This window comes from Alcaligenes sp. RM2 (genome assembly GCF_052931795.1).
This window is the reverse complement of sequence record NZ_JBRFIO010000002.1, coordinates 57,672-115,015: the sequence shown is the minus strand read 5'-3', so window position 1 is coordinate 115,015 and position 57,344 is coordinate 57,672. Positions and strand designations below refer to the sequence as shown.

At 58.3% G+C, this 57,344-nt stretch carries 53 protein-coding genes (2 of these 53 cut by a window edge); 21 read left to right on the top strand and 32 right to left on the bottom strand.

What is annotated here, in order from left to right:
- The 5 genes from ACU6HM_RS07350 to ACU6HM_RS07330 all read left to right on the top strand — a co-directional run.
- On the top strand, window positions 1-398 hold the final stretch of the coding sequence (locus ACU6HM_RS07350; protein ID WP_009462684.1) for an NAD(P)H-dependent flavin oxidoreductase. It extends 574 nt beyond the left edge of the window; the window shows 398 of its 972 coding nt (coding positions 575-972); its start codon lies off the left edge, out of view; it ends in the stop codon at window positions 396-398.
- A gap of 13 nt (window positions 399-411) precedes the next feature.
- Window positions 412-1,155, top strand: coding sequence for an enoyl-CoA hydratase/isomerase family protein (locus ACU6HM_RS07345; protein ID WP_250756626.1), 744 nt, complete (start codon window positions 412-414; stop codon window positions 1,153-1,155).
- 219 nt (window positions 1,156-1,374) lie between these two features.
- Window positions 1,375-6,108 carry a glutamate synthase-related protein gene (locus ACU6HM_RS07340; RefSeq protein ID WP_446763593.1) on the top strand — a complete coding sequence of 1,578 codons (4,734 nt, stop codon included), beginning with the start codon at window positions 1,375-1,377 and terminating at the stop codon, window positions 6,106-6,108.
- Between the two features lie 33 nt (window positions 6,109-6,141).
- Window positions 6,142-7,614 (top strand): glutamate synthase subunit beta, encoded by a 1,473-nt coding sequence (locus ACU6HM_RS07335; protein WP_446763592.1) that lies wholly within the window; start codon window positions 6,142-6,144, stop codon window positions 7,612-7,614.
- A 704-nt stretch (window positions 7,615-8,318) separates the two neighbouring features.
- Window positions 8,319-8,555: a hypothetical protein gene (locus ACU6HM_RS07330; RefSeq protein ID WP_022983381.1), complete on the top strand. Its 237-nt coding sequence runs from the start codon at window positions 8,319-8,321 to the stop codon at window positions 8,553-8,555.
- A 329-nt stretch (window positions 8,556-8,884) separates the two neighbouring features.
- Here ACU6HM_RS07330 and ACU6HM_RS07325 read toward each other — a convergent pair whose 3' ends face one another.
- The 19 genes from ACU6HM_RS07325 to ACU6HM_RS07235 all read right to left on the bottom strand — a co-directional run bounded on the left by ACU6HM_RS07325 (window position 8,885) and on the right by ACU6HM_RS07235 (window position 29,448).
- Window positions 8,885-10,960, bottom strand: a complete 2,076-nt coding sequence (locus ACU6HM_RS07325; protein WP_009462695.1) for a UvrD-helicase domain-containing protein — start codon at window positions 10,958-10,960, stop codon at window positions 8,885-8,887.
- 137 nt (window positions 10,961-11,097) lie between these two features.
- A complete protein-coding gene (locus ACU6HM_RS07320) occupies window positions 11,098-13,191 on the bottom strand; it encodes a primosomal protein N' (RefSeq protein WP_060186150.1) in 2,094 nt (697 codons plus the stop codon).
- Window positions 13,192-13,476: 285 nt separating this feature from the next.
- Complete coding sequence (gene hemE, locus ACU6HM_RS07315) at window positions 13,477-14,553, bottom strand: uroporphyrinogen decarboxylase (protein ID WP_009462699.1); 1,077 nt, start codon at window positions 14,551-14,553, stop codon at window positions 13,477-13,479.
- A 31-nt stretch (window positions 14,554-14,584) separates the two neighbouring features.
- Window positions 14,585-15,388 (bottom strand): hypothetical protein, encoded by an 804-nt coding sequence (locus ACU6HM_RS07310; RefSeq protein ID WP_009462701.1) that lies wholly within the window; start codon window positions 15,386-15,388, stop codon window positions 14,585-14,587.
- 115 nt (window positions 15,389-15,503) lie between these two features.
- Complete coding sequence (locus tag ACU6HM_RS07305) at window positions 15,504-16,454, bottom strand: AraC-like ligand-binding domain-containing protein (protein ID WP_009462703.1); 951 nt, start codon at window positions 16,452-16,454, stop codon at window positions 15,504-15,506.
- Between the two features lie 116 nt (window positions 16,455-16,570).
- Window positions 16,571-17,071 carry a hypothetical protein gene (locus tag ACU6HM_RS07300; protein ID WP_021447058.1) on the bottom strand — a complete coding sequence of 167 codons (501 nt, stop codon included), beginning with the start codon at window positions 17,069-17,071 and terminating at the stop codon, window positions 16,571-16,573.
- Between the two features lie 139 nt (window positions 17,072-17,210).
- Window positions 17,211-17,759, bottom strand: a complete 549-nt coding sequence (locus tag ACU6HM_RS07295) for a methylamine dehydrogenase light chain (protein WP_137430807.1) — start codon at window positions 17,757-17,759, stop codon at window positions 17,211-17,213.
- Window positions 17,743-18,384, bottom strand: coding sequence for a methylamine dehydrogenase accessory protein MauD (mauD, locus tag ACU6HM_RS07290; RefSeq protein WP_009462707.1), 642 nt, complete (start codon window positions 18,382-18,384; stop codon window positions 17,743-17,745). The genes ACU6HM_RS07295 and mauD overlap by 17 nt, the downstream gene beginning before the upstream one ends.
- Before the next feature lie 9 nt (window positions 18,385-18,393).
- Window positions 18,394-18,936: a MauE/DoxX family redox-associated membrane protein gene (locus ACU6HM_RS07285; protein ID WP_009462709.1), complete on the bottom strand. Its 543-nt coding sequence runs from the start codon at window positions 18,934-18,936 to the stop codon at window positions 18,394-18,396.
- A gap of 1 nt (window position 18,937) precedes the next feature.
- The gene (locus tag ACU6HM_RS07280; protein WP_083054306.1) at window positions 18,938-20,110 is read right to left on the bottom strand and encodes an amine dehydrogenase large subunit; all 1,173 of its coding nucleotides are present in this window, start codon (window positions 20,108-20,110) and stop codon (window positions 18,938-18,940) included.
- A 31-nt stretch (window positions 20,111-20,141) separates the two neighbouring features.
- A complete protein-coding gene (locus tag ACU6HM_RS07275; protein ID WP_446763591.1) occupies window positions 20,142-21,014 on the bottom strand; it encodes a transporter in 873 nt (290 codons plus the stop codon).
- Between the two features lie 63 nt (window positions 21,015-21,077).
- Window positions 21,078-22,568 (bottom strand): aldehyde dehydrogenase family protein, encoded by a 1,491-nt coding sequence (locus tag ACU6HM_RS07270; protein WP_021447061.1) that lies wholly within the window; start codon window positions 22,566-22,568, stop codon window positions 21,078-21,080.
- A 125-nt stretch (window positions 22,569-22,693) separates the two neighbouring features.
- Window positions 22,694-23,251: a methylated-DNA--[protein]-cysteine S-methyltransferase gene (locus ACU6HM_RS07265; RefSeq protein WP_009462720.1), complete on the bottom strand. Its 558-nt coding sequence runs from the start codon at window positions 23,249-23,251 to the stop codon at window positions 22,694-22,696.
- A gap of 996 nt (window positions 23,252-24,247) precedes the next feature.
- Complete coding sequence (locus ACU6HM_RS07260) at window positions 24,248-25,153, bottom strand: dihydrodipicolinate synthase family protein (RefSeq protein WP_371477612.1); 906 nt, start codon at window positions 25,151-25,153, stop codon at window positions 24,248-24,250.
- 14 nt (window positions 25,154-25,167) lie between these two features.
- Window positions 25,168-25,836, bottom strand: a complete 669-nt coding sequence (locus ACU6HM_RS07255; protein WP_009462726.1) for an amino acid ABC transporter permease — start codon at window positions 25,834-25,836, stop codon at window positions 25,168-25,170.
- 12 nt (window positions 25,837-25,848) lie between these two features.
- Complete coding sequence (locus ACU6HM_RS07250) at window positions 25,849-26,520, bottom strand: amino acid ABC transporter permease (RefSeq protein WP_446763590.1); 672 nt, start codon at window positions 26,518-26,520, stop codon at window positions 25,849-25,851.
- Window positions 26,521-26,528: 8 nt separating this feature from the next.
- Complete coding sequence (locus ACU6HM_RS07245; protein WP_009462730.1) at window positions 26,529-27,260, bottom strand: amino acid ABC transporter ATP-binding protein; 732 nt, start codon at window positions 27,258-27,260, stop codon at window positions 26,529-26,531.
- A gap of 87 nt (window positions 27,261-27,347) precedes the next feature.
- Complete coding sequence (locus ACU6HM_RS07240) at window positions 27,348-28,286, bottom strand: substrate-binding periplasmic protein (protein WP_026484057.1); 939 nt, start codon at window positions 28,284-28,286, stop codon at window positions 27,348-27,350.
- Between the two features lie 253 nt (window positions 28,287-28,539).
- Complete coding sequence (locus ACU6HM_RS07235; RefSeq protein ID WP_083054310.1) at window positions 28,540-29,448, bottom strand: LysR substrate-binding domain-containing protein; 909 nt, start codon at window positions 29,446-29,448, stop codon at window positions 28,540-28,542.
- A 150-nt stretch (window positions 29,449-29,598) separates the two neighbouring features.
- Here ACU6HM_RS07235 and ACU6HM_RS07230 point away from each other — a divergent pair, with 150 nt between their 5' ends.
- The 9 genes from ACU6HM_RS07230 (at window position 29,599) to ACU6HM_RS07190 (ending at window position 38,609) form a co-directional block, all read left to right on the top strand.
- Window positions 29,599-30,612, top strand: a complete 1,014-nt coding sequence (locus ACU6HM_RS07230) for an ABC transporter substrate-binding protein (RefSeq protein WP_446763589.1) — start codon at window positions 29,599-29,601, stop codon at window positions 30,610-30,612.
- A 67-nt stretch (window positions 30,613-30,679) separates the two neighbouring features.
- Window positions 30,680-31,441, top strand: coding sequence for an ABC transporter ATP-binding protein (locus ACU6HM_RS07225; RefSeq protein ID WP_446763588.1), 762 nt, complete (start codon window positions 30,680-30,682; stop codon window positions 31,439-31,441).
- Window positions 31,441-32,259, top strand: a complete 819-nt coding sequence (locus tag ACU6HM_RS07220; RefSeq protein ID WP_021447064.1) for an ABC transporter permease — start codon at window positions 31,441-31,443, stop codon at window positions 32,257-32,259. The genes ACU6HM_RS07225 and ACU6HM_RS07220 overlap by 1 nt, the downstream gene beginning before the upstream one ends.
- A 2-nt stretch (window positions 32,260-32,261) precedes the next feature.
- A complete protein-coding gene (locus ACU6HM_RS07215; protein WP_324577269.1) occupies window positions 32,262-33,770 on the top strand; it encodes an amidohydrolase family protein in 1,509 nt (502 codons plus the stop codon).
- A 122-nt stretch (window positions 33,771-33,892) separates the two neighbouring features.
- Entirely contained in the window at window positions 33,893-35,260 is a 1,368-nt protein-coding gene (locus ACU6HM_RS07210; protein ID WP_009462747.1) for a dihydroorotase, read from the top strand.
- Entirely contained in the window at window positions 35,257-36,519 is a 1,263-nt protein-coding gene (locus ACU6HM_RS07205) for an allantoate amidohydrolase (protein ID WP_446763587.1), read from the top strand. The genes ACU6HM_RS07210 and ACU6HM_RS07205 overlap by 4 nt, the downstream gene beginning before the upstream one ends.
- Before the next feature lies 1 nt (window position 36,520).
- Window positions 36,521-37,159 (top strand): flavin reductase family protein, encoded by a 639-nt coding sequence (locus ACU6HM_RS07200; RefSeq protein ID WP_009462751.1) that lies wholly within the window; start codon window positions 36,521-36,523, stop codon window positions 37,157-37,159.
- A gap of 7 nt (window positions 37,160-37,166) precedes the next feature.
- Entirely contained in the window at window positions 37,167-37,832 is a 666-nt protein-coding gene (locus tag ACU6HM_RS07195) for an aspartate/glutamate racemase family protein (RefSeq protein WP_446763586.1), read from the top strand.
- Window positions 37,833-37,838: 6 nt separating this feature from the next.
- Complete coding sequence (locus ACU6HM_RS07190) at window positions 37,839-38,609, top strand: 2-keto-4-pentenoate hydratase (RefSeq protein WP_446763585.1); 771 nt, start codon at window positions 37,839-37,841, stop codon at window positions 38,607-38,609.
- 153 nt (window positions 38,610-38,762) lie between these two features.
- On the opposite strand, the gene ACU6HM_RS07185 is transcribed toward ACU6HM_RS07190, so the two are convergent.
- The 4 genes from ACU6HM_RS07185 to ACU6HM_RS07170 form a co-directional block, all read right to left on the bottom strand.
- The gene (locus ACU6HM_RS07185; RefSeq protein WP_250756617.1) at window positions 38,763-39,533 is read right to left on the bottom strand and encodes an APH(3')-II family aminoglycoside O-phosphotransferase; all 771 of its coding nucleotides are present in this window, start codon (window positions 39,531-39,533) and stop codon (window positions 38,763-38,765) included.
- A gap of 77 nt (window positions 39,534-39,610) precedes the next feature.
- Window positions 39,611-40,045, bottom strand: a complete 435-nt coding sequence (locus ACU6HM_RS07180; RefSeq protein WP_446763584.1) for an acetyltransferase — start codon at window positions 40,043-40,045, stop codon at window positions 39,611-39,613.
- A gap of 100 nt (window positions 40,046-40,145) precedes the next feature.
- Entirely contained in the window at window positions 40,146-40,763 is a 618-nt protein-coding gene (locus ACU6HM_RS07175; RefSeq protein WP_324577276.1) for a GrpB family protein, read from the bottom strand.
- A gap of 34 nt (window positions 40,764-40,797) precedes the next feature.
- Window positions 40,798-41,385, bottom strand: coding sequence for a TetR/AcrR family transcriptional regulator (locus tag ACU6HM_RS07170; protein ID WP_009462761.1), 588 nt, complete (start codon window positions 41,383-41,385; stop codon window positions 40,798-40,800).
- Between the two features lie 78 nt (window positions 41,386-41,463).
- On the opposite strand from ACU6HM_RS07170, the gene ACU6HM_RS07165 reads away from it, so the two are divergent.
- Entirely contained in the window at window positions 41,464-42,567 is a 1,104-nt protein-coding gene (locus ACU6HM_RS07165) for a DUF418 domain-containing protein (protein ID WP_009462763.1), read from the top strand.
- 40 nt (window positions 42,568-42,607) lie between these two features.
- Complete coding sequence (locus tag ACU6HM_RS07160; RefSeq protein ID WP_009462765.1) at window positions 42,608-43,099, top strand: GNAT family N-acetyltransferase; 492 nt, start codon at window positions 42,608-42,610, stop codon at window positions 43,097-43,099.
- Between the two features lie 86 nt (window positions 43,100-43,185).
- Here the strand turns inward: ACU6HM_RS07160 and ACU6HM_RS07155 are convergent, their stop codons facing one another.
- Window positions 43,186-44,106, bottom strand: coding sequence for a LysR family transcriptional regulator (locus ACU6HM_RS07155; protein WP_060186133.1), 921 nt, complete (start codon window positions 44,104-44,106; stop codon window positions 43,186-43,188).
- Between the two features lie 108 nt (window positions 44,107-44,214).
- Here ACU6HM_RS07155 and ACU6HM_RS07150 point away from each other — a divergent pair, with 108 nt between their 5' ends.
- Window positions 44,215-45,057, top strand: a complete 843-nt coding sequence (locus ACU6HM_RS07150) for a branched-chain amino acid aminotransferase (protein ID WP_009462769.1) — start codon at window positions 44,215-44,217, stop codon at window positions 45,055-45,057.
- Between the two features lie 84 nt (window positions 45,058-45,141).
- Here the strand turns inward: ACU6HM_RS07150 and ACU6HM_RS07145 are convergent, their stop codons facing one another.
- From ACU6HM_RS07145 to ACU6HM_RS07130, 4 genes are read right to left on the bottom strand one after another with little or no spacing between them, the layout of a single operon-like run.
- Complete coding sequence (locus tag ACU6HM_RS07145; RefSeq protein WP_254500031.1) at window positions 45,142-46,074, bottom strand: DUF6999 family protein; 933 nt, start codon at window positions 46,072-46,074, stop codon at window positions 45,142-45,144.
- Window positions 46,075-46,077: 3 nt separating this feature from the next.
- Window positions 46,078-47,988, bottom strand: coding sequence for a beta-ketoacyl-ACP synthase III (locus ACU6HM_RS07140; protein WP_250756614.1), 1,911 nt, complete (start codon window positions 47,986-47,988; stop codon window positions 46,078-46,080).
- A 14-nt stretch (window positions 47,989-48,002) separates the two neighbouring features.
- Window positions 48,003-48,917: a fatty acid desaturase gene (locus ACU6HM_RS07135; protein ID WP_446763583.1), complete on the bottom strand. Its 915-nt coding sequence runs from the start codon at window positions 48,915-48,917 to the stop codon at window positions 48,003-48,005.
- Window positions 48,914-49,651 carry a sterol desaturase family protein gene (locus ACU6HM_RS07130; protein WP_026484040.1) on the bottom strand — a complete coding sequence of 246 codons (738 nt, stop codon included), beginning with the start codon at window positions 49,649-49,651 and terminating at the stop codon, window positions 48,914-48,916. The genes ACU6HM_RS07135 and ACU6HM_RS07130 overlap by 4 nt, the downstream gene beginning before the upstream one ends.
- 190 nt (window positions 49,652-49,841) lie before the next feature.
- On the opposite strand from ACU6HM_RS07130, the gene ACU6HM_RS07125 reads away from it, so the two are divergent.
- From ACU6HM_RS07125 to ACU6HM_RS07115, 3 genes are all read left to right on the top strand, one after another.
- Window positions 49,842-50,705 (top strand): pirin family protein, encoded by an 864-nt coding sequence (locus ACU6HM_RS07125; RefSeq protein WP_021447066.1) that lies wholly within the window; start codon window positions 49,842-49,844, stop codon window positions 50,703-50,705.
- A 145-nt stretch (window positions 50,706-50,850) separates the two neighbouring features.
- On the top strand, window positions 50,851-51,201 hold the full coding sequence (locus tag ACU6HM_RS07120; RefSeq protein WP_022983384.1) for a hypothetical protein: 351 nt from the start codon (window positions 50,851-50,853) through the stop codon (window positions 51,199-51,201).
- Between the two features lie 71 nt (window positions 51,202-51,272).
- Window positions 51,273-52,832 carry a TerC family protein gene (locus ACU6HM_RS07115; protein ID WP_021447067.1) on the top strand — a complete coding sequence of 520 codons (1,560 nt, stop codon included), beginning with the start codon at window positions 51,273-51,275 and terminating at the stop codon, window positions 52,830-52,832.
- A 33-nt stretch (window positions 52,833-52,865) separates the two neighbouring features.
- Here the strand turns inward: ACU6HM_RS07115 and ACU6HM_RS07110 are convergent, their stop codons facing one another.
- Complete coding sequence (locus ACU6HM_RS07110) at window positions 52,866-53,840, bottom strand: FecR family protein (protein WP_254500039.1); 975 nt, start codon at window positions 53,838-53,840, stop codon at window positions 52,866-52,868.
- A 169-nt stretch (window positions 53,841-54,009) separates the two neighbouring features.
- Window positions 54,010-54,906: a LysR family transcriptional regulator gene (locus tag ACU6HM_RS07105; protein WP_083054340.1), complete on the bottom strand. Its 897-nt coding sequence runs from the start codon at window positions 54,904-54,906 to the stop codon at window positions 54,010-54,012.
- Window positions 54,907-54,995: 89 nt separating this feature from the next.
- Between ACU6HM_RS07105 and ACU6HM_RS07100 the strand changes: the two genes are divergently transcribed.
- Complete coding sequence (locus tag ACU6HM_RS07100; RefSeq protein WP_446763582.1) at window positions 54,996-55,565, top strand: DMT family transporter; 570 nt, start codon at window positions 54,996-54,998, stop codon at window positions 55,563-55,565.
- 6 nt (window positions 55,566-55,571) lie between these two features.
- On the opposite strand, the gene ACU6HM_RS07095 is transcribed toward ACU6HM_RS07100, so the two are convergent.
- Both ACU6HM_RS07095 and ACU6HM_RS07090 read right to left on the bottom strand, forming a co-directional pair.
- Window positions 55,572-56,765, bottom strand: coding sequence for a multidrug effflux MFS transporter (locus ACU6HM_RS07095; RefSeq protein WP_336972971.1), 1,194 nt, complete (start codon window positions 56,763-56,765; stop codon window positions 55,572-55,574).
- A gap of 180 nt (window positions 56,766-56,945) precedes the next feature.
- A protein-coding gene (locus ACU6HM_RS07090) for a helicase-related protein (RefSeq protein WP_446763581.1) crosses the window boundary here: on the bottom strand, window positions 56,946-57,344 show its 3' end. It continues 2,802 nt past the right edge of the window; the window shows 399 of its 3,201 coding nt (coding positions 2,803-3,201); its start codon lies off the right edge, out of view; its stop codon occupies window positions 56,946-56,948.

Below are 57,344 nucleotides of genomic sequence, written 5' to 3'. Positions count from 1 at the left end.
ACATTCTGGCGGCCCAAGCCATGGGGGCGGACATGGCCTACATCGGCACGCGCTTCATTGCCAGTACCGAAGCCAATGCCTCGGACGATTACAAGAACATGATCGTCAAGGGTCGTGCCGCCGATATCGTCTACACCCCGCTGTTTACCGGCATCCCCGGCAACTACCTGAAAGACAGCATCCGCGCTGCAGGCCTGGACCCGGACAAGCTGGACAGCGAAAAAAATGCCGACACCGCCTTCGGTTCGGGCATGAGCAAAGCCTGGCGCGACATCTGGGGCGCTGGTCAAGGCATTGGTGGCATTGACTCGGTGGAATCTACTGCCGACATCGTGGCCCGTTTGCATCGCGAATACCAGGAAGCCAAGGCAGCACTGCTGGCCTCCCCCTTCGCCTGAACAGGAGCACGCCATGATACGGACTCATGACGCAGGTCATTGGCTGGAAGTCATTCTGGACCGCCCGGAACGACGCAATGCCTTGACTGGCCCCATGTACGAAGAGCTGGCCGACATCATCGACCAGGCCAATCAGAACCAGAAATATCGTGCCCTGATTCTGACCGGCGCGGGCGAGCATTTCTGTGCCGGCAACGACATCTCGGAGCTGTCCAATGTGCGCAACAACGACATGCCGCCGCCGATCAAGTTCCTGCGCAGTCTGGTCCAAGCCGACATCCCACTGATCGTGGCCGTAGAAGGTCACGCGGTGGGTATTGGCGTAACCTTGCTGCTGCATGCGGACTTTGTGTACGCGGCCCGTGACGCGCGTTTGCGCATGCCCTTCACCGCACTGGGCCTGTGCCCGGAAGGCGCCTCCAGCCACCTGCTAGCGCAGTACGTGGGGCCACGCCGTGCCAACGAATGGCTGCTGCTGTCACAAGCCTTCAGTGCCGAGCAAGCCATGGAAGACGGCCTGCTCACTGAACTGACCGACCACGGCAATAGCTTGGAAGCCGCCCGTGCCTGCGCCCACGCGTTGTCCGAGCAGCCTCCCATTGCCTTGCGCACCAGCAAGCGTCTGCTAAGAGAACCCCAGCGCGAAGTTTTGCTGGAGGTTCTGGAACGCGAGCGCAAGCTATTTTCCAAACTGCTGGAAGGCGAAGAAGCTCTGCAGATTCTGGGGCAAATGAGCCAGAACCGCAGCGGCAAATAGCGCTTGTGTGGACCTGATTTCTGCGCAAACCCGCATGTGCAGCGATCTTGCCACACTGCACCCGGTTCAGACGGGTGATAAGGGGCCTGTGAGAGCAGGTCCCTAATTTTTTTTACCGTATTCGCAAAAAAATCTTGCGTGCAAAAAAAAAATCGCTGTATTTTATTTTTTGCGCTGCAACAAATGCACCGCTTTAACACGTTCTTTGCGGATACGCCCATGACACACTCCTGTCCCCCCCAAGCCCAAGGCTTGTACCTTCCCGCTAACGAACACGACGCCTGCGGCGTCGGATTTATCGCACACATCAAAGGCCAGGCGAGCCACGCCATCATCACCCAAGGCCTTAAAATTCTGGAAAACCTTGATCACCGCGGCGCTGTAGGCGCAGATCCCTTGATGGGCGACGGTGCAGGCATTCTGATCCAGATCCCCGACCAGCTTTACCGCGAAGAAATGGCCGCTCAGGGCGTGACCCTGCCGCCCCCCGGCGAGTACGGCGTAGCCATGGTGTTCCTGCCCAAGGAAACCGCTTCCCGCCTGGCCTGTGAACAGGAGCTGGAACGTGCGGTACGTGCCGAAGGCCAGCACATGCTGGGCTGGCGCGATGTGCCGGTGGACAGCACCATGCCCATGTCGCCCACCGTCAAGGCCAACGAACCGGTGATTCGCCAGCTGTTCATTGGCCGCGGCCCGGATGTGATGGTACCCGATGCGCTGGAGCGCAAGCTGTACGTGATCCGCAAGACCGCCAGCCACGCCATCTACCGCATGGCATTGGCCCACGGCCAGGAATACTTTGTGACCTCGGCCTCGGTGCGCACCATCGTCTACAAAGGCCTGCTGTTGGCTGACCAGGTTGGCCGCTACTACCGCGATCTGGCCGACCCTCGTGCCTGTTCAGCCCTGGCTCTGGTGCACCAGCGCTTTTCCACCAATACCTTTCCCGCATGGCCTCTGGCCCACCCCTACCGCCTGATCGCCCACAACGGCGAAATCAACACGGTACAGGGCAACTTCAACTGGCTGCGTGCCCGTGAAGGCGCCATGGAATCGGCCGTGCTGGGCTCAGATCTGCAAAAGCTTTACCCCATCGTGTACGAAGGCCAGTCCGACACGGCCACTTTCGACAACTGTCTGGAACTGCTGGTGATGGCCGGCTACTCGCTGCCGCACGCCATGATGATCATGATGCCGGAGGCCTGGGAGCAACACGCCGAGATGGACGAAAGCCGTCGCGCTTTCTACGAGTACTACGCAGCTCAGATGGAACCATGGGATGGTCCTGCTGCCATCGCCTTTACTGATGGCCTGCAAATTGGTGCACTGCTGGACCGTAACGGCCTGCGTCCCGCCCGCTACGTCATTACCGACGACGACATGATTGTGCTGGCCTCTGAAGCCGGTACCCTGCCTATTCCTGAGCACCGCATCGTCAAGAAATGGCGTCTGCAACCGGGCAAGATGCTGCTGATCGATCTGGAACAGGGCCGCATCATTGACGATGCCGAGATCAAGTCCCAACTGGCCAACACCCACCCCTACAAGCAGTGGATTGAACGCCTGCGCTTGCGCCTGGACTCCCTGCCCAGCGTGCCCGGCGTGCGTCCCCAATTGGCCACCCGCGACCTGCTGGATCAGCAACAAGCTTTTGGCTGGACCCAGGAAGATATCAAAGTCGTCCTGCAGCCCATGGCCAGCAAGGGCGAAGAGGCCACCGGCTCCATGGGCAACGACGCTCCGTTGGCCGTGCTATCCGACAAATCCAAGCCCTTCTACAACTACTTCCGCCAGCTGTTCGCTCAGGTTACCAACCCGCCTATCGACCCGATTCGCGAACAGATGGTGATGTCGCTGGTGTCCTTTATTGGCCCCAAGCCCAATCTGCTGGACATCAACAACGTCAACCCGCCGCTGCGTCTGGAAGTGTCCCAGCCCGTGCTGAGCCCGGCTGACATGAACCAGATCCGGCGCATTGAAGCGGCCAGCAATGGCAAGTTCCGCAGCCAGGAACTGGACATCGTCTACCCCAGCGCGTGGGGACCGGAAGGCATAGAGGCCAGCGTGGCCGCCCTGTGCGCCCGTGCGGCAGATGCCGTGCGCGATGGCTACAACATCCTGATCCTGACGGATCGCCGCTGTGACGCCGAGCATGTGGCCATCCCCGCCCTGCTGGCAACCTCGGCCATTCACCAGCACCTGATCCGCATCGGCCTGCGTACCCGCACGGGTCTGGTCGTGGAAACCGGCTCGGCCCGTGAAGTGCATCACTTCGCGCTGCTGGGTGCGTATGGTGCCGAAGCCATGCACCCCTGGCTGGCTTTTGAAAGCCTGCAGCATCTGGCCCAGGACCCGATCAACCAGATCGACGCCTCCCAGGCCGAGGGCTACTACATCAAGGCCATCAACAAGGGCTTGTACAAGGTCATGTCCAAAATGGGCATCTCCACCTACATGTCCTACACCGGCGCGCAGATTTTCGAGACCATCGGCCTGTCGCGCTCGCTGGTAGACAAATATTTTGTGGGTACTTCCTGCCCGGTGGAAGGGATTGATATCTTCACCGTGGCCGAAGAAGCGCTGCGTCAGCATCGCGCCGCCTACAGCAAAGACCCCGTGCTGGAAAACCATCTGGAAGCCGGTGGCGAGTACGCAGTACGCGTGCGCGGCGAAGCCCATATGTGGACCGCCGACTCCATCGCCAAACTGCAACACGCCACCCGCAGCCAGAACTACAGCACCTACAAGGAATACGCCCAGCTCATCAACGAGCAAAGCCGCCGTCACATGACACTGCGTGGTTTGTTCGAACTGCGTCTGGACCCGGCTCAAGCGATTCCTTTGGAAGAGGTGGAACCGGCTAGCGAGATCGTCAAACGCTTTGCAACCGGCGCCATGTCGCTTGGTTCGATTTCAACCGAAGCCCACGCCGTACTGGCCGTGGCCATGAACCGGATTGGCGGCAAGTCCAATACTGGTGAAGGTGGCGAGGACGAGTTGCGCTACCAGCACGAAATGCAGCACGGTAAAAGTGGCATCCGCCAGGGTGACACCTTGGCCAGCGTGTTAGGCCAGGATCGCGTATTTGCCGACATTGAGCTGCAAGAGAACGATTCGCTGCGCTCGCGCATCAAGCAGGTTGCGTCCGGTCGCTTTGGCGTATCCGCCCAATACCTGTGCAGTGCAGATCAAATTCAGATCAAGATGGCACAAGGTGCCAAACCCGGTGAAGGCGGTCAATTGCCCGGTCATAAAGTGTCCGAGTACATCGCCAAGCTGCGTTACTCGGTGCCTGGTGTGGGCCTGATTTCGCCCCCACCGCACCACGACATTTACTCCATCGAAGATTTGGCCCAGCTGATTCACGATTTGAAGAACGTGAACCCGCAAGCGGATATCTCCGTGAAGCTGGTGTCCAAAGTCGGTGTGGGTACTGTGGCTGCCGGTGTTGCCAAAGCCAAGGCCGATCACATTGTGATTGCCGGTCACGACGGTGGTACGGGTGCTTCGCCCCTATCCTCTATCAAGCATGCCGGTACGCCGTGGGAGCTGGGCCTGGCTGAAACCCAGCAAACCCTGTTGCTGAACCGCTTGCGCAGCCGTATCCGCGTGCAGGCCGACGGCCAGATGAAAACCGGCCGCGATGTGGTGATCGGTGCCCTGCTGGGTGCGGATGAATTCGGCTTTGCCACAGCTCCGCTGGTCGTGGAAGGCTGCATCATGATGCGCAAATGCCATCTGAACACCTGTCCCGTTGGTGTTGCCACTCAGGACCCCGTACTGCGCCGCAAGTTCAAGGGCAAGCCCGAGCACGTAGTGAACTACTTCTTCTTCGTTGCAGAAGAAGTGCGTGAACTGATGGCCAAGCTGGGTGTACGCCACTTTGACGATCTGATCGGTCGCAGCGACTGGCTGGATATGCGCAGCGGTATCGAACACTGGAAAGCCCAGGGCCTGGACTTCTCCCGCCTGCTGCACAAAGTGGACAATGAAGAGTCCCCACGTCAGATCGCTACCCAGGATCATGACCTGGAACACACGCTGGATCGCCAACTGATCGAGCGCAGCGCCGTGACCTTGAATCAGGGCACGCCGTTGTCTTTCATCACTCCCGTACGTAACCGCAACCGCAGCGTCGGTGCCATGCTCTCGGGCGTGTTCACCAGGAAATACGGCCATCAAGGTCTGCCTGACGACAGCCTGCACATTCAGTGCAAAGGTACAGCGGGTCAGAGCTTTGGCGCTTTCCTGGCGCAGGGCATCACCCTGGATCTGGTGGGTGAAGCCAATGACTACGTAGGTAAAGGCTTGTCCGGCGGCCGCATTATCGTGCGCTCGCCCAACGACTTTCGTGGCTACGGCCCGGACCACATCATCGTGGGCAATACCGTGCTTTACGGCGCCCTGTCCGGTGCGGCTTACTTCAACGGCGTGGCCGGTGAACGCTTTGCCGTGCGTAACTCCGGTGCCAGCGCGGTTGTGGAAGGCGTGGGCGATCATGGTTGCGAATACATGACGGGCGGTACCGTGGTTGTCCTGGGCGAAGTGGGCCGCAACTTTGCAGCCGGCATGTCCGGTGGCGTGGCCTACGTGTGGGACCCGCAACGTCGCCTGCAACTGCGCTGCAACCCCGGCATGGTGGATCTGGAGCCGGTCCTGAGCAAGGCCGAGCAAGAGATGAACAGCAGCATGGCGCAATGGCACAGCCGTAGCGCCCAGGGCGAACGTCAGACCGACGATGCCATCTTGCAAACGCTGGTTCAGGAACATTTCAAGGCCACGGGCAGCTTCCAGGCCCGCGAGCTCTTGAAAGACTGGGACAGCGCCCGCGCACAATTCGTCAAAGTCATTCCACGCGAGTACCGACGTGCATTGAGCGAATTGTGGCAAGGCCCGCAAGCGAGCAAAGCCGCGCCCAAAAGCAGTAAAACCCGCCGTTCGGCTTCGGCCTGAACCCTTCCCATCACCATCAGGAAACGACACATCATGGGAAAGACGACTGGATTTCTTGAGTTTCAACGTCTGCAAGAAGCCGTAGAAGCTCCTTTAAAGCGGGTCAAGCACTGGAAAGAGTTTGTCCAGGTATTGAACGACGAACAGGCAGGCCAACAGGCCGCCCGCTGCATGGACTGCGGCATCCCCTTCTGCCACAACGGCTGCCCGGTCAACAACATCATCCCCGACTGGAATGATCTGGTTTACCGCCAGCAGTGGAAAGAAGCGCTGGACGTGCTGCACTCCACCAACAACTTTCCGGAAATTACCGGCCGCATCTGCCCCGCTCCTTGCGAGGCAGCCTGTACCTTGAACATTGACCGTGCGCCCGTGGGTATCAAATCCATCGAGCACGCCATCATCGACAAAGGCTGGGTAGAGGGTTGGGTTGTGCCACAAGTGCCCACCCACAAAACCGGCAAACGCGTGGCCGTCATTGGCTCCGGCCCTGCCGGATTGGCCAGCGCCCAGCAATTGGCACGCGTCGGCCATGAGGTCACCGTGTACGAGAAAAGCGACCGCATTGGTGGCCTGATGCGCTACGGCATCCCCGACTTCAAGCTGGACAAACACTTGCTGGATCGTCGTATCGCCCAGATGCAGGCCGAGGGTGTGCAGTTTTGCCCTTCTACCTATATTGGTCAGGCAAAAGATCAAGCCGCCCAGGAACCGGGGCTGACTGTGCTGTCCCCTACCGATCTTGAACAACAGTTCGACGCCATCATCCTGGCAGGCGGCTCCGAAACACCACGCCTGCTGGACGCCCCCGGCAGCCAACTGCAAGGTGTACATCCCGCCATGGACTTTTTGCGCATCCAGAACCAGCAAGTTGCCGGTTCGCGAGGCGCTCCCGCCATCAGCGCTCAAGGCAAGCATGTCGTAGTGATTGGCGGCGGTGATACCGGCTCGGACTGCGTGGGCACCAGCACACGCCAAGGCGCAAAATCAGTCACCCAATTCGAACTGATGCCCCGCCCGCCCGAGCAGGAAAACACGGAGCTGACCTGGCCCTACTGGCCCATGAAGCTGCGCACCTCGTCCTCGCACGAAGAAGGCTGCGAGCGTGACTGGGCGATCAACACCGTAGAGCTGGAAGGCAAGAACGGCCAAGTCAAAGAACTGCGCGCCGTTCGGGTGGAATGGAAAACCGATCCCGCGACAGGCCGCATGAGCATGACGCCCATCGCCGGTTCCGAAATGACCTTCCCCGCCGACCTGGTCCTGCTGGCCATGGGCTTCACCGCTCCCGTACGCCAAGTGCTGGACGCCTTCGCCGTAGAAGCCGACCAGCGCGGCAACGTCGCCGCCAACACGGATGACTACCAAACCAGCCGAGCCAAAGTCTTCGCCGCCGGAGACATGCGACGCGGCCAGTCCCTGATCGTCTGGGCCATCCGCGAAGGCCGCCAATGTGCCCGTTCCGTAGACGAGTTCCTGATGGGGAGTTCGACACTTCCCCGCTAAGTCTTCTTGGCAGTACCAGTAAGCAAACAGCCAGCCGCGATAAACGGCTGGCTGTTTGTCTCCAAGCGAGCGAGATCACTTCCAGGCCCCCTGACTTCGCGGGTTCTTATTTGTTGTTTGCGGCTCGCTGCCTGCTGCCTGCTGCCTACGAGCCTGTCATCCATATCTGCCAGCTTTATTTGCCTGGCAACGGATTGCAGCAAGAAGCAGCCAGAGCGATTAGTTGTGGGTTGTCGGCTGTTGGTTGCCACCATTCTGAAGCCCTTGCTGGCTTGAGGCTGGGTTGGAGCATTCAGGGGGCTTGCCGCCGTCTGGGGCTGTTGTAGGGATGCAAGCACCTTGCTGTTTGAGTTCAACGCTTGTGGTTTGTCCGGGGGACAAACCACTGAACGAGTTCAAGGTGCGCCCTACAACAGCCCCAGACAAGGGCACCGGTGCGCAGCACCGGCAAGCTTCCGCTCCGACCCAGCCTCAAGCCAGCAAGGGCTGCCGCAAGGACTCCACTCCCCACCTAAAACCCGCAAAACCCTGCAAACCCCACCCCCATAAGCCTTTGATTTAATTTCCCTTTCCAAAGAACCCTAGGGTTTTCCCTTAAAAACCACAGGCTAATCCAATCCCTAGGGTTTACCCTTGCTTTTAGACTAGGGAAAACCCTATAATGAGAACTCGTAACTTAGACCTTCACCTTAAAGGGAAAGCAAATGTCTACCATGACCACTTACTCGCACTACATTCACTGGAGTGATGCTGTTGAGCGTGGGGTAATGCAGCATGCCCTGGAAAATGGTGAATCCGTGTCTTTAACTGCACTGACCAAAGCAGCGGCCAAACAAGTTTCCAAAGCCGCAAACGTGGTGTTCAAGTACATGGTCGAACTGACCCGTGCCTTGAACGAAGCCCGCATCCGCGATTCCCGCATGTCGGCCAGCTACTGGTAAGCCACGCATCACCGTCGTAACGCTCAAGCAAAACACCGCTTGATGTTGAAAAGCCTGCTGATTTAGCAGGCTTTTGTTTTTTCTGCGTTTGCTAATACGGCCTTTCCAGCGGCACACCTTCATCCACCGCCCGGGACCTTGGCTCATTGGGCGCCAGCACCTCACCACGCGTCTCCCCAGCCCCAAGATCAAGACAAGCCCAGGCACGGAGAGCGTTTCTTCCAGCGCCGCAGAAAATGAAAAAGGCCAGCAAAAGCTGGCCTGCAGAACGACGGTGCCTCACAAAACATAGGCCCAACACGAAATCGTCCTTGATCAAGAAGCACTGCTCAAGACTTGTTCAACAAGTTCTTCAGCATATCCAGCCGCTGCTTGGGACTTAAAGCCGCCTGCGCCGGATCTTCCTGGGCACCAGGGTCTTCAATCTTCATCTCATCAATAAAGCGCGATCGCTCACGCACCAGATTCTCACGTGCGCGTCTGCGCTTCTTGCACCAGCTCAAGCGCAAACTGCGCTGCGCACGCGTAATACCCACGTACATCAGACGCCGCTCTTCCTGAATGCGCTGGGCCAGAATATCGGCTTCTTTATCCGGGTCTATATCTTCGTCATCGCGCCCAATGTGCGGCAGCAGCCCCTCTTCCACCCCCACCAGGAACACATGCGGATACTCCAGCCCCTTGGAAGCATGAAGCGTGGACAATTTGACCGCATCCGGGTCTTCATCCTCACCGCGTTCCAGCATGGTGATCAGGGCAACTCGCTGCACCAAGTCATTCAAACTCAGTTGATCGTCTGCCGCTTTGGACTTCAGCCAGGTAATCAACTCCAATACGTTTTCCCAACGAGTCTGCGCGGGTCGCTCGTCGAACATATCGTAGAGATAGCGCTCGTAATCAATCGCCCGCAGCAGCTCGTCCAGCAATTCGCTGACGGCCGTCTCGTGTCCTTCCTGATCGCTCTCTACCCGGTCCGCTCTTTGCTGGATACGGCCAATAAACTGCGCAAAGACACTTAAAGGCTCCAACTGCCTTTCCGGTAAGCGATCCGTCAGAGCGATTTGCGAGACGGCGGAATACAAAGACAGCTTTTGTTCCGCCGCAAACTGACCCAGGACCTGCAAGGTAGCCTGCCCAATTCCGCGCCTTGGTGTCGTCGCTGCGCGGATGAATGCCGGATCATCATCGTCGTTCGCAACGACTCGCAAGTAAGAAAGGATGTCGCGAATCTCGGCCTTGTCAAAGAAACTCTGCCCACCCGAGATGGTGTAGGGAATGCGCAGATTGCGCAGCGCCTGCTCAAAGATACGGGCCTGATGGTTGCCACGATACAGCACCGCAAAATCTCGCCACTCGGCCTGACGCTCGAAGCGCTCTGCCGAGATACGCATGGCCACTGAATCGGCCTCGTTCTGCTCGTCGTCTGTCACGTGAACCTGGATAGGCTCACCAAAGCCCAGGTCAGACCAGAGCTTCTTACCAAACACGACAGGATTATTGCCAATGACATTATTGGCAGCCTGCAAGATGCGCTGCACCGAGCGATAGTTCTGCTCCAGCTTCACGACTTTCAGGTCCGGGTAATCCTTGGGAAGCTGCGCCAGATTCTCCACGGTAGCGCCACGCCAGGCGTAAATGGCCTGATCGTCGTCCCCCACTACGGTGAACATATTGCGCTGACCGGTTAGAGAGCGCACCAGCCGATACTGACAAAGATTAGTGTCTTGATATTCGTCCACCAGCAGATACTGCACCCGACGCTGCCAGCGCTCGCGCACTTCCTGATTGTCTTCCATCAACTGCGCAGGCAGGCGGATCAGATCATCAAAGTCCACCGACTGATAGGCAATCAAGGTGGCGGCGTAGTCGCGGTAAATACGAGCCGCCTCGATCTGGCTGGGCGAGTTTGCAGCACGCTCCGCATCGTCCGGCCCCATCAAGGCGTTTTTCCATAAGGAGATTTCCTGCTGAACGGACTTCAGGCGGCCTTTATCCGTGGTAGCCAGCAGTTCCTGAATAATTGCCAGCGCATCGTTGGAATCCAGAATGGAAAAGCGCGGCTTCAAACCCACGTGCTGTGCTTCCTCACGCAACATGCGCAAGCCCAGAGAGTGAAAGGTGCTGACGGTCAGCCCTCGCAACAGCTTGGGATCTACCAGGGCGCGAATCCGCTCATTCATTTCACGCGCCGCTTTATTGGTAAAAGTCAGCGCGACCACTTGCCGGCCCGTGTACCCACACTCACGCAGCAGATAAGCGATTTTCTGTGTGATCACCCGTGTCTTGCCACTGCCCGCTCCGGCCAGCACCAGGCAAGGCCCATCCATATACAACACGGCCTGACGCTGCATGGCGTTCAGGTCGGTGGGGACAGTATGGCCTGGAGTAGTTACGGAGGTGGACATGGTGGAATCAGTGAATACTAGGCAAGAAAACGAGGTTCAACGCCAAACAACGTGCACAACTAAATAGCGCACAAGGATACACCCTGATGTACTGAAGATGCTCCTACCGTCCTGCATATACATGAGCCTGGAGAATCTTAAATCTCGAGGGGATCGACCTCAATCGTAATGCGCACTTTATGCTGCTTGGCCAACTGCGCGACCTGTGGCCCCCAATAGCGCACAAAGGCTTGCAAGGCCGGACGATGGGCGCTTTCCAACAGCAACTGGGCACGCTCCACTTTGGCAACGCGCAAAACACGTAAGGGCACGGGATCGTACAGGAAAACCTGATCCGCGCCCGGAAATTCATTCGGATATTCTTCAGGCAAACGGCGCGCCTGGGTCAACAAGCGAATGGCATCTGCCAATTGCGGCGCTTCGGCAGACAGAAGCACCTGATAGGCAAAAGGCGGCAAGCCCACGGACTCGCGCTCGTTCAAGGCGCTTTGAGCAAAGCCTATGTAATCGTGCTTGATCAGGCTTTGATAAACGGCCTGCTCCGGGTAGCCCGTCTGGATGATGACATCCGCCCCTTCGGTATGGCGACCAGCCCGCCCAGCCACCTGCATCAACTGGGCAAACAAGCGCTCGGGCGCGCGGAAGTCATGGGCAAACAAGGTGGCATCGGCATTGAGCACACCCACCACACTCAAGCGTGTAAAGTCATGGCCCTTGGCGACCATTTGCGTCCCCACCATGATGTCCACTTCGCCCGCATGCACCTGCTCGAACAATTGCTGCGCGCTGCCCTTCAAGCGGGTGCTGTCCGCGTCGATGCGCACCAGGCGGGCATTGGGAAAACGCTCGCCCAGAAACTCTTCAATACGTTGAGTGCCACGCCCCATAGGCTGCAAGTCCTGATCGCCGCAATCCGGGCAAGCACGCGGCACGGGGGCCTGATAACCGCAATGGTGGCACTGCAAATTGTGCTTGAAGCCATTTTGCCGGTGCAGCACGGTGTACACCGTGCAACGCGGACATTGAGACAGCCAGCCGCAAGAGGCGCAATGCAGCACAGGCGCGTAGCCACGCCGGTTAATGAAAACCAGCGATTGCTCGCCGCGCTCCAGACATGCTTCCAGCGCATCCAGCAGTTGGGGAGAAAAGCCCGACTCCAGGCGCAAATGGCGGGTATCGACCAGACGCACTCGGGGCAAGGAAACCTCTCGCGCACGCTTGGGCAGGCTCAACAGGCTATAGCGCCCTTGTCGAGCATGATTCCAGCTTTCCAGCGAAGGGGTGGCTGAACCCAGCACCACTGGCACTTTCAGATCGTAGCCACGCCACACAGCCAGGTCCCGAGCAGAGTAACGCAAGCCATCTTGCTGCTTGTAAGAAGCGTCGTGCTCCTCGTCCACAATAATCAGGCCCAGCTCGGGCATGGGGGTAAAAATGGACAGCCGTGTTCCCAACAAAATGCGCGCCTGACCACTGTTGACGCGCAACCAGGAGCGCAACCGTTCACCTTCGGAAAGACCACTATGCAAGACAGCCAGCACATCGCCGGGCAAGACGCGCGCCAAACGAGCACGCAAGACCTGCTCGAACTGAGGTGTCAGATTGATTTCGGGCACCATGAACAAGACTTGCCGACCGGCGGCCAGCACCTGTTCCAGCACCCGCATATAGACTTCGGTTTTCCCGCTACCCGTTACGCCATGCAGCAACATGCAGCTACCGGGTTTGGCCGCCACAATGCCATCTACCGCAGCCTGCTGTTCGGCATTGAGCACGGGCAGGACGTCGCTGTCCACCGGCTCCACCTTCTTTTCCTTGCGCTTGGCCATGCGCAATACCGGACCACCAGCGGAACGCTTGCCCAGATAGGCAGAGGGTTTGCGCAAAGGCCCTGGCAAGGACGGCATCATGACCTCGCCCAGCGGACGGTGGTAATAGGTAGACGCAAAGCGCGCCATCCGCAACCAGTCCTGCGGGAAAGGCGGCAAGTCATCCAGCAGCTGATCAATCGCTTTGACCTGCTCGGGCGGGTAGGAAGGTTGCTCCGGCAAAGCCACCACCACGCCTATCATCTGCCGCCGCCCAAAATGCACAATGACCCGCTGTCCGATCAGGACGGGTTCGTGGTGCTGATAATCAAACACCCCATCCAGGGGAACGTCCAAAGCCACATGCAGCCAGAAAGGTCCGGTGCTTGCCGATGCAGAAATAGCGTCAGGAGTGGCGGTCATGGATGGTGGTTCAAAAAAGGGCTGGCCTGGCTGAAAGCCTGATAAGTCAAGAGCTTAGCGACCTGTGGATAACTTTGGGGAAAATGACATGGACAAAAAATACAAAGAAGCAAGCACAGATACAATTTAATTTTCAATATCTCTGAAATAAGGATAAAACGCAGAGAAATCAACTAATTAAAACTGGGTATTGAAATTAAACCTTAAATATAAAGACCTCAAACCCAGCTCTGTCTGTGTGCATAACTTTGCGCACAAGCTGCGACAGCCCGTGCGCAAAGACTATCAAACGCTGTGGTGTCGACGGCTGTAGGAGTGCACTTCGTCGACCAGAATGCCCACGGCTTCCGGGTCTGTGAAACGCGAAATACCGTGACCGAAGTTGAACACGTGACCGCCCTGACCCACAGGGCCAAAGTCGTCAATAACGCGACGGGCTTCACGGCGGATGGCTTCTTCGCCACCGAACATGGTCATGGGGTCCAGATTGCCTTGCAAGGCTAGTTTGTCACCAATACGAGCGCGCGCACGGGACAGGTTCACCGTCCAGTCCACACCCATGGCATCAGCGCCACAGCCAGCAATATCTTCCAGCCACATGCCGCCGCCCTTGGTAAAGACGATGACAGGGACGCGCTTGCCGTCATGCTCGCGAATCAGGCCATCAACCACTTTACGGGTGTAGGCCAGGGAGAATTCCTGGAACAGGGAGTCGGACAACACACCACCCCAGCTGTCGAACAGCATCACAGCCTGTGCACCAGCACGGATCTGATTGTTCAGGTATTCGCAGGTGGTTTGGGCATTGATTTCCAGCATGCGGTGCATCAGGTCCGGACGCTGATACATCATGCTTTTCACCAGACGGTAGTCGTCCGAGCCCTGGCCTTCCACCATGTAGCAGGCAATGGTCCAGGGGCTGCCGGCAAAGCCGATCAGCGGTACTTTGCCGTCCAGTTCCTTGCGGATCAGCGAAACGGCATCAAACACGTATTGCAGCTTGGACATGTCCGGCGCTTCCAGCGCCATGACGTCGGCTTCGTTGCGTACAGGACGGGCAAAACGCGGGCCTTCACCAGCGACGAAATCCAGACCCAGGCCCATGGCGTGTGGCACGGTCAGGATGTCCGAGAACAGAATGGCGGCATCCAGATCGAAACGACGCAAGGGCTGCAAGGTTACTTCGCACGCAAATTCGGGATTCTGAGCCAATTGCATGAAGGAGCCAGCCTGGGCACGGGTGGCATTGTATTCAGGCAAATAACGCCCGGCCTGACGCATCAGCCAGATGGGGGTGTAAGGCACAGGTTCGCGCAACAGCGAGCGCAGGAAAACATCGTTTTTTAATTGAGGTAAAGACACGGCAATCCCTATTGAAAAATGCCTGTTAATTTTAACCATCGTGTTCGTCGTCTGGGTTTGACGCGGATCGAAAGCGTGCTGCATCGATATGGTGTTTGCGCATCAGTGCCCAGAAAGCACGCCGGTGCTTTTGCGCGGAGCGGGCCGCCATGGCGATATTGCCGCTATGGCGATCAAGGGCGGCGTGGATATAAGCCTGCTCGAAGCGGGCCACTATCCGTCCCTTGGCAACTTTGAAAGATTCCTGGCTGCTGGCGTAGCGCGAGGCTACCGCAGCGGCATAGGCTTCCAGCGTTGTCCCCTCCTGTTGCAAGATCGTTTGCGACAGGCGCTGCTCCGTTGGGCCGGGGTGCAGGACCAGATCCTGGTTTTCCTGCACCCTATAGTGTATCCGACCCGACAGCCCCGGTTCATTCAAAGCGTGGGAAGAGGTCTGTAAACGCTGACGATTGATGCGGGCGCGCAAATCGTCCAGGCATAAAGGCTCGCGCACGTAGTCTGCCAGACCCAGTTCCAGCAGGTCTGTCAGGGCCGCGGCCTTGATGGCACCCCGCAGCAAACCAAAGACCGGCACTGGCAAATGACCTTGGGCCACCGACAAGGCTCGACGCACGTGAATCAGGGTGGCCGCTTCGATGGGAATCAGACAGGCATCAAAACGTAGCAGCAAGGCCGATGCGCTGCGCAAAAACAAATACTCCTGATCGGGATGGGGCGGTGGTGGCGCCTGCAGAACATGCAGCTGCAAGCGCTCGCAAGGCGGGACGATGGCCTGTAAATTCTGAGCCCACGATGGCTGGGTGTGCAGCAACGCACAATCGAGGTGTAGACGCATAAGACTGTCCTTGAGAAGCCGGGCGAACCACACCGGCCGCCCCATAATCATGAGCCTCTAGGATAGAAATCCGACCCGTCTGCGATAAGTCGGAGTTGCGTCTACGTAGCTGTACTTAATCGCCGCAAATACGGCTGCGACGCCATTCGCTGGGCGATACGCCATAGCGTCGCCGGAAGGCGTGGCTGAACACGGCCGCGTCGGAAAAGCCCATTTGCCAGGCCAGCTCACTGATCTGCCGACCGGGTTTGCCGTCCACCAACAATTGACAGGCGCGCTCCAGGCGGGCGGCCATGATGTAATCGGCAGGCGCTTGCCCGCACAGCTCGAACAGCTTGTAGAGATAACGGCGTGAAATGCGAAACTGCAGCGCCAGGGACTGGGCATTCAAACCGGTATCACCCAGATGATCCTGCACGTATTGCTGAATTTGCAGCAGCTGCCCGCGCCGCACTTCGTCCAGGGCGGACTCGGTCGTCACCGGGCGACCATCGGCCAGGCTCAGAGCCATCATGCGAATCACGGTCTGGGACAGTTCGCTCAAGGCCGAGGGCGACAAGTGCCCGCGCTCCTGCAAACCCAAACGCAGCATATCCATGGCAATTCGGGCCGGACCTGTCGTGGCGGAGAACGAGCGGGCCACCGCATCGCTTAGCCAGGGCAACCAAGGCAGCAAACGCTCTTCCTCGAACTGCAAGACCAGAAAATGGGATTGATCCTGCACGGCCACTTCGTAAGGGCGGGTGGTGTCATAAATGCCCCACTCCCCGGCGTGCAAGATGCCACTGCGATTATCCTGCTGAATCTGACTACTGCCACTGATCTGCAAGGTGACCTTGTACAGCGCCTGCTCGGATCGGCTGGCCAAGGCCTGGGTACGACGCACGCGCTGCGCGCTGGTACACAGTTCCATGACATCGACCGAACCCATGCGATCGGTGGCCGCCCGGTTGGAGAAACCACGGCGAGAATCCGGCTGAACTTCCAAGGGCACAAAGTACGCGCACACCACTTCCTGCCAAGCAGCCAGGCTCTTGAAAGAAGCAGAGGGAGTGCGCAATAACATAGACATTGCCTGAGTGCCCTTTCGGCCAACGCAATTGATCGGGGTAAGGGGCAGAATATGCCCCCTTTCTTATAGCCCTAAAAAATTCAAGCGTCTACGGTCGTTAACCCGCTGTATCAGCGATCCATGGAGCCGTACAGGTAGGGCGCAGGCTCCAGACCCATACTGTTCATCTTGACGGTTAGCTCCGTACGCGCCTTGAGTACATCATCAAAACGATGCCGGCGCGATGCCCCTACCTCGGCCGAGGTAAAGGGTCGGTAATCGGGTGTCATTTCTTCCGGGCTGAACTTGGCCACAATCCAGTTCAGCACACGAGCCAGATCGGCATTATCCAGTTGCGACTGCGAGGCACCGGGCACTCGAATCATATAGTCCCGTCCAGCTGGCAGGCGTGTAAACAAGCCAATGGACTGGTTGAAATTGGGGATGCCCCGATGCGTCAGGCCCTGGCCATCGTAGCGATGGCAACCTGCGCATTGCAGCATATAGTCTTTGAAAGCCTGCGAACTTTGCAGGTAATCGCCCGTTCCGGCCATCTCTTCTTGGGCATGGGCCCAAGGCGTAAACGCCAGGAGTACGGCGCCCAAACAGGCCAGGCGCAAAGATGTCCACACAGTGATGCCTCCTTAAGTGACCGAACGCCATCCTGGCCGCCCGGCACCTTGTTCAAACCCTGGGGCTGCCTATGCAGGAAAGAACTGGCGTCCCAAGGACCGTTCTTCCCGCATGACTGGCAGCCCGACGGGCCCTTTTTTAGTTTTTAGCCAAGCCAACCAGTACCGATGTCGTGCAATGGAAGGTGCTGTTCTCGTTCGCCATGCACCAGTTCACGTCATTGTGCAGGAAGAACTCGTAACCAGGACGCTCACGGGTCTGCGTGTTGCACTGGCAGCGGCCGCAAGCGGTCTTGCCGCAGCAGTCGTGGTAGCTGATCAGGTAGTCCTTGCCATCATGCGGGTTGTGGCAAGTGCCAATCCACGAGATGGGCGAAGGCGTCGAGCCCGGAGGGCAGGTGGTGGTCGTGCCACCGCAGCAAGAGCACAGGAACCCGTCCACCGCACAATGACGCCAGTAGTCGCAGGAGTTCACTTCGTCCTCATTCGCCAGATCGGGATTCAGACTGATGTGATCGGCACCACTGCTGCTGCCACCACCACCGGCGGCGCGAGCCACCGGCAATACAGGCAACACAAAGGCCGAACCGACCATTAATTTGCCCACCGAGCGCAGCACGCTGCGACGCGAAGTCTTGTGGGCCACAGAACGGGAGAGGTTCTCCCCAAATTTATCCAGCCAACGCATTGACGTTCTCCTTTCGTGATACCTGCACTTGCTTCATGCCCGAGTCACCGGCCAAGTATTCTTGCGCCGAGGCCACGCCCAGGTCTTTGGCGGTAAACAGGCTTTCCAGCTGTTCACGCGAATTGACCAGACCCTTGCCGCGCACCACACCGTTCTCGTCGATCAGGACGGCGTAAGGCAGTTTGCTGATCTGAAAGCCCATGCCCAGCTGTGTGGACAGGACGTAAGGGAAGGCGTCCAGTTGTGCTTTCTGGTAGAAAGCCAGATGCTCGGGCATCTCGCCATCACTGGCCAGCACAATATCTACCCACTGACCTTCCGAGCCCTGAATGGACTTCAGAATCGGCAAGAGCTTCTTGCACACCGGGCAGGTAGGCGACATGAAGAAAATCAACTGGCTACGCGGGCCAGCCACGCCCACGGTAACGGCACGACCGCGCAGGTCCTGCAATTCCATGACGGGAGCGGCATCACCCACCTGCGGACCTTTATCCATAGTCAGGGCGCCCATGGGGGCAACCCGTTCATACAACACGCCAATCTGGCGCGACAGGGCAAGTACAACCAGCACCAGGGCCAGTACGATTACCCATAAAATGACGTTGGAAATCATTAAAGCGGTCATTTAGGTCTCCTAAGAATTCTGCATTTTCTGGAATTTCAGATGGGATTCGATCAGCTGGTTGGCCGCATAGTACAGGCCCAGCAAGGCCAAGGTGGCACCAAAGAAGGTCAAACCGTCCACCCAGACCAGTTCACGGGCGCTGCTGATGGCCCAGTCACCGCTGGCCACCGCCAGCGCAGCCAGCAAGGCATTGCGAGCCACCAGCCACCAGGACAGACCACCGGAGGATTCCCCCAGCCCGGAGCAGCCGCAATCCACATCGCGGCGGCCACGCAGCAGGTTCATCACAATGCCACTGGTGGCGACCAGCAGGACGCACAGGGCCAGAACCGCCCCCAGCGAACGGCTAGCTGGCCACAGCAGCAAAGGCGCACTCAAGGCCTCGGCAGCGACAAACAGCACACTGAACGGTCGTAACAACACTTCCGGCAACAATCGATAACCGCCAACGGCTGCCTCGAACAGGCTGAAGTGACGCAGTTTATCCAGCGCCCCCAGTCCCATCAGCACGGCCAAGCAAGCCAGGCTGGCATAGGTCAGGACCGGGTCCATATCAGACACCCCCAACTGGGTGGAACTGAACTTGCAAGGATGCTTCTGCGGCGCCTTCAATGGTGCGCAGCAACTTGGGTTCAGGCTGGCTGATGTCATAGACGTTCACATTGCCACCGTCCAGGGTCAGCATCAGATTGCGTTGCTGATCAATGGTCATGGACAAGGCATCACGCCCTGGAATGCGGGCTACACGCTGCTTGGTCTTGGTGTCCATGACCCAGATCTCGGCCGCGGGGAACTTGTGAGTGCCCTCTTTGCCATCGGGATGCATGAACACATACATGCGACCGCTGGCGCGATGCAGACCCACCAGGTTATAGCCACCGGGCACCCAGTTCTTGGCCTTGTCCTGGTCGTTCAGCAAGGACCAGGGGCCATCTACCTTGACCTCGTCACCGCTGAAATCAGCACTGTAGACATTGCCGTAGTAGGACACGAAGTGAGCCTTGTCCTTATCCAGAGCCGGAGCGATAAAGATCGGATCGTCCTTCACGGAGAACATCTGCTTGCTGCGCGACTGGCTGGCGACCTTGCCGTCTTCGCCCAGATTGATGGTCAACAGGCCACCATCACCACAAATGGTCATGAAGCTGCGGGGGCGATTGGGCTGGGGAATCACGCTCCAGCAACCGGCGGCAGCTGTGACGTCTTCCACATAGTCGCCCTTGGCCACGTCCACGATCCCGATCGAGGTCGCTGGCGAGGCGTTTTGCAGCACGATGAACTTGCCGTCCGTCGTCTGACGGAACAGACCGTCATAGTTCAGACCTTGCACACGCTTGGGTGGCAGGGAAATTTCCTTCTCGAAGGTCAGCTTGTCGGCATCCCACACTTCCACTACATCCGAGCGCTTTCCACGCGTAATGCGCTCGTGATAGGTGGTCATGGTGTAGATTTTCTTGCCGTCGTTGGACACCTGCACGTGGCCGTTGAAGGCGGTGGGTACCATGCCCAGGAACTTGCCGTTGGTGTAGTCATAAACGTGCACACGGCTTTCGGTCAGGTGCATGAACACCGAGTCCATGACATAGATACGGTTTTCCTGCGGGGCAGACACACTGTGACCACCTGTCAGGACTTCGCGCGGCTTGTCCTGGGCCTGCGCGCCACCGGCCAGTACCATCAGCCCCAACATGGCGGCGGCGGTCGTTAATTTAAATTTAGACTTCATTGGATGTCTCTCCTCATGGGCGTCCACGCTGTCAGAACGCATAGGCATAACGGAATTGCAGGCCGCGCATGCGCGGGCCATTCTCGACTTTCAAATCATGGATGTACTGCAATTGCACCTGGTGAGCGTCGGTCAACTGGTGGGTGATCTCGGCGGCCAACTGGTGGTTACGTGCACGCGTCGCCGTGGTCTGGCCATTGACCCGCTCACGGCCACCTGCCTCGTAGCGGTAGCGCATACCCACATAAGTCTTTTCAGTCAGGTTGGTTGAAACCAGGGCCATCAAGCGGATTGCCGTGTCTTTTTTCAGAGTCTGGCCGTAGTAGTTCTTGTTGTTGCCAAAGAACTCGAACTCCGCCACACCTTCAATAAAGGAAGACTCCCCAAAGCCTTTCACAATCGCAAAGTCCTGGATCGTGCTCCAGCGATTCTTGCCGGAGGACACATCAGCCTGCGAGCCGTGGTAACGACCTGTAGGAGCCGTAATGAAAGGCTCCCACGCAAACCAGAAACGGTTTTCCGGATCGTTGTGCAGCCACACGGCCGCACCGGCAGTCACATCACCAATCCCGGTCATGCGATCCCGGTCTTGTCCTGGAACATCCAGCGTGTTGCGAAAACCGGGCACGATCAGCTCGTACTGCACCGTCTTGCCGGCCAGTTCGCGAAAGTGCATCTGGCGGTAAATCATGCCTTGCACATTCAGCTTGGGGCTATCGCCAATTCGTGAACCCTGATCATAAAAACCGTGAGACTTCAGGCCCATCATGTAGACCGCCAGGATATTGGTCCCTACCGGAGCAGGAATCCAGTCCCGCGCACTGGGGTCGCCCGCAAGGGCGGCACCGGCACTGACGCCGCTCAAGGCCAAGGCCAGAGCGGTCCGCTGCAAAATTGCATACATTATTGTTGTCTCCTCAAAGAGGCGCGAACGGTATCGTTATTGTGTTCGCGCCTTTATCCCTAGCTAGGCTGCCGGGTAGGCCATGCAGACCGATTTGGTCTCCAGGTAAGCCTCTACCGCAGCGCGCCCGTGCTCCCGACCCAGGCCGGACTGCTTGTAGCCACCAAAGGGCATGCTGGGGTCCAGCATGTTGTGGGTGTTGACCCACACGGTTCCGGCCTTGATGCCAGCAGTCAAACGCTGGACGCGGGCCAGATCCTGACTCCAGACGCTGGCACCCAGGCCAAAGTCTGTATCGTTGGCCAACTGCAGTGCCTGCGCCTCGGTATCAAACGGGGTCGCGACCACCACGGGACCAAAGATTTCTTCACGCATGATGCGAGCATCGGGAGCGACGTCGGCAAACACGGTAGGACGTACAAAGTAGCCCTGCTCGGGGCGAGCACCCTCGCCTGCCAACATGCGACCGCCTTGCTGGCGGCCCACATCAATGTAGTTCTGCACGCGCTGCTGATGACGGGCGGAAATCAGCGGAGCAATCTGGGTGGACTGCTCAAAGCCCGAGCCCAGAGTCATGGAAGAAGCCAGATCGGCTACGCCCTGCACCACGCGCTCGTAAATGCCTTTTTGCACGAACAGACGCGAGCCGGCAGTACATACCTGGCCCTGGTTAAAGAAGATGGCGTTGGCCGCACCTTGAATGGCCATGTCCACATCGCAATCGTCCATGATGACCACGGGGGATTTGCCGCCCAGCTCCAGGGACATGCGCTTCATGTCGTTGACGGCCTGATGACCAATCAACTTGCCCACTTCCGTGGAGCCGGTAAAGGAAATCTTGTTCACGCCAGGGTGAGCCGTCAAAGCCGCACCGGTGCTTTCGCCACGACCCGTGATCACGTTGATCACACCGGCGGGGAAACCGGCTTCCAGAGCCAGTTCGGCCAGACGAATGGCAGTCAGCGGTGTCTCTTCAGCAGGCTTCAGAACCACGGTACAACCGGCGGCCATGGCAGGCGCAATCTTCCACACCGCCATCAGCAACGGGAAGTTCCAGGGCACGATAGCGCCCACCACACCAACCGGTTCCTGGCGGGTATAAGCGTGGTATTTCACGCCGGGAGGAAAGCCGATGGAAGGCGAGAGCAATTCGCCATTCATCTTGGTGGCCCACCCAGCCATGTAGCGCAGCCATTGTGCGCTGGCCGCCACTTCCAGGCCGTAGGAAAAGAACAGCAGCTTGCCGTTGTTCAGGGTTTCCAGACGAGCCAGCTCATCCGCGTGGGATTCAATCAAATCAGCCAAACGCAACAAGAGGCGCTCGCGCTGAGCGGGCAACATCTGAGCCCATTCGCCCTGCTCCAGAGCCTGGCGCGCAGCACGCACGGCCAGATCCACGCCTTGAGCACCGGCCTCGGGCTGGTGCGCAATCACTTGTCCCGTTGCGGGATCGTAGACGGGAATCGTGGGCCCTTGAGATTCAGTGACGGGTTTGCCGTCAATAATCATGTGTTCGCGAATCGCCTTGCGCTCGGCTTGTACGTCCTGCCCCATAGTCTGTCTCCACACGGAATAGTTGATTCTTAACGAATCCAGTATAGGAACGAGGACAAGCCCGGACTTGTGATTCTGTGCACGGAGGCTTGTTGATTTGGGTACGGAGTGAGCCCTGTCCTGCTTTAGAACAAATCCAGCTGGGCGGGCATGCTGGCCTGGATGTCGCCCGTGCCCGTCAAATGCACACGGCGTTCAAAGTCCAGCAGGCTGGCTTTGCGATGCAAGCCGGAGCTAAAGCCGGTCAACATGCCATTGGCGCCTTGCACGCGGTGACACGGCACGATAATGCTGATGGGATTGAGGCCGCAGGCCTGGCCCACAGCACGGACCGCCTTGGGACGGCCCAGATGTTCGGCCATCTGGCCATAGGTCCAGGTCTGACCATAGGGAATAGTCAGCAAGGCCTGCCAGACCTGTTGCTGAAACTCTGTCCCTTGCAGGCTGAAAGGCAGATCAAACTGCTGCAGCTTGCCGGCAAAATACGCGTCCAGTTGAGTCTGCACGGGCTCGGCCAAAGCAGGTTCCGGGATCAGCCCGGCCAGTTGCTCGGGTGTCAGACCATGTACGGTCTCTTCCTCGAAGTCCAGACGCAGCAAGGCTCCTTGAGCGTCCACCAGCAGACGCATCGCCCCTAAAGGCGTATCAAAGCAGGCAGTACGCAGCCCGACATAGGCAAACATGGCAATCCCGATCCAAGGGCAGAATGTCTGATCATACTGCGCGGCTCCTGCCACTTCAAAAACTCCGGCAATACCCAGGCAGGCTAGAGGCCAGCTCCTGGTCAAAGGCTTTTCAACCCAAAGCCGCCTGGCCGCAGCACCTCTCGTCCTTGTACCAACTCCTTATGCGCCTATAAAAGCGCCTGAGTGAGCAAGAAAACCTAAAAGAACAAGAGACTGAGACAACAACAATCACCTTGGCAAGCGCATTGGCTTTGGCGTCAAAGACGCACGACAAGCTCCCGATTACGCACAACATTTTGTTGAGCGGGATATCCTGCGCAAGGTTCATGCTCCCATGAAGTGCCTGGCTCTCAATAGTTAGTGCTTGGCTCCTATTTTTGCGTCCCCCCACACCCACCGCTAACTATTGAGAGCGACGACCAACACGCAAACCTCGCTCCCTCAAGTTCCTCACGCCGCTACAGCAGCCCAAAGGGCTACATACCGCCAGGCCCAAAAAGGACGAAAGTCTCATATTGATAGTCATTGTGAGCCGATCTGGGCCGGGGGCCGCCCTCTGGGCGATTCAGGCTTCTTGCCGCAGGCAGGCTTGCTATTCGGGGTCCAAGCGTCCTGCTGTTTGAGCGAAATGCTTGTGCCTTGTCCGGGGGACAAGGCACTTTCGCGAGTTCAGGACGCGCCCGAATAGCAAGCCTGACCAGGGCACCGGTGCGCAGCACCGGCAAGGAGCCAAGCCCGGAGGACGGCCCCCGGCCCAGACCGGCGTTTTCACGAGACACTATCTAAACATGCAGGCTCTCTGCGCTCCTTGTCTCAAAAACCTCCTGCTCTGCACACAAACAGCGCCACTCCCCAACTCTCAGGAAACCGAAGAAGAAGAAGAAGAAGAAAGAAGCGCAAGCAAAAAAACCGGCTAAATAACGCCGGGGCCCCCCAGACGTTATTTACCCGGCAAATCCAACAAATGCAGCAGTTACTCAAGAACAGCAAGGTTTAAACGGTTTGCACACCCGTTGCAGACAAGTCCAGACCCACACGGCGCACCACAGCCTCAAACTCGTCCCGGCTGATATGGTCCAGAGCCGTCGCCGGATCACGCGTCGCATCGCAGGCGATGATGCCACGGCGCATATAGGAATACTTGCGCAGGGCCAGCGCCACCAAAGGCTGAAACTCGTAACGGATCAGCGAGCAATAACGGTCAAACACACGGGCGGCTTCCTCCTGTTCGCCCTGACGGTGCAAGGCATAGACCTTGAGCAGAATCTCCGGGAAGGAGAAGCCGGTGACCACGCCATCGGCCCCCCGTTGCAGCTCTTCCAGAAAATGCATGCCACCCAGGCCACTCAAGATCGGCAAGGCATCACCCGACAGACCCCGCACAGCGGTAATCTTCTGTCCGACGGGAGGGTCTTCGGAATTCAGAATGGATACACCCGCCTCTGCCTTCAAACGCACAGCCAAGGCCGGACTGATGCGGGCGGCGAACAGTTCCGGGAAGTCGTGAATGACCACCGGCAAACGAATAGCCTGCACAATCTGGCGGTAAAAGGACACCTGCATATCGTCATCCGCCCCCGCCAAGGGAGCGACAAAAATCGCATCGCCCCCCAGATCTTCAGCGCTGCGAGCCTGCTCCACCGCCGCTGCCGTTCCCATGGCCCGCACTCCCACCCAGACCGGCACCGCACCGCGCACTGCCGCCACGACGGTTTCAATGACACGCCGACGCTCAAAGGTACTGAGCTTGTGCAGTTCACCCATCACCCCCAAAATCGCCAAGCCGTGAATACCGGCTTCCAGCTGGAAATTCACCAGACTGACCAGGCTTTGCAAATCCAGCTCGCCACCCGGTTTGAAGGGAGTGGGGCAAATGGAAAAGACACCTTTATTTTTCATAATTACGCTTAGGCTCAACGTGGAATAACAAATGGCTTTTGCATACGCGAAATCATGCGTACCAAGGGCCAGAGAAGAATGAAATAAATCAGCGCAGCGGCTACCAGAGGCGTCTGACTATAGGTCTCGCCCTGCACGATCTGGGCCGAACGCAGCAGTTCGGGCAAGGCCACGGCCGAGGCAATCGAGGTCTGCTTGATGGCTTCCAGCGTGTTGCTGGCCAGATCCGGAATTACATTGCGCACACCTTGGGGCACAACCACATAGGCCATGGCCTGACGGGCGTTCAAGCCGGTCGAGCGCGCCGCCTCGTTCTGGCCGGGGGACACCGACTCCAGCCCGGCACGGAAAATCTCCGCGAAGTAACCACTGCTGTTCAAAACCAGCGCCAGCACCGTGGCGGAAAACTCATTCAAGGGCAGGCCCAAAAAAGGCAGGCCGTAGTAAATGAAGATCAGCAGCACCAAAGGCGGGAAGGCACGGAAAAAATCCACGTACAGCAGAATCAGGCGGTTCAGCCAGCGATGTTGCTGATAATGCAGGCAAGCGATCACCAGACCCAGCAAGGCAGCCAGCGGCACGATGATCACCGAGAGCTTGACGGTCAGCCACAAGCCCTGAAGCAGCAAGGGCCAGCTGGCGGCAAGAATCTTCGGGTTCAGAAAAGTATCGATCAGTTCCATAGCGCGTCACTCCTACGACTTGATCGCATAGCGCCGTTCCAGCACCCTCGTCAGATGAACGAAGGGGAAGAAAATCAGGCAGAACAAAATGGCCCCGGCCGTAAAGGCGGTGGGGTTGGCAATGTTGGACTGGATATTGCTGGACACATTAAGCAGCTCAGGCACGGCAATCACCGAACCCAAGGTGGTGCCTTTGGTAATCCCGATAGCGCGATTGGTCAGTGGTGGAATCGCCAGGCGCACGGCTTGCGGCAGGATGATGGCAAACAGCGTCTGACTGAAACCCATGCCGGTGGAGCGGCCCGCTTCCCACTGACCCGTGGGCACCGCAGCAATGCCAGACCAGAAGATTTCTTCAGCAAAGGCAGACAACACCAGGCTCAAGGCCAGAACGGTGGCAGGAACGGGTTCAATCACAATCCCCAGGGACGGCAAAGCGAAGAACACCAGCACAATAATGACCAGCTGCGGAATCGCACGGAACACGTCCACATACAAGGTCATCAAGATATTGACGGGGCGCCAGCCGTAGCAACGCAACACGGCCAGACCCAGGCCCAGGACAGTGCCCAGAACCACGGTCATCACGGCCATTTGCAGCGTGACCCAAAAGCCCAGCATGATCTCGGGCAAATAGGGGCTGATCAGCGTCCAGTTAAAGAAGTAATAAATTATCTGATCCATGGCCGGCCTCAGTTCATGCGGCTCAGAAAATCCTGAATACGCTTGTGACGCGGCTTACACAGAATTTCATCGGGACTGCCCTGGTCCAGAATCACGCCCTGATCCATGAACACAATGCGGTCCCCTACTTCGCGGGCAAACTGCATTTCGTGCGTAACAATCACCATGGTCATGCCCGCATCGCGGGTGCGTTTCATCACGTTCAGCACTTCACCGACCAGCTCCGGGTCCAGACCCGAGGTAGGCTCGTCAAACAGCATGACTTTGGGCTCCAGCGCCAGCGCGCGGGCAATGCCCACCCGCTGCTGCTGGCCGCCGGACAACTGGCTGGGATAGTGTTCGATACGCTGGGCCAGACCCACCTGTTCCAGATGATGGCGGGCCTGCTCTTCGGCCTGCGCCTTGGGCACTTTTTTCACCTTGCGCAGCGCCAGCATCACATTGCCCAGCGCCGTCATATGCGGGTACAGGTGTATGCCCTGAAACACCATGCCTATGTTCTGGCGCACCTGGTTCAGGTCGGTGCGCGGACAGGTCACATCACTGCCAGCCACCACAATCGTGCCGCTGGTCGGGGTTTCCAGACGGTTGATGCAGCGCAGACAGGTACTTTTGCCCGAGCCCGAGCCGCCAATCATCACGACAACTTCGCCGGTGTTGACGCTCAGGTCTATGCCTTTAAGAATTTCGGCCTGCCCAAACGATTTGCGCAAGCCCTGGATGCGGACAATTTCACTCATGGTCGCTCCTTGACCGCCTGCCAGTCGGGCAGGCGGGGACCGGCCCCTGCAGGGCCATATAGCTAGAGAAACAGCGCGAAGGCGCTTTTAAGGACGGGAGCAGTCGGGGGTGTGCTCGGTGGGCTCGTAGCCAGGGAAGTCGGGCACGCCATAGCCGGGGAAAATCACCGTCATGGCCGTACCAGCATTGGGTTCCGTACCGAACCACTTCACATGCAGCTTGGACAGGGAGCCGTCCTGCTTCATGCATTCCAGCACTTCATCCACGCGATTACGCAGGGCCGTGTCGTCCTTGCGGAAGGCAAAGGCGTAGTTAGCCTCGGTGGTCATGTCGTAGACCGGGGCCAGTGCGGGGGTCTGGGTGGCGATATAGCGTGCCAAAGGAGTCTCGGACATATTGGCAAAGGCGCGACCAATAGCTACGGCCTGCACAGCATCCGTGTTCTTGTTGAAGCGCTGGATCTTGTAGCCGTATTTTTCCTGATTGTCCTGCAACCAACGGTCCGAGAAGCTGCCGTTATTGACGGCAATGGTCTTGCCTTTCAGGTCTTCCAGCGCATTGACGGTCGCGCCCTTTTTAGCCAGAAAGCTCAGGCCGCCCGCCATATACGGCTCGGCAAACAGCATTTGCTCCGCACGTTCACGTGTGGTGTTGGTGGGAGCCGCCACCATGTCGTAGCGACTGGAAAACAAGCCCGCAAAAATAGCGGAAAACGGGGTGTCGATGACCTCCGCCCCCTCGTAACCCATGCGTCGGGCCACTTCCTGGGTCAGATCATTAGAAAAGCCATCCAGCTTGCCATCGGTGCCGCGCATGAAAAACGGAACCAGGCCCACGTCTGCAGCCACCTTGAACATCTTGCCCTGATTGGGGTTGACCGCATGAGCGGGCAGGCTCAAGGCCACGCCGGCAGCCAATGTGGCCAGCATCAAGCCAGCTTTGCTGCTGACACGTCCCCAGCGGGACAGGGTGTTTTTGCGGGATACAGCCGCAGCCAACGGGGCGATTGTGTATACGCCTTGCATAAGGTCTCCTTGCCATCCATTTTCTGTTTGTAGTGCTTTAATTCTAGGATTGGCAAAACCTTGATGTCATATGCTTTTTTATTAACCCTTCATAACACAGGGTTAAGCAAATACCCGTACCCCTTATACGCGGCGCAATACGCGAACACGCACATTTCCCGACAGTCGCCCTTGATAAGGGTAAGTCCCCCCCTGGAGAGGCCGCCAAGCAAAAGCGCAGCGTGGGGGGACGATGTATTTATGGATGAATCACTCAGGCCCAGCCTGCCCGCATCCCTCGGGAGGCGGTAGAAATGACCACTTTCATGAAGTCGTGAGCCAATTGCGACACCGGCACCACATTGGAATGCAGCATGTGCAAAGGCATGGTGGTGCGCGGATTAATGGGGCGCACCACCACATCCGGCCAGACCCGGCCTGCCACGGCCAGCTCGTCCACAATTGCAATCCCGGCTCCAGCCTGCACCATGGCACAGGCAATATGCGTCAAACGCACTTCTACCGCCAGTTGCGGCACACCAGGACGGTTACCAAATAACTGCTGCACCATCTGGCCATAAGGAGTGTCATTGCCATAACCAATCAGGTCCAGCCCTTCCAGATCGCTGGCGTCCAGTTCCTGCTTGTCGGCCAGCGGATGACTGGCTGGCAACACCGCCACCAGATGGTTTTCATAAATGGATTGGGCATGCAAGCTGGGATGCGTCAGCGGCACGATAGCCACACCGACCTCGGCCTGCTGGGTGACCAAAGCCTGTACCAGATCACTGGAAATCAGCGTGCGCACATACACCTTCACGTCCGGGAATGCCTGGCGAAAACGCGTCACCGCCATGGGGATCAAGGTCTGGCCCAGACTGGGGCTGACGGCAATGTGCAAGCTGCCGTGGCGCTTTTCGATCAGGTCGGTGGCCACCTCGTTTACCCGCTGCACGCTGTTATGAACCTGCTCCACCTCCTGATAGAGCCGACGCGCCTCGGGCGTGGGGTACAGACGCCCCTTGATACGCTCGAACAGCACCAGACCAATACGCGATTCGGTATAGGACAGCAGGCGGCTGATGGCCGGTTGCGACACGTTCAGCAATTGCGCCGCCTTGCTGATGGAACCGGTCAGCATGATCGCGCGAAAAACCTCGATTTGACGAAGATTGAGCAGCATCCCTTAACGTAGCCTTATGTTTCGAGCACAAATAAGCATAAGACATTTTGATTTGCCTATGTTTCAATTTTTTCAAGCTGCCATCCCGGCGCGCCTTGATCGCAACGGGCTTACAGAGCGGCTTCATAACTACGACACGGAGACAAAATCATGCAAACCCTGCTTGCTCGCACCCTGGCGGTGCTGGGCTTGGGACTGGCCGCCGCTGCGCCCGCCGCCCACGCCGCTGACAACGTTCATCTCATGCTGGACTTCATCCCCACCGGCGACTATGCCCCGTATTACTCCGGCATTGCCAACGGGATTTACGAGAAACACGGCATCAACCTGAAGATTACCCGTGGCACCGGTTCGGGTGACACAGTTCTGAAAGTGGCTGGCGGCGCGGCCGATATTGGCTTGGCCGATATTTCCGCCATTCTGACCTCGCGTCAGAACAGCCAGACTCCCATCAAGGCCATTGCTTCCACCTTCTCGCACTCGGCCCATTCCCTATTTGTGCGCAAAGATTCGGGTATTACCGATTTCTCCGGCCTGGAAGGCAAGAAAATTGCCGTCTCGCCCGGTAACAGCCACAAGCTTTACTTCCCCATGGTGGCGCGCAAGGCCAACACCGATCCCGACAAGATTCAGTGGGTGACCGTTGACGGCTCCTCCATGGCACCGCTGCTGATCAACGGCAAAGTGGACGCCGCTCCTTTCCTGGCCACCAACTACTACTACCAGAACAAGCAGGCCAAGCGTTTTGGCAAGGAAATCGTGGTGCTGCCCTTTAGCGACCAGGGTTTCAACATCTACGCCTTGTCCGTATTCGCCACCGACAAGACACTGACCGAGCGCCCACAAATGGTGCAGAACTTCCTGGACGCCACCATCGAAGCCTGGGAAGCCGCCCGCAAGGACCCGGACACGGCTTGTCAGGCCCACGTAAAGGCCAATCCGGAAATCGACCTTGATGACTGCATGGGCAACCTGAAAGCGGTGCTGGGCTACATCTACACCGATTTCAGTGCCGAGCACGGAGTAGGCAGCCTGGAAGAAGGCCGCATGAAAAACACCTACGAGGCCGTTGCAGAAGCCCAAAGCCTGGATCCCGCCTGGGACTATCACCAAGCCTACGACACCCAGTTCATCGTCAAGGCCAACGGCACGGCCAAGCCCTGAGCTGAACTGATTTTCGCGCGTGCTCCGGCTTGGCCCAGGCGGGCCGGCGCGCGCCTAGGAGCGCATTGTGATACGCATTCAAGACGTCAACCTGATCTACGGTCGTACTACCGAGCGAGAGACTCAGGCGCTGAAACAAATCAATCTGGACATCCAGGACAACGAAATCATTGCCATTGTCGGCGCTTCGGGCTGTGGGAAATCCACGCTGCTACGCCTGATCGCCGGCTTGCTGATGCCCACCACCGGCACCGTCAGCATTGATGATGAAATCGTTGCCCACCCCCGCCAGGACACCGGCATCGTGTTCCAGGCCCCGACGCTGGTGCCGTGGGCCAATATTCTGGACAACACCCTCTTGCCATCGAGCATCATGGGTCGTCTGGACGATCAGGCCCGCAGCCGCGCCACGCGTCTGCTCACTACCGCCGGGCTGGGCAATTTTCTGCACCACCACCCCAAGCAATTGTCCGGTGGCATGCAGCAACGCGTAGCCATTTGCCGCGCCCTGGTCCACAACCCCAAAGTCGTGCTGATGGATGAGCCCTTCGGCGCCCTGGACGCACTGACACGCGAAACCATGACGCTGGAGCTGCTGCGCCTTTGGTACGAAGACCCCAAAACCATTGTCTTTGTGACGCACTCGATTTCCGAAGCCGTCATGCTGGGGCACCGCATTGTGGTGATGTCGCCGCGCCCCGGCCAGATTACCGAAATTCTGGATGTAAACCTGCCCCGCGAACGCGACTTTTCTCTGGTGGGCACGCCCGAATTTACGCGCTGTGCCGCTGCCGTCCGTGAACTCATTTTCCAACACGAGGTGGCTTGATGAGCGAGCAAACTCAAACCCTGGGCGCCGCGCCCGTGCGCAAGCGACGACTGCGCCTGCGCGATTTCAATGAAATTACCGTCCCGGCCATCACCCTGATTGCCGTGGTCATCCTGTGGGAGCTGGCCAGCCGCCTGTTTGATATCCCTGAATACCTGGTGCCTGCCCCCTCGCGCATCTGGGCCGATTCCATGCAAATGAAAGAGGCCATGCTGATGCACACGCTGGTGTCCACGCGCACCATCATGCTGGGCTTTTTGCTGTCGATTGTGATCAGCTTTCCGCTGGCCGTGCTGATTACCTACTCGCGCTTTTTCGAGCAGGCCATCTACCCGCTGCTGATCCTGACCCAGTCCATCCCCAAGGTGGCCCTGGCTCCGATTCTGGTCATTATCTTTGGACCCACTGAGCTGCCACGCGTCGTGGTGACTTTTCTGGTGGCCTTCTTCCCGCTGGTGATCTCCATGACCTCCGGCCTGCTGGCGGCCCCGCCCGAGCTGATCGAGCTGGTCCGTGCCTGCCGCGCCACCCGCTTGCAAGAGTTTTTCCGCATTCGCCTGCCCTTTGCCGTGCCCTTTATTTTCTCGGGCCTGAAAGTGGCCATCACCTTATCCGTGGTGGGTGCAGTAGTCGGTGAATTTGTAGCCGCTGACCAAGGTCTTGGCTACTTGATCACCACCTCTACGGCCTTCTTCAAGACACCGGTTGCCTTTGGCGCCATGGCGATCTTGTCCGTGCTGGGCATTGTGTTCTTTCAGGTAATTTCTGCCGCCGAACGCATCCTGTTCCCTTGGGCAATCAAGGACAATCGGAGCTGATCATGACATCAAGTTATACCGTCATCCGTGGGGGCCTGGTGCTGGCCCACGCCCAAGCCAAGGCCGAACCTCTGGACATTCTGATCAAGAATGGCGAGATCGAAGCCATGGGTCCGCCCGGCCTGCCCGCGCCGTCTGAAGCCACGGTGGTGCAAGCGGATGACCAATTGCTGCACCCCGGCCTGATCAACGCCCACACCCACGGCCACGGCACCTATGCCAAAGCCATGGGGGATCGCTGGTCGCTGGAGCTTTTATTGACGGCTGGCCCCTGGATCAATGGCGACCGCCATCTGGAAGACAAATACCTGAGCACTCAGTTGAACGCGGCAGAAATGCTGCTCAAAGGCTGTACCGCCAGCTACGACCTGTACTCCGAAGTCCCGGTCCCGACGGCGGAAGGCATGAACACGGTTGCCCAGGCCTATGTGGATGCTGGCATGCGAGCCACGGTAGCGCCCATGATGGCGGACCTATCCTTTTACCAGTCCGTCCCCGGCCTGATCGAAGCCCTACCGGAAGAGCTGCAAAAGTTTGTGGCCCAACTGGCACCGCAATCGTTCCGGGCTACGCTCTCGGGCCTGACGGACTTTCTGGATCAGCAGCGCAACCCCGACCGCATTCGCGTGGCCTTGGCCCCGACCATTCCCATGCTGTGCTCGGACGAGTTCCTGCAAACCTGCGGTGAAATCAGCGCGGAGCGCAATATCGGCCTGCACAGCCACGTTGGCGAGTCCTATGTGCAAGCCCTGACCGGCATGAAACGCTATGGCACCACCATTGTTCAGCATCTGGACAAGCTGGGCCTGATCTCGCCCCGTTTCACCCTGGCACACGCCATCTGGCTGGACGAGCGCGACCTGGACATTCTGGCCGAACGCGGTGCCATGGTGGCCCACAACCCCGGCAGCAATATGCGTTTAGGCAATGGAATTGCCGATGTGAACTCCATGCTGGAACGCGGCATTACCGTGGGCCTGGGCACGGACGGCTCCAATAGTGGCGATAACCAGAATATGTACGAGGCCATGCGTCTAGCCTCCTTCTCGTCCAAGGTGCGCGGCCCGGATACAGAACGCTGGGTCACAACCGAACAAGCGCTGTACGCCGCCACCGAAGGCAGCGCCCGCTGCCTGGGCATGGGCGAGCAGTTGGGACGTCTGGAACCAGGTCGAAAGGCCGACATCGTGTTTCTGGATCTGGCCCATATCAACTGGATTCCGCATAACAACACGGTCAATCAGCTGGTGCATCTGGAAGACGGGCTGGCGCTGCGCCATGTGATGGTCGACGGCCAGTTTGCCGTGCGCGACCGACAGTTAACACAAGTGAATATGCCTCGCCTGCGCCAACAAGTGGAGCAGGCCCAGGAACGCATCACACGCAATACCTACGACAAGCGCCACATCACGGAAAAACTGGCCAAAGCCGTAGGTTCGTTCTGCCTGTGCCTGGGCCACGACCGCTATCACGTGCAGCGCTGGGCGCACTCCAAGCAAGACTTAACATGACGTTATGTTTTACCGATAAATAGGCATACGACATTCATGACTGGATTTGATTCAATCATGGAAACGAACACGATTGCGGGCACGCGAGATGCGCGGGTCCGAGCCATCCAAGGAGGAAGATAATGAGCGACTTTGATCTGGTAGTACGAGGAAATATTGTTGAACGCGACCGCATCATCACTGACGGCTGGGTGGCCGTCCGCGAAGGCCGAGTAGCAGCCCGCGGTGTTGGCGCGGCTCCTTCGGCCCGTGAACATGTGGATGCGCGTGGCATGTGGGTCATGCCCGGCGTGCTGGACGGTCAGGTGCACTCTGGTAGCCAGGCCAATCAGGAAGGTCTGGGTTGGGCCTCGCGTGCGGCGGCCGCCGGTGGCGTGACCACCATGGTGGAAATGCCGTACGACGATCCCGAACCCGTTGCCTCCCGCCCGCAGTTGGAAGACAAGATTGCCCGCATTGAAAGCGATTGCCACGTGGACGTGGCCTGCTACGGCACATTGAACGACCAGCACGGTCTGGAAGCAGCCGCTGGCCTGATTGAAGGCGGCGTTTGCGGTTTCAAGTTCTCTACCTTTGAAGCCAGCCCCAACCGCTTTCCGCGCGTGGAAGAAGACATCCTGATGGAAGCCTTCCGCCTGATTGCCCCCTCCGGCCTGGCCTGCGGTGTCCACAACCAGGACCAGGAACTGACACGCAAGAACATCAAGCGCATGGTCGAAGCCGGTGATACGGGTTGGGACGCCTTCTTGCGCGCTCACACCCCTTTGATCGAAAACCTGGCCACCAGTGCCATTTATGAAATCGGTGCCCAGACCGGTGCCCGCGCCCACGCCGTGCACGTATCTCTGTCGCGCGGATTTGAAATCTGCAATATGTACCGTCAGGCAGGCCACAAGGCCTCAATTGAAACCTGCGTGCAGTACCTGATGCTGAACCACGAAGAACACACCCGCCGCTTCGGTGCCAAGACCAAGCACTACCCTCCCATTCGCCCCAAGGCGGAAATGGATCTGCTCTGGACCCACATTGCCAACGACGAATGTACCTTCGTGTCCTCCGACCACGTCAGCTGGGGCCTGGAGCGCAAGCAGTTTGACAATGTGTTCCAGAACTCCTCTGGTGGTCCTGGTCTGGAAACCCTGCTGCCCGCCTTCTGGACAGGCTGCGCCGAACACGGCATTTCCCCCACTATGGTCGTCAAGCAATTGTGCTGGGGCCCTGCCCAACACTTCCTGCTGGAACACCGCAAGGGTTCGCTGAATGTGGGCGCAGACGCCGATATCGTGATCGTCAAACCCGAAACCTACCGTTTTGACCCGTCCACCAGCCTGTCCGCCGTGACCTGGAGCTCCTTCGAGGACCGCGAGTTTCAAGTGCGTGTGGAAGCCACCTATGTGCGCGGCCAACTGGCCTGGGACGGCAAAACCGTGCGTAACGCAGCGGGCGACGGTCAGTTCATCCGTCCGCACAAGGCAGGCGAATTGTCATGAGTCTGGCCATGCCCTTGTTGAATCAGGAGCGCCTGTGGCGCAGCACCCAGGAGCTGGCCGCGTTCACGCTACCCGACCAGCCCTGGACACGCCGTGCATTCTCCGATCTGTTTCTGCAATCGCGTCAGTGGCTGCTGAAACAGTTCGAAGAAGCGGGCCTGACCGTACGCATGGATGCCGCGGGCAATCTGATCGGTCGCCGCGAAGGGCGCAAGCCCGGCCTGGCACCGATTACCACCGGCTCCCACTGCGACACCGTGATGTATGGCGGACGCTACGACGGCATCATCGGCGTGCTGGCCGGGCTGGAAGTGGCCCATTGCCTGAACGAGCAGAACATCCAGCTGGACCATCCTTTTGAAGTAGTAGATTTTCTGTCTGAGGAGCCTAGCGACTATGGTGTGTCCTGCGTAGGCAGTCGCGCCATGGGCGGGGTCTTGTCCGACGCCATGCTGGCCGAACGCAATCCGCAGGGCGAAACGCTGGCGCAAGGCATTGCCCGCATCGGAGGCCGCCCCCAGGAGCTGGCCCAGGCCCGTCGTGCGCCCGGTGATACCGCCGCCTTTGTCGAGTTGCATATCGAACAAGGGCCGGTACTGGAATCGCGCAATCTGCCTATCGGTGTGGTCAGCAATATTGTGGGCATTTGCCGCCACCGCATCATCATCACAGGTCGCCCGGACCATGCAGGCACCACCCCCATGGACATACGCCGTGATGCTCTGGTCGGTGCCAGCCTGATCATCAGTGAAGTGGAGCGCAAGGCCCGCCGGGCTCTGGGGGGACCAGACTATCTGGTCGCCACCATTGGCAACCTGAACCTGACACCCAACGCTTCCAATGCTGTACCCGGAAGGGTGGAGATGATGGTGGAAGTACGCAGCGACCGCCAGGAGCTGATGCAGAACTTCACCGAGGAACTGCTGGCCCAGTTGCGCCCGGAAATCGAGGCCATGGGCCTGGGTCTGGACGCGGCGCAAGTCAGCCTGGCCAAGCCCACAGATTGCACGCCCGAGGTGATGAGCATCATCGAGCAGGCTGCCAGCGCTTTGGGATACCCGAGCATGGTCATGCCTAGCGGCGCCGGTCATGATGCGGTTTACATGGCACCCAGCGGCCCCATGGGCATGATCTTCATTCCCTGCCTGAATGGTCGCAGCCATTGCCCTGAAGAATCCATTACGTCCGAGCAGCTTCTGGACGGTACGCGGGTTCTGTATCAGACCGTTGTCATGTTGGACCAGAGCCTGGAGAGCTGACATGGACTGGTCCTGTGATCAGCTTGGCGAACGCGAACGCTATCGCTTGTTGGTCAACACCGTGTTGCCGCGCCCCATTGCCCTGGTCACGACCTGTGACCAGCAGGGGCGCGTGAACACGGCCCCGTTCAGTTTTTTCAATGTGATGGGCTCGGAGCCTGCCGTACTGGCACTGGGCCTGGAAAACGATGCGCACTCTGCCGATGGTCTGAAAGACACCACCCGCAATCTCCTGGCCACCGGCCAGTTTGTGGTGAACCTGATCAGCGCCAAGATGGCACGCGCCATGAACATCTGCGGCATTGCTTACCCGACCGGTCAGGCCGAGCACCTGCAGGCGGGCCTGGATCTGGCCCCCAGCGTGCAAGTGCAGCCGCCCCGTATCGCCCAATGCCCAGTGCAGTTTGAATGCCGCTTGCACACCGCGCTGGACCTGGGCCCGCTACGCCATATCGTCATTGGCGAAATCCTGCATTTGCACTGCGACGACGCCATCCTGACACCTGAAGGGCGCATTGATATCGATGCTTACGACCCAATCGGACGCATGCATGGTTCTGACTGGTATGTCGGCCTGCAAGGCCGCTTTCAGTCAGAAAAACTAAGCCACCAAAACGGGCTACCGCCCACCCAAACATAAAAACATCATGAACCGTCGCCCTCATATCTACGTTCTGAACCCCAATTCCAGCCAGATCGTAACGGATGGCCTGGACCGTGCTGTCCAGCCTCTGCGTCTGGCCAATGGCCCGGCCATCTCCTGCCTGCGCCTGCCCCAAGGCCCGGCGGGTGTACAAAGCCAAACCGATATTGACACCCTGATCCCTCACTTGCGCGCCCAGGCCCTGAGCGTCAAGGAAGACGCCGCTGCTTATGTGGTGGCCTGCTTTAGCGACCCCGGCCTGTACACCTTGCGCGAAGCGGTGGATGTGCCTGTATTGGGCATTGCCGAAACCGGCGTGCTGACCGCCTTGTCACTGGGTCAGCGTTTTGGGGTGCTGTCCATTTTGCAGGCCTCTATCCCGCGTCACCTGCGCTACTTTGGTGCAATGGGGGTGACTGATCGCCTGGCCGCCGACCTGGCTATCAATATGGGCGTGTCGGAGCTGGCTGACGAGAAAAAAGCCCTGCAACGTCTGACAGAAGTCGGCCAGCGCCTGCGCGATGAGCACGGTTCTGATGTGGTGGTGCTGGGTTGCGCTGGCATGGCCAATCAGCGCGAGGCGCTGGAACAGGCTTTGGGCATTGCCGTCGTGGAGCCCACGCAGGCCACCGTTGCGGTGGCCTTGGGCCGTTGCTTATTAGGCTGGTAAGCCTTGATGAGCACCACACTGCAAACCGACTGCCTGGCGACGGCACAACGTCTGCTCCAGGCCCGCCAAGAACACCGTCCCATCGAAGACTGGCCCGACGCGCTGCGACCTGTGTCTTTTGATCAGGCCTATCGCGTCCAGGCCGTGCAAATGGAAACCCTGGGCCCCATAGGAGGCTGGAAAGTCGGCGCGGCCAATAGCGTGGCCCCGCCCACCTGCGCCCCCCTGCCCCAGCGTTCTCGTTACGCCAGCCCGGATGTACCATCCGGCAAGGAGCTGTCCTTGCGCGGCATAGAAGTGGAAATCGGCCTGATTCTGGGACAAGACGTGCCACCCGGCCAGGCACCGTATTCCATGGAACAAATCTGGCAGGCGGTCAGCCAGATCTGTGTAGCCGTCGAAATTGTGGAATCCCGCTTTGCGCAGCGTGACTCCGTAGGCCGTCTATCCACCCTGGCCGATCTGGCTAGCCACGGTGCGCTGGTCTATCAGCCGCAAGGTGTCGCCGCGCAGGATATGGCACTGCTACAACCTGCATGGGCACGCCTGCAAGTGGGGCAGCAACCCTTGCTGCAAGGCCCGAACCAGAACCCGGCGGGTGAGCTGACGCGACTGCTCATCTGGCTGGCTAATCAAGGCAGCCACCACCTTGGCGGGCTGCAAAAAGGGCAGGTCATCATTACGGGCACCTGTTTACCCATGCTGTATGCCGCCCCCGGCGACCGGATTCAGGCTGCCATTCAGGGGATCGGCGAGCTGAACTTTATCTGCGCTTAAGATCACATCGCCAGCGTCCGAAACGGCGCTGGTTTTGCCCGACAGAGCCTCTCATCAGGCAGCACAAGCTCTGCACTGCTGTTCCAAGAAATGCCGCGTGCAAAGCCGATTTGCCAATAGTGGCTGACCTTGGGAGACAAAGACCAGTCGGGTTCAAAAAAACTCATCCAACAGGCAGAAGAAAGCGATGCGCTCGGCATCCATTTCCACGCCGTACAAAGCAAAGAAAGGCGCTAGCCACTCCTTGCCCAAATTGCGCTCTATGCTGCGCGCCGTCAGCGCCAGATCCTGATAACGATCTGCCACGCCCAAACGTCCGCAGTCGATAAAACCGCTGAACTGCCCTTGATGCACCATGAAGTTGGGCAAGCAGGCATCGCCATGGGTGACCACCAGATCTTCTTGTCCTGGGCGGCTGGCATATAGCTCGTCCAGCAGGCTTTGAACCGGCATGCCCTGACGCTCATCGTCAAAGTCTTCTTCATCAATCAGGCCGGCTTTCGCCCTGGCACGTGCATCGGCCAACCGATGCTCCAGGCGATGATCGAAGGGGCAGGCTTCAAGTGGCAAGCGGTGCAGGCCTTGCAAGGACGAAGCCAGTAACTCCACGGTTTGCTGGGGAGACAAGCCCTCTGTGCAGGCCAGATCGCGCCCAGGAACAGCACTCATCAGCAGCCAATGGCGGCCCTGCGCCAACAAGGTATCCAGCACCTCTGGGCAAGGCAGACCTTGCGTATGCATCCAGCGCAAGCGCTCAATTTCATCGGGCAGCTCGGCCAAAGGCAGATCGTCTTCTGCCTTCACAAACTGGCAGGAGCCATCCGGCCAGTCCAGACGCCAGACATCAGCCCCGGACTCCCCAATGGTTTGACGTTGTACCTTGGCGGCAGCCAGTCGGGTTTGCCAGGCAAGAGGAAAACTCATACTTAAAAACCTTGCTGAAAACAGTCGATAAAAACGGAGGGAGGGATCAAGCCAAACGAATCAAACCGTGATGCCCATCAGACCTGATACTGCAGGTGAATCAGCGGGTATGGCTTGCCCTGATCATCCACGGGCAAGCGTCCAATACGCTTGAAGCCCATTTTTTCGTAAAAGCCCACCGCTTGCTCATTCTGTTCATTCACATCGGTAGTCATGCTGGGATGCAGGCTCAAGCCATGCAGCACCAAAGCCTTGCCTACGCCCGTTCCCCGGCTGTCCGGGTCCACAAACAAGGCCTGCATATGGCCCTGCTCAAGCAGCATGAAAGCCAGCGGGTAATCCGTCTCATCCACCGCCAACCATAAACTGGCCTGGGGCAGAAAACCGCAGACCATGGCATCAATTTCCTGACGATCCTGCACGGATAAAAAATCGTGCGTGGCATCCACGGCCTTGCGCCAGATTTCAACCGCACGTTGCCCGTCCTCCGGGCGCGAATGACGAATCCTCATGGGGCGCATCCTGTGTGTAAAGTGTTAGCTGGCAAGCAGGACACTGATGTCAGCGGTAGGTACGTCAAGGCTGCAGCCGGGACAAGAACACCGGCCAGGCTCAAGACAACAGTCCCTGCGATGCAAAAATCTTTTGATAAATATTCCGCACTACTGCCTGCTTTCGCTGGTTGTAATCCCGCACACTGCCAGCCCCTTCTTTAGCCTGCATTTTGGCCTGAGCATAGCGCTGCAAATCCTCGGGATGCGTACCCAGCCAGTCCCGAAACAGGATATGGCGAATATGTTCAGGGCAATCCGGGCCGAACACATGCAGATTCACACGCGGCTCTTCCTGACGCAGCATGCGGTGCTGATACCAGGAGCGCTCACGTATGCTCAACTCATAACCCAAGGCGTTCAACGCAGGAACATAGTCCTCTTCCTGCTCCGGGTCGGCCACCAGCACATCAATATCAATCACAGGCTTGGCAGGCAGACCGAGCACCGCGGTCGAGCCCACATGCGCAATAGTCAGGGCCTTATTGCCCAGGGCCGCCTGAATTTCCTGACTCAAGCGCTGATACAGCACCGGCCAGTTCGCGTCGTAGTCCTGAACCTCGATCAGCTCTGCTTTAGGCTCGCCTGCCACCCAGGGGTTCTCATTGGGGTCGCCATCCTCGAAGGTGGTGATTCTATCCAGTGCCCGTACAGGCACATTTTTGTTCTGATTATTCAAACAACTTCTCCTTGATACGACAGACCTTGCACCCTCAGCCTTGTGAGCCGGACAGAATCGGCCGGGTTTCCAGAAAAAATAAATGTCGCAAATGCTGTTCGGCCTGGGCAGGGCTCAGATCCGTAAAATCGGTCAACAGCATATTGGCCAAGCCGTCATACATCGCAGATAAGCGCAGTGCCGTGCCCTGGGCATCGGGTACCTGCCAAAAACCTTGCTCCGTGCCCCGACTCAGGTAAGAGGCCAGTTGTTCCAGCATTCTTTTATGCACGCGGGTGGTCACCACGGCCAGGGCTGCATCGGTTTTGGCCAGATCAGTGGCATCAATCCACAAAAACCAATAGATGCGATTGCGCTCTTCAAAGGCCGTCTTCAGGTAATCCTCCATCAGAACCCGAGGGTCTGCAGATTGCGCAGCCTCCCATTCCATGAGCTGATCGAAGATCTCGCCCCAAGCCTCGGCCCGCAATTCGGACCAGCGAAAGTAATGGTTCAACAGTCCACGGCCCACACCAGCCCGTTCGGTCACCATGCGAGTGGTGGCGGCACGAACACCAACTTCCATCAGGACCTCAACCGCGGCCTGTCGAATTCGTGTGGCACTGTCTTCTTTTTCACTCATCACCTTCCCTCCCTATTGACACATTGAGCAAGCGCTCAATATTATGGCATTGAACAAGCGCTCAATCAATAAACATCTATGTCTACGGCTTCTCGAAACTCCTCCATCGACCTGATTCGCACCGCTGCCCTGATCGGTATTTGTGTGGTGAACCTGCCCTATCTGGCACTGAGCGACAGTGGCCCGACAGCCACATCCTCCTCCTATGACCACATGGCTGCCTTCCTGATCGAATTTCTGTTTCAGGGCAAATTCTTCCTGCTGTTCTCGCTGATTTTTGGCTGGGGTATAGAAATCCAGGCACGCTCTGCCGAACGTGCTGGCGTCCCCCTCAGCAGCCGCTACTTCCGCCGCATGTTCGGCCTGGCCGTGCTGGGTTGCTTGCACGCGACGCTGGTTTTTACCGGCGATATCCTGCTGCTTTACTCGGTGCTGGGTGTGCTGATCTGGCCGCTACGCAAGCTCTCCCCGCGCGGCTTGATCAAGGTGGCGTTGTTGATGGTGCTGGTAGAAATTGTCAGCCTGGCACTGATCGCTTATCTGCTGGCCGGTAGCGAAGACATGGCCCCGGTGTACTCCTTGGGCGGTGCCTTCTCCGAGGCAACGCTGGCACGCATCAGCGAATGGCCGGAGTCCTTTGTTTTCCTGTTTCTGTACCAGGGTCCACTGGCCTTTGGAGCCATGCTGATGGGTTTGGCCGCGGCTAAAAGCAACTTTTTTGAAGCTCATAGCGCCGGACAACAAAAGCTGGGGCGCGCCCTGCCCTGGCTCCTGCCATTGGCTTTGGCGATCAACTTCTTTAGCGCCTCCGTGACCAACGAAGAAAACCTGATGGGGCTGACGGGTCTGTTCAGCATCGCCATCGGCGCGCCCTTGCTAGCAACGGTGTATCTGTACCTGCTGCTGCGTTGCGGACAATGGCTCAGCTTGCCCAATGTACTGATTGAGGCGGGCCGCAATTCACTGAGCGCCTATGTCAGCCAAGGCATTCTGGCGGGTCTGATTTTCAGCAGCTATGGCCTGGATCTGTTTGACTCCTTTGGCAATGCAGCACTGCTATTGATCTCCATTGGCCTGGCTTTGCTGGCCATGAGCCTGACAGGCCTGATCGCCCAGCGCTGGGGACGTGGCCCACTGGAGGCGGTTCTACGACGCATCACCTACGGGTCCAAACACGCCTGAACCGAGCGCCTTTTAGCTGAACATGAAACCTTGAATTCATATGAGTGAACAAACCGTTTCCAAAGACGCCACCGTCTCTTTTCGTCGCATCAACTCGCAAACCGTCTACGAGGTATGTGAGCTAAGCGAGACCCTGTCTCCCGCACAGCGCAGCATGATTGCCGACAATGGCACCTCCATTGCAGAGGCGCACTTTTCCGAGAATGCCTGGTTCCGTGCCATCTACGCCGATGACACCCTGGTGGGCTTTATCATGCTGCATATCGGTGCCGACCACGACGAAGGCATTCTGTATCCTGGTGCCTTTTTATGGCGTTTCATGATTGCAGCCCCCTTCCAAAACCTGGGTTTCGGGTGCAAAGCAATTGCACTGCTGATCCATGATCTGAAGTACCAGGGCTACAAGGAAATTAGGCTAGGCTATAGCCGAGGTGAAGGCAGCCCGGAAGCGTTCTACTCGAAACTGGGTTTTGAGCTGACAGGCGGCACCTATGGGGAGCACGAGCTGGAAGCCGTGCTGAAATTTGCTTGATAGCCAAATGGGCAAGGTGCTGAACGACGGCCTTCGCAAACCGTGTGCAGCCCTTGTGCAAACCGCATCCTAATCACCAGATAGGCTTAGCGCTGCCCGAACAAATCCGAAATGGCCGTGCGCAACCAGCGCACGCCTTCGTCCTGTCGACTGCGCTCATGCCAATGTACGCGCACATCAAAGCTGGGCAGAGCCAGCGGCGTAGGCACAATGCACAAGGCGGCAGGGTCCTGGAAAGACAGGACGGCCACATTGGGCACGGTCAGCAAATAATTACTGTTAACCAGAATCTGCTCCGCAGCCAGATAGTGGGGAATCGTCAGGCTGATATTGCGCCGCATATCCAGGGAGCGCAGGGCGTTTTCCACCAGAGAATGCCCGCTGCTGGTGGCATCAATGGCCAGATGATCAGCCGCCACAAAGGCTTCCAGATCCAGCTCATTTCTGGCCAGGGGATGGCCTTTGCGCATGGCTGTCACATAACGCTCGTGGCGGAACACGCGCGAATGCACTCGCCCTTTAATCATGGGCAAAGAGCCAATCGCCAGATCAATCTCGCCCGAACTCAAACCGCTTTCCAGCGATTCCCAGCCCAGATTCTTGATGACCAGACGAATACCCGGCGCGTGTTTGGCGACAAAATTGTTCAGCCCCGGCAAAAAAACCAGTTGGCCGATATCCGTCATATGGACCTTGAAAACACGCGTAGACTGAGCAGGATTGAAGCCTTGGGTTTGCGTCAAGGCAATGCCCACTTCTTCCAGCAACGGTTGCAGTTTTTCGCGCAGTGCAATGGCGATCTGCGTGGGTGCCACACCATAGCGCGCCCGTACAAACAAAGGATCACCCAGCGCCTGTCGCCAACGTTGCACCATCAGGGAAATAGCCGACTGGCTGATCCCGATACGCAGCGCGGCCTGACTCAGGTTCTGACATTCACAGATCAGGCAGAAAGCATGCAGCTCGGCCAGCGTCCAGTTATATGTTTTGTAAATATCAGATAGCACGCTGACACCACCTCAAGTCGTTTTTTGCTCTCTATTATGTGTGTTGGAAATAGTACAACGACAAGATAAATTGCCACTACGTCCCAACAAAACCAGGAGGAAAGCCCCATGAGTAAAAATGAAATCACGTGGTCCAACGGTCAATGGAATAGCACCAGCGCACCTTTGATTGGCGCGACCGACCATGCGTTCTGGATGGCCACCACGGTCTTTGACGGTGCCCGTTCTATTCAAGGCCATACTCCGGATCTGGACCTGCACTGCGAGCGCTTGAACCGTTCTGCCCTCACCCTGGGCATGGAGCCGGTGATGACGCCGCAGCAAACCGTGGACCTGGTGCGCGAGGGCCTGAAAAAGCTGCCTCACACTACGGACTACTACATCAAGCTACTGTATTTCGCACCCGGCGGCTTCTTGTTGCCCGACCCGGCCACCACCCAACTGGCCATTCATATTTTTGAATCCCCACTGCCTGCTGACAGCGGCTTTAGCGCGACCTTCAGCGAATTCCTGCGCCCTGATCCGTCCATGGCTCCTACCGATGCCAAAGCCTCCTGCCTGTATCCCAACACCCAGCGTATTTTGCGTGATGCCAGCGCACGCGGTTTTGACAACGCCATCGTGCTGGACTCCAAGGGCAAAGTGGCCGAGTTTGCTGTTGCCAACCTGTGGATTGTGCGTGACGGCGTCGCCCTGACCCCGGCGCTGAACGGCACCTTCCTGAACGGCATTACCCGCCAGCGTGTCATGCAGCTGCTGCGCGACGACGGAATTGAAGTACGTGAAGCCAGCCTGACACCACAAGACGTACTGGATGCCGATGAAGTATTTAGCACCGGCAATAACGGCAAGGTCCTGCACTGCAATCGCATTGACGATCGCCACTACGCCCACGGCCCGATTGAAACCCGTGCTCACGAGCTGTACATGGCCTATACCAAGCGCAACTAAGTCTCAGAAAGTAGCCAACAGCATGGTTGGAAATGGGCCATGTGCCCAATAGAAAAACGGCTCATTATTGAGCCGTTTTTGTTTTTACATCTCGGCAGAAATCGAACTATCGCCCTGCCCCAAATCGGGTGTTTGAGCCCCCTCTGCCTGCGCTTGCGCCTGCTTCATCTGATTGAGCAAGCTATGCAGCATCTCTGTAGACAGACCGTGCAGCACCAAGCGGTAGCCTGCTCGCAAGGTCGACATGGGCACCAAGGGGTGACCATTGTTCACCAGAATCAAATGCTCGGGTGCCTGCAAAATCTTGGCCGCGTAAATCCCGATAGTCTCGTCCAGCTGCAGGGAATTGGCCGCACGCCAGAAGTCGTTATCAGTCAGCAGCAACTGGTACAGGGGTGTGAACAGTTCGATGGCACTTTGCAGATCCATCTTGTTCAGCGGGCCTTGCGGCATATCGTCCAGCGCCAAAGGCACGGGCTGGATCATGGAGAAATCCACGCGTTCCGGCGGGCCGATTTCCTGATTATTGTCCCGCAAGGTCTGATTGAGCCGGATCACGAAATTGAACAGATTCAAATCGTGCTTCACAAAGGTGTGATCGCGCAATTCGTCGATGTTCATGGGGGTGAGCGGCGTAGTCGGCACCTGGGTGGGCGAATTGGCCGCGATAAAGGCCAGCACCTGTGATCCCAAATGGAAGTGACGCAGAATCAACCAGTTGGCCTGTGGCGAGACAAAGCGCTTCAAGCCCCAGACCAGAATGCGATGCAACAGCCCCGAATGCGACCATTTACGCGGCAAAAAGGTTTTAACGACCTGAATCACGATAATCATCAGGCGCGCCAATGGCCGCAGGAATGGCAGCAGATACTGGCGTGACGACGAACTGGAGTCGGCCAGCCAAGCCTGCTTCACTTCATCCGGCAGGGGCGTGCTGCGATCCAGATACAAGGCCCGCCAAGGATTGGGGTCCTGCGGGTCGTGCGGCTTGCTTAAAAAATCCGGGATTTGATCCATGACTTAAAACTCTTTCGCGTATTGGAACTGCATCAGGTACAGGGCGGCGGTACGACGCGCGGTTTCAATAATAATCTGCTCGGCGCGGCCTGTTTCATCACAATCCAGAGCCAGTTCAACGGCCACCAGCCAGCGGGCCAGGTGATGCTCGTCGTTCATGCCATGGTAGTGCAGGAAACGGTACATATTCGGTTCGAGCGACAGCGAGGATTTCAGTAGCGGTAACAAGGCAGGAACAATGCGCTGGCCGGTGCCCTCAATAATGTAAATCGCACCCAGCAAACCAATCGGGTCCTGGCTGGCCGCCAGGGCATGCAAGTAAGCGTTCAGCGCCTGACCGCCGGGATTACGGCTCAGCTGCTCGATCTCGGTCGCGGTGCCACCGGCATGCTGATAGTCCTCGAACAGAATCTTGAAGTCGTCCTGTTCTTCGCCGGCGTGCAAGCGAATCAGCTCGGCTAACGGAGCATAGGTGGGCGACAGGGAATCGCACGCTTCGCGCATCCACTTGGCGCCTTCACGTACCTGGGGAATCCAGTCTGCCATCCACTTTTGATAATCCTGCATGCGGATCGAACCGTCGTGCAGGCTGCGCAGCAAGGGCGTACGCCACACTTGGGAGCGATAGTCGTGCCAGATGGGCGCCAATTGCGTCAGCAGATCGCGCAAACCTTGCGGGGCTGTGGCCGGGTCATGCGGAGGGGCAATATCCACCTGATCCACCGAGGCCGGAGCCGACTGTTTGGCAGACGGGTAAGACACAGCCGGGGCTGGTGCATCGCAGGCTTCTACTTCCAGCAGCATGTAGGCCGTCATGAAGCGGCCTGACTCGGGCACGTAGCACAGGATTTGCTCGCCGGGCGTCAAGGTCCGGTCGCGCATGAACTCGGCCAGCATGATCAGAATGGACGCTGCGCCCGTATTGCCGCGCCAGCGCAGATTGCTGTACCAGCGCTCGGCAGGAATGCCCAGGCCAGCCTGTTCCAGCAAATCTGCCACCACGGGGATGAATTTTTCGGAGGAGTAATGGCACAGGAAATGGCTGATGCGCTCGGGGTCTACCCAACCATCACGCACCAGTTTTACGTATTCGTGTATGCCGATGTCGAACAGATGCGGCAGCAGGCGAATGTCCTGGCGCAGGGACAAGGCACCATCTTGCTCGGCCTCGGCCCAGGAGTCGTAATCCAGATGGCTGCGAGTGGAATCACGCGTTGCTCCCAGCTGCATGCAAACCGGGTAATCACCCGAGAAGGATTTTTGATGAATCCAGCGCAGGCGCAGGCGGACGCCGGGCTGCGTTGTGGGCAGAACCTGATCTTGATGACTTAACAAGGCCGCGCCCGCACCATCGGACAACATCCAGCGCAGGAAGTGTGAGTCAAAGTCTGCCTGATAGCCTTGCGAGGCAAAGCGCGATCGGCGGAACAAGCGCGATGGCATTTCACTGGCCACGGCCATGCCGTGACGGTGCGCACCCAGCTCGATCCCCTGGGCAACGGCCTGCAAGGCGGTCACGCCAGCGGCGCAAATTCCGTGGACCGAATGCACCTCCAGTGGAGGAGCGGCCAACTCACCTTGAATGGCATTGGCAAAGCCGGGCATCAACAAATCCCCGCCTGAGGAGCCGCTGGCCAGCAAGCTCACGTCAGCCATGCTCAAACCCGCCTGCTCCAGGCACGCACGCACGGCATTGGCGGCCATGGCCGTATTGCTCCAGCGCGTGCTGCCATCTTCACCAATGGCGTAGTAGCGCTGCTGAATACCGTTCTCGGCCAGAATGCGTTGCTTGATGCGCCCCGAAATACGGTTCAAAGGGGCAATAAAGTTATCCATTGCGGTGTTATCGACCGGCTCTCCGGGCATAAACCACTGGGCCTGATGGATAACAACGTGCTCAAAGGCCACGGGCATAGAAATACTCCTGATTACACGGAATCACGCCGACGCTCCGTCTGGCCCACGGCGTTCAAGGATTGACTGCGGTAGCGGGGCACAAATAGGCCCAGCACAAAAACACGCAGCATATAAGGCACCAGCCCCCCTTCGTTCAAGGCGTCCGGGGTGCGGGCTCGGTATTCGGTGTCGTGCAGCCGGGTCAGCTCGGACCAGTGCGCACGAGAATGCTCATGGTGGGCCACATGCAGGCCGATATTAAAGAGCAAGGGATTGACCAGGCCCTCGAAATTGCGGGCATAGGCCAGTTGCTCGCCATGACGGCCCTCATGACTGCCATCAGCATGGGCATGTTGCAGATAATTCGTGGTCAGCAGCCAGTGCAAACCGTGCAGCTGCGGCAGGATCACGTACAAAAAGCCTTTTACCGGGTCCAGCGCCAGGGCCAGCGCCCAGCTTCCCAGCCACACGCCGTACTGCGCCATGCAATAGGCCCAGACGCCCGGCCAATGACGGCGCAGGCTACCCAGCCAGCCAAAAATCATGGGGTACAGCGCAGGTACGGCCTCAAAAGGGTGCATCAACCAGCCCAGCGTGTCGTTGGTATCGCCCCGCCAGAAACGGTAGGTGCGGGCCACATCTTTTTCACCATGTTTGTAGCGATGGTGATTGCGCCCATGCGCAGGCCAGAACACGCAAGCGGGGTGGCCCTGTACCAAGGTCAGCCAGAAATCCGTCAAGCGATTGGGGATACGCCCCCGCCACATGCGCAGATGATGATGGTTGTGGTTGATGACGCCAACGCCCAGCGTCAGGAACAGCAGCAAGCCGTACAGAATCCAGGAGAAGCCGCCCCGCCAAAGCGCGACCACCAGCACAGGGTAGGCAATCAGGTACAGCAGGCTTTGCCAATCGCGCGGCTGACGCAAACGCCACGCAACGCTCATCCCCGCGCCTCCTCGGGGCGATCGGGCAAGCGGGTGCCAAACAGGCGATCCATAAAGCTGAATTGAAAACCGTAATTGCCGTTGTACTGCGCGTGATGGCGTTGGTGACGACGGCTGGCCGCCAGCCAATGGCGGCTGGAGACATGGGGGAAAAAGTCGTAATTGGAGTGGCCGATACTGTTGAAAAACAGGCTGAACAAGGGCACGGACAAAAGCGACCAGAAACTGAAGTCATGCACGACCATGGGCAGCAAAATCACATTGCCCAGCATGATCGACTCCAGCGGGTGGAAACTGTAGGTGGAGAACGGCGTCACCACAACGGAAGAATGGTGCGGGCCGTGATAACGGCGCAACCAGCGGGTATGCAAGAGACGGTGATTGATCCAGAAATGCACGTCGTTCCAGATCACCAGAGCCAGAATTTCCAGAACAATACGGGTCGCGCTGGCATCAGGCGTCAAATGCGCCCAGCCTAGCTGCAAAAAACCCCAGGGAAAAATCATGCCGGTGCCAAAAATCAGAATGGCCGTGCCGGATTGCTTCAGTTCCCGGCGCAGTTGGCCTGGGCGCAAGGGGCGCGTGTCCAGGGGGCGTCCCCAACCCAAGGCAGGTAAAAGCCAATGTGTCAGCGCCAAGGTGCCCAGTGCAAACAGCACGTAAATGCCGCCGAAGAACAATAAGCCCACGCCCATTACCTGCCAGACGCTCAAGGCCTGAAAAGCCTGCCCCATTCCACTCTCTACGTAACAAAGTGCGCTAATGCTAGCGCGGTCAGGAAGATTACGTTTGTTAATTTGGTTACTAATTGCTCACATTCGTCCAGCCCGCCCAAGCAATACAGTTTTGCAATAGCGGGGGCTAATCATAGCGGGGTTTCGCCCCTATCCTTGAGGGTATGCGCTTTCAATCGGAACCCATGCCATGAAAAAGGTCGTCAGCATCCTCAGTCCATGCCCCTCTTTGGCGGGTGACGATGGCCTGGCGGCGCGTACCTTGTTCAGCCATCAGGACCACGCGGACCGGCACAGCCCCTTTCTGCGCTTGAATTATGCCGCCCCCACCCCCTACCCGGCCCGTAGCCGTCGGCACAAGGTACATGGCTCCCCGCAGCGCGGCTTTGAAACCGTCACGCTGGTGTATCAGGGCGAGCTGGAGCATCGCGACTCCAGCGGTCATAGCGGCATTCTGGGTCCGGGCGATGTGCAATGGCTAAGTGCGGCCTCCGGCCTGCTGTATCAGGCCAGCCACTCCGAGCCGTTCGCCCGTCAGGGTGGTACTTGGGAAATGGTGCAGCTATGGATCAACCTGCCTGCTTGTGCGAAAACTCTGCCACCCAGCCAGCAGTCTCTGCCCAGCACAGACATTCCCGTTCTGGCCCTGCCCGATCAGGCCGGACAGATACGAGTGATTGCCGGGCAATACCTGGACCAGCCCGGCGCGGCCCGGCATCACAGCCCGCTCCTGTTGTGGGACATACAGATCAAGGCCGGGCATCAAGCCTGTTTTCAGGTGCCCGAGGGCTGGAACACCAGCTTGCTGGTGCGACGCGGCGAAGTACAAGTGAACCAGCAAACGCGAGTGCGCCCCGCTCAGGTCGTGTTGCTAAGCCTGGAAGGCCAGACTATCCGGCTGAACGCCCAAAGCGACACCCAGCTACTGTTGCTGGGCGGCGAGCCCATTGATGAGCCCGTTTTGACCTACGGCTCTTTTGTGATGAATACACAACAGGAAATTACCCAGGCAATTGCCGACTTTGATCAGGGCCGGTTTGGCTGCCTGGGCTGAGCTTTCCCTCTCCTATTTCCAAGCTGCCACGCACCCCGATGGCGGCCCCTGCCACCCCGACCTGACCATCCATCATCACAGCACACTTGCATTGAGCCAGCCCGCATACGATATACTGAACCGTCATCGACTTCCCTTAGACACTATGAGACGCTGGTTCGTCGTCGTCTTGCTTCTTATTCTTCCCCTGCAGGCTTACAGCTCCCACTACCACGCAACCGTGCAAGGTGGTCAATCGGCTTTATTCGCTCAACACGAATCCGATGCAGCCGAGTCTGCGGAACGCCGTGTCTCATCCGCCGATCATCCTCTGCATCAGCTCAGCGCCATTTTGGCGCACACGCCCATGCAACAGTACGCCGATCACGCGGATACCCCCTTGCCCTGCCCGGTTCAGTCTTTCTGGCTGCATGCCTGGCCATCGGCTTGTCCGACCTATTGCCTGCCAGCAATTTGCTGCGAATTTGCCCCGGAGCACCGCCCGCCCCGCGTCTGACGCCTGACGCGCCGCGGCGCCCTGCTTCTTTGCTTTTTTGCACTTATTTATCTGTCTAACAGGACAACATCATGGAATGGCTACTCGATCCCAGCATCTGGGTCGGCTTATTAACTCTGGTGGTGCTGGAGATTGTTCTCGGCATCGACAACCTGATCTTTATCGCGATTCTGGCCGATAAACTGCCCCCGCATCAGCGCGACCGTGCTCGCCTGATCGGCCTGTCGCTGGCGCTGATCATGCGCCTGGGTCTGCTTACTATCGTCTCCTGGCTGGTCACCCTGACCACACCACTGTTCTCCATTGGCCCGCTCAGCTTCTCCGGGCGCGACCTGATCCTGCTGCTGGGCGGTCTGTTCCTGCTGTTCAAGGCCACCAGCGAACTGCATGAACGTCTGGAAGGTGGCGATCATCACTCCAGCACCAACAAGGCCTATGCCAGCTTTGGTGTCGTGGTAGCCCAAATTGTGGTGCTGGATGCCGTGTTCTCGCTGGACGCGGTGATTACTGCCGTGGGGATGGTGGATCAACTACCCGTCATGATGGCAGCCGTCATTATCTCGATTGCGCTGATGATCTGGGCTTCCAAGCCACTGACCACCTTCGTGAACAACCACCCCACCGTGGTGGTGCTGTGCTTGAGCTTCTTGCTGATGATTGGTCTGACGCTGACCGCCGAAGGCCTGGGCTTCAAGATCCCCAAGGGCTATCTGTACGCGGCCATTGGTTTCTCCATCCTGATCGAGTTCTTCAACCAGATTGCCCGCCGCAGCCTGCAGCGCTCGCAGTCACGCCGTCCTTTGCGTGACCGTACCGCGGAAGCCGTACTGCGCATGCTGAGCAACCGCAAGAATGAAGACAAGGACGACAACGGCAACGAGGGTCAGCTGGAACTAGACGAGCAGGCTTTCCGCACCGAAGAACGCAATATGGTCAGCGGTGTGCTCAGCCTGGCCGAACGCCCGATTCGCTCCTTGATGACGCCTCGTCAGGAAATTACCTGGCTCAATATCGAGGACTCCGCCGATACCTTGCGCCAGCAACTGCGCTCCACCCCACACAGCTTCTTGCCGGTGTGCCAGGGCGATCTGGACCAGGTGGTGGGTGTGGCTCGCGCCAAGGATTTGCTGGCCGATCTGGACGACTACCCGCAAGTCAAACTGTGGCCGGATCTGCGTGAACCCATCATCGTTCACGAACACACCGATGTACTCAGCGCGATTGCCATGTTGAAGCAGTCCAATGGCCAGTTCGTGCTGGTAACGGACGAGTACGGCGCGATTGAAGGCCTGCTGACCCCCATCGACATTCTGGAGGCCATTGCCGGCGAGTTCCCCGACGAGGACGAACAACCCGCCATTCAGCAGATTGGCCCCAACCTGTGGCAAGTGGATGGCAGCATAGACCTGCTCTTGCTGGCCCAAGCCGTGGAAGCGGACGACCTGCTTTTGAAAGACAGCAGCTTCAATTCCGTGGCCGGTTTCCTGCTGGAGCGTCTGGACTCCCTGCCCACGGTAGGGACGGTCGTTGAAGCAGACGGCTTGCGCTTCGAGATTACCGAAGTCAGCCAGCGTCGTATTGCAACGGTGCACGTCAGCCGCTTGCAGGAACCCGAGCAGACACAGGAGTAAGAAAAAGCCCGCTGCAAAGCGGGCTTTTTTCAATCAAGCACGACTCAAAAGCGCGATTCCGCCAGGCAAGCGCGTCACCGCCACGCCATATAACTGCTGCAAAATGTCCAGCGCCTCAGGCAAGTTATCCAGACTGACGGCAAAGCTGACCAAGACAGGGCCTAACGTGGCGTCTCGCAAAATCAAATGTCCTGACCAATAGCGGTTCAGCTCGGCCAGCACCTGCGACAAAGGCTGCTCATGAAAAGTCAGACGGCCCTGACGCCAGGACGGGAAATCCTCCGCCGCAACTGTCTGCACCGAGCTGATCGCATGGCGACCGTAAACAAGTTGCTCACCGGCAGCCAGCCGATATCCCTGTCCACCAAAATCCACCTGCGCACTGCCGGACAAACAGGTGACTTCGGTTTTGCCATCCAGATAGCGGATATTGGTACGGCCATTAAAGGTCTGAATGGAGCCAGCACCCGCAAACACCGTACACACCGAGGCCGAGCGCTCGGACTGTCGCACTTCCACTTCCCCATCCAGCAAAGCCACAATTCGACCCAGATGCGGGTCGTCACCGACGTTCAGGCGACTGCGCGTATTCATATCCAGCCAGACATGGTCCAGCAACTGCACGCGCCGCTGCTCGCCCGCACCCGTGCGATAGTCAGCACGCAAATCAGCCAAGGAAGGCCACAACTGCATAGGAGGCTTGGCGACCAGATACAGGCCACCACCCAGCAGCAAACCGCCCAGCAGGGCGCGGCGAAAAGGCTGGTGGCCACGTTTTTTCATCAACTTGGCTTCGCGCAGCCAATCTTCACGATCTTGGGGCATGGCATCCCACATTTCGCGCGCGTGCGCAAAAGCGGATGCATGAGAAGGACTGCGCCCACACCAGCGGCGCAGCTCCCGAGCCTGACGAGAGGTCAGCGAGGACGTTTTCAGGCGGCTGACCCAGGCTCGTGCCTCCTTGTGCAAGGTGTCTTCATCCAGATTCAAGGCATTAGCAGGGTTCATCAACAATCAATTCAAAAAGCACTACACAGGGACTGACAAACGCAATCCAAAACGTTTTATCCAGCCGTTTAAACGGATAAAAACGAGAATTCAAAAGTAAACATAAATTGTCGGAAACTGCAGGCCCTATCGTCAAGCCATAGCCCGTCATAAAGAGTAAAGACGGGCTTTAACAGCACTGCATCAACTGCTGGCGCAGCCAGACATGAGCCGGGTCCGCGTGGCGACGGCTATGCCAGACTTGCTGAAACAAGACCGAGGGAATGGGCAGGGGAGGCTGGAAAAACACCAGTTCAGCCTGTTCGCGCAAGTGCTCGGCACTGCGGCTGGACACCGTCAAAATCAGGTCCGTGCCCGCCAGGACTTGGGCTGCCGCACTCCAATGCGGCAAGGACAAGGCAATCTGCCGTTTAAGACCGAGCCGATTCAGGACGTTGTCGACCTCACTTTCCCCTCCCGGACGCATGGCCAGCAACACATGCGGGCGCTGCAACCACTCTTCCAAAGCAGGGGCTTGCCCGCCGCTCAGACTGGCCCGATCCGCAATGCAGATCAGGTGTTCCTCAAACAAGGTCTGCGCCTGCAAGCCGGCCGGAATTTCCGAGAACACGCTCAAGGCCAGATCAATCTCGCCATCCCGCAGCTGACCCTGCATGGCTTCCCGGCTGGCCTGGCTGACCGCCAGCCGAATACCCGGTGCGTCACGACGCAGGCGGCGCATCAACGGTGGCAAGACAATTTGCGCGCCGTAATCCGACATGGCCAAGCGAAATTCACGTTGTTCATTGGCTGGATCAAAGCCACCCGCATCCAGCAGGCCATTGAGCTGCTGCAAAGCCTGCTCCAGAGGTCGCTGCAACTGCAAGGCCAACGCGGTCAGCTCCAAGCGGGAACCGCGTCGTATCAACAAAGGATCGTTGAACACCTGGCGCAAATGAGCCAAGGCATGACTGACGGCAGGCTGGCTTTTATGCAGACGCTGGGCAGCCCGCGTCACATGCTGCTCGGTCAACAAGGCATGCAGGCTCAGCATCAAATTCAGGTCTATACGGCGCAGTTCATCCATAGAACGAATAATGACTGTGCACACTATTAATTTCAATAAGAATTGCGAATAGTGCAAGATAGAGCTTTGATTCTTATGGAGATACGCTCATGCCCGGTCCCGCTTTGTTCAGTATGTTGGTGGCTGTCTTTGCCGGTTCGGCCGTGCCGTTTCAAGCTGCCAGCAATGCCGTTCTGGGTAAGGTCCTGGGGCATCCGCTCTGGGCCACACTGGTGTCGCTCTGTATCAGTGCGGCTCTGGTGCTGCCCACAATCTGGCTGATGCGCGCCCCCGCTCCCCTGACCGCGCAACTGGCGCATGCCCCCTGGTGGGTATGGACGGGTGGCGTTGGCGGGGTCATTTACATCAGCGCCGCCCTGATTCTGACGCCACGCATGGGCGCCGCCAGCTTTATTGTCTGTGTGGTGGCCGGGCAAATGCTCAGCTCCATGCTGATCGACCACTACGGTTTGATGGGCCTGACACCACGCCCGGTACATATGGGACGCATAGCGGGCGTGCTGCTGATTTTGGTGGGCATGGGCCTGGTGCAATGGTTTACGCCTTCCGTAGCTGCGGCGGCTGAAAGCAAAAGCGCCACTGCAGATCAAAGTGGCGCTCAGGAAAACAATCCAAGTCTGACTCAACGCGCTGGCGCTGACAACAGCACCCGATCTTGATGTCGCTTAAGCGGACGCCTCGGTCGATTTGGAACGGAACTGGCTGCACCACCAGAACCCGGCCGACAAGGCAGCCGCCGACAACATGCCCAAGGCCAACAACAAGCCGCTATCGAACAGCAGCGGAGCCACCACACCGGAAACGGTGGCGAACAAAAGCATTTGCCAGGCACTTTGTACCGAGGAAGCCAGGCCGCGCATGGTGGGGAAGGTGCCCAAGGTCACCACCGTCATGCCCGGCAAGGCCATGGACATGCCAAAGGCGTACACAAAAATAGGCATCACGGCCCACGGCACTTCTGCCTGGAACAGGAGGTTGTACACGGTGTTGAACGCCGCGCCAGCCAGCATAAGGGACAGGCCCAGACGAATCATGCGTGCCGGGGCCAATTTCTCGGCAAAGCGGGCATTCAGAATAGAGCCACCCAACATACCGCCAATAAAGGGCAGGAACAGCCAGGCAAAGGCGGTTTCTGTCAGGCCCAGCACACCAATCACAAAGCTGGCCGCCGACGAAATGTACAAGGCAAAGCCGCCAAACGCACAGGCAATGGCGGAGATCGCCAGCACGAAGCGGCCATTGCTCAAGGCCCGTGCGTAATTGGCCAGAATCACCCACAGCTTCAAGGGCTGGCGCGAGGCCAGGGGCAAGGTTTCAGGCAGTTGCCGCCAGCACAGCGCAATCAGGGCAATACTGAGCACCGTCAGCATCCAGAACACCGAGCGCCAGCCCGAATAACTACTTAAATAGCCGCCCATGACCGGTGCAAGCGCCGGGGCCAGACTGAAGACCATCGTGATGTGGGCAAACAAGCGCTGAGCTTGCACCCCTTGTACACAGTCGCGCGCCAGGGCCTGACCGACGACACGTCCGGCACCTGCCGAACAGCCCTGGATCAAACGGAAGAACAACAGCCAGGAAAAGCTGGGGGCCAGCGCCGAGCCCACGGACCCGATCAGAAACAGGATCAGGGAGGCCAGAATCACGGGACGCCGCCCGAAGCTGTCGGACAACATGCCCCAGAACAGGCTCATGAAGGCAAAACCAAACAGATACAGACTTAAGGTCTGCTGAACCATTGACTGGTCAACGGAAAATTCAACACCGATACGGTGAAATGACGGCAGATAGGCATCGGTAGCAAAAGGCCCCAGCATCGCCAACGCCGCCAACACCAAGGTCAGCTTGCGGTAATTCATAGATAGCTTTGGAAAACAGGGAGGGCGCCAGAATCAGCGCAGGGATAGGGGCATGGTACCCCTTAACCGGACCGTACGGACACATCCGCACGGTGCACAGTGTATCAAACGATATAAAGCGGATCGAGCCAAGCCGCTTTCATGCTAGCTGGCCCGGTAGCCACTTGTCTGAAAAAAAGATCAGCGTCTGCCCGGCGACGGCGTACCAAAAGCCTCGCGGCTGGTTTGTCCGAAACCGCTTTGATGCAGCAGGCTGCGCTCAATAAAGCGGCTGACCAGGGAGCGCACTTCCGGCAACCACGGGCCTTGGTCAAACACTTGCGGGAACTTCATGCTGAACCAGGCATAAAGGCTGATCTGCTTGCTGAGCAATTCGGCGTCTTCCAGGCGGGAGGGGCTGGCGGATTTCAGCCAGGACGGCGCCGGTGGCAAGGCCATGGGGCGTTGTGCCACATAGGCAGACAGGCAACGCTTGAAGTAATCCAGCTCCGTATCCTTATCCACGGACACCGGCGCGCAGGCAAAGGTGAACTTCTCGCGCAAATCCAGCTTGGGAGCCAGGCGGTCTACACAAAAGCC

Coding starts and splice junctions, on each gene's coding strand:
- ACU6HM_RS07345 (WP_250756626.1), top strand. CDS start 412: ATGATACGGACTCATGACGCAGGTCATTGGCTGGAAGTCATTCTGGAC.
- ACU6HM_RS07340 (WP_446763593.1), top strand. CDS start 1,375: ATGACACACTCCTGTCCCCCCCAAGCCCAAGGCTTGTACCTTCCCGCT.
- ACU6HM_RS07335 (WP_446763592.1), top strand. CDS start 6,142: ATGGGAAAGACGACTGGATTTCTTGAGTTTCAACGTCTGCAAGAAGCC.
- ACU6HM_RS07330 (WP_022983381.1), top strand. CDS start 8,319: ATGTCTACCATGACCACTTACTCGCACTACATTCACTGGAGTGATGCT.
- ACU6HM_RS07325 (WP_009462695.1), bottom strand. CDS start 10,960: ATGTCCACCTCCGTAACTACTCCAGGCCATACTGTCCCCACCGACCTG.
- ACU6HM_RS07320 (WP_060186150.1), bottom strand. CDS start 13,191: ATGACCGCCACTCCTGACGCTATTTCTGCATCGGCAAGCACCGGACCT.
- ACU6HM_RS07310 (WP_009462701.1), bottom strand. CDS start 15,388: ATGCGTCTACACCTCGATTGTGCGTTGCTGCACACCCAGCCATCGTGG.
- ACU6HM_RS07305 (WP_009462703.1), bottom strand. CDS start 16,454: ATGTTATTGCGCACTCCCTCTGCTTCTTTCAAGAGCCTGGCTGCTTGG.
- ACU6HM_RS07295 (WP_137430807.1), bottom strand. CDS start 17,759: ATGCGTTGGCTGGATAAATTTGGGGAGAACCTCTCCCGTTCTGTGGCC.
- mauD (WP_009462707.1), bottom strand. CDS start 18,384: ATGACCGCTTTAATGATTTCCAACGTCATTTTATGGGTAATCGTACTG.
- ACU6HM_RS07285 (WP_009462709.1), bottom strand. CDS start 18,936: ATGGACCCGGTCCTGACCTATGCCAGCCTGGCTTGCTTGGCCGTGCTG.
- ACU6HM_RS07280 (WP_083054306.1), bottom strand. CDS start 20,110: ATGAAGTCTAAATTTAAATTAACGACCGCCGCCGCCATGTTGGGGCTG.
- ACU6HM_RS07275 (WP_446763591.1), bottom strand. CDS start 21,014: ATGTATGCAATTTTGCAGCGGACCGCTCTGGCCTTGGCCTTGAGCGGC.
- ACU6HM_RS07270 (WP_021447061.1), bottom strand. CDS start 22,568: ATGGGGCAGGACGTACAAGCCGAGCGCAAGGCGATTCGCGAACACATG.
- ACU6HM_RS07265 (WP_009462720.1), bottom strand. CDS start 23,251: ATGTTTGCCTATGTCGGGCTGCGTACTGCCTGCTTTGATACGCCTTTA.
- ACU6HM_RS07260 (WP_371477612.1), bottom strand. CDS start 25,153: ATGAAAAATAAAGGTGTCTTTTCCATTTGCCCCACTCCCTTCAAACCG.
- ACU6HM_RS07255 (WP_009462726.1), bottom strand. CDS start 25,836: ATGGAACTGATCGATACTTTTCTGAACCCGAAGATTCTTGCCGCCAGC.
- ACU6HM_RS07250 (WP_446763590.1), bottom strand. CDS start 26,520: ATGGATCAGATAATTTATTACTTCTTTAACTGGACGCTGATCAGCCCC.
- ACU6HM_RS07245 (WP_009462730.1), bottom strand. CDS start 27,260: ATGAGTGAAATTGTCCGCATCCAGGGCTTGCGCAAATCGTTTGGGCAG.
- ACU6HM_RS07240 (WP_026484057.1), bottom strand. CDS start 28,286: ATGCAAGGCGTATACACAATCGCCCCGTTGGCTGCGGCTGTATCCCGC.
- ACU6HM_RS07235 (WP_083054310.1), bottom strand. CDS start 29,448: ATGCTGCTCAATCTTCGTCAAATCGAGGTTTTTCGCGCGATCATGCTG.
- ACU6HM_RS07230 (WP_446763589.1), top strand. CDS start 29,599: ATGCAAACCCTGCTTGCTCGCACCCTGGCGGTGCTGGGCTTGGGACTG.
- ACU6HM_RS07220 (WP_021447064.1), top strand. CDS start 31,441: ATGAGCGAGCAAACTCAAACCCTGGGCGCCGCGCCCGTGCGCAAGCGA.
- ACU6HM_RS07215 (WP_324577269.1), top strand. CDS start 32,262: ATGACATCAAGTTATACCGTCATCCGTGGGGGCCTGGTGCTGGCCCAC.
- ACU6HM_RS07210 (WP_009462747.1), top strand. CDS start 33,893: ATGAGCGACTTTGATCTGGTAGTACGAGGAAATATTGTTGAACGCGAC.
- ACU6HM_RS07205 (WP_446763587.1), top strand. CDS start 35,257: ATGAGTCTGGCCATGCCCTTGTTGAATCAGGAGCGCCTGTGGCGCAGC.
- ACU6HM_RS07200 (WP_009462751.1), top strand. CDS start 36,521: ATGGACTGGTCCTGTGATCAGCTTGGCGAACGCGAACGCTATCGCTTG.
- ACU6HM_RS07195 (WP_446763586.1), top strand. CDS start 37,167: ATGAACCGTCGCCCTCATATCTACGTTCTGAACCCCAATTCCAGCCAG.
- ACU6HM_RS07190 (WP_446763585.1), top strand. CDS start 37,839: ATGAGCACCACACTGCAAACCGACTGCCTGGCGACGGCACAACGTCTG.
- ACU6HM_RS07185 (WP_250756617.1), bottom strand. CDS start 39,533: ATGAGTTTTCCTCTTGCCTGGCAAACCCGACTGGCTGCCGCCAAGGTA.
- ACU6HM_RS07180 (WP_446763584.1), bottom strand. CDS start 40,045: ATGAGGATTCGTCATTCGCGCCCGGAGGACGGGCAACGTGCGGTTGAA.
- ACU6HM_RS07170 (WP_009462761.1), bottom strand. CDS start 41,385: ATGAGTGAAAAAGAAGACAGTGCCACACGAATTCGACAGGCCGCGGTT.
- ACU6HM_RS07165 (WP_009462763.1), top strand. CDS start 41,464: ATGTCTACGGCTTCTCGAAACTCCTCCATCGACCTGATTCGCACCGCT.
- ACU6HM_RS07160 (WP_009462765.1), top strand. CDS start 42,608: ATGAGTGAACAAACCGTTTCCAAAGACGCCACCGTCTCTTTTCGTCGC.
- ACU6HM_RS07150 (WP_009462769.1), top strand. CDS start 44,215: ATGAGTAAAAATGAAATCACGTGGTCCAACGGTCAATGGAATAGCACC.
- ACU6HM_RS07145 (WP_254500031.1), bottom strand. CDS start 46,074: ATGGATCAAATCCCGGATTTTTTAAGCAAGCCGCACGACCCGCAGGAC.
- ACU6HM_RS07140 (WP_250756614.1), bottom strand. CDS start 47,988: ATGCCCGTGGCCTTTGAGCACGTTGTTATCCATCAGGCCCAGTGGTTT.
- ACU6HM_RS07135 (WP_446763583.1), bottom strand. CDS start 48,917: ATGAGCGTTGCGTGGCGTTTGCGTCAGCCGCGCGATTGGCAAAGCCTG.
- ACU6HM_RS07130 (WP_026484040.1), bottom strand. CDS start 49,651: ATGGGGCAGGCTTTTCAGGCCTTGAGCGTCTGGCAGGTAATGGGCGTG.
- ACU6HM_RS07125 (WP_021447066.1), top strand. CDS start 49,842: ATGAAAAAGGTCGTCAGCATCCTCAGTCCATGCCCCTCTTTGGCGGGT.
- ACU6HM_RS07120 (WP_022983384.1), top strand. CDS start 50,851: ATGAGACGCTGGTTCGTCGTCGTCTTGCTTCTTATTCTTCCCCTGCAG.
- ACU6HM_RS07115 (WP_021447067.1), top strand. CDS start 51,273: ATGGAATGGCTACTCGATCCCAGCATCTGGGTCGGCTTATTAACTCTG.
- ACU6HM_RS07110 (WP_254500039.1), bottom strand. CDS start 53,840: ATGAACCCTGCTAATGCCTTGAATCTGGATGAAGACACCTTGCACAAG.
- ACU6HM_RS07105 (WP_083054340.1), bottom strand. CDS start 54,906: ATGGATGAACTGCGCCGTATAGACCTGAATTTGATGCTGAGCCTGCAT.
- ACU6HM_RS07100 (WP_446763582.1), top strand. CDS start 54,996: ATGCCCGGTCCCGCTTTGTTCAGTATGTTGGTGGCTGTCTTTGCCGGT.
- ACU6HM_RS07095 (WP_336972971.1), bottom strand. CDS start 56,765: ATGAATTACCGCAAGCTGACCTTGGTGTTGGCGGCGTTGGCGATGCTG.